Consider the following 52,371-nt stretch of genomic DNA (forward strand, 5'->3'; position numbering starts at 1 on the left):
GCATTGCGGCGTTGCCCTTCGTTTGTGTAGCCGTGCTACACGGCACTCAGGGCGCCTTGCACTGCACCGCGCTGCAGGCTTTCGCGGGGGTGAAATGAATGATGACACGCCCTAAGCAGCCTGTGCATCCCCCGGGTAACAAAGCGCACATTGCGTGCGGCGTCAGACCTGTGCAGCCCCCTGCGCACTGGCGGGCAGGCCGAACACGTGGTCGAACACCCAGTTGAAGACAAAGGTGTAGCACAGGAAGAAGACGATCATGCCGATGTCCATCACCAGTGCCTGCCACAGGCTGATCTGGAACCACCAGGCGAAGATCGGCACCAGGGTGATCACCAGGCCCATCTCGAAGCTCACGGCATGCACCACGCGGCGGGCTGCGCTGCGCCCGCGCACCTCCTGCCGCGCCTCCCAGCGCTCGAAAGCCCAGTTGAACAACACGTTCCACGCCACGGCGATCAGGGCTGCCACGGCAGCGATCACGCCGGCATGCGCCGCGCCCTGCCCCGAGAGAAAGGCCAGCCCCGCCGTGGCGGCTGCAATGGCGATGAGTTCGTACAGCGTGACGTAGACGACGCGGCGCTTGACGCCCTGCAGGCCGGCGGCGGTCTGGGTTGCTGTCAGGGAAGTGGTGGTGTTCTGCGATTCCATGGGCAGGACTGTATGTGCCAGAGGCTGATATAAAAAGTTAGCTTGTGTCAGTTTTTCTGATAGATTGAGCCCTCTATGGCTTTTTCGTCGGACAACATCCAGGTCTTCCTGTCCGTGCTGGACCAGGGCTCCTTCTCGGCGGCGGCGCGCAGCCTCTCGCGCGTGCCCTCGGCCGTGAGCATGGCAATTGCTCATCTGGAGGCGGAGCTGGACATGCCGCTCTTCGACCGCAGTGGCCGTGAGCCCCGGCCCACCGCCGCCGCACGGGCGCTGGAGCCCCAGGCGCGGCTGCTGGCTGGCCAGTTGCAACAACTCAACGCCCAGGCGCTGTCGCTCACCCAGGGGCTGGAGGAACGGCTCACGGTGGCCATCGCACCCGAGCTGCTGGCATCGCGCTGGACCGAGCCGATCGCCGCCCTGGCGCGCGAGTACCCGCTGCTGCAGGTGGAGGTGCTGGCCGCGCCCCAGGTCGATGCGCTCGAGTTGCTGCACACCGGGCGCGCGCAACTGGCGCTGGTGTTCGAACGCCCCAGCATCGACGGGCGCGAAGGCTTCCAGGAGGTAGGAAGCGAAACCCTGGTGGCGGTGATGGCGCCCGACCACCCGGTGCTGCAGGCCGCGCGCGAAGCCTCCACGGAGCGCGGCCAGCCGGCCGGGGAGGCGCAATTGCGCGAGGAGCACCTCACGACCACGCGGCAGATCGTGGTGGCCAGCCGCGACCTGGCGCAGATCGACCGGCGCTTCGTCTTCGCGCGCCACCACTGGCGTACCGACAACCACCTGGCCGCCCTGGGCCTGATCGAGGCCGGCCTGGGCTGGGGCTGGCAGCCGCGTGCCCTGGTGCAGCCGCGCATTGACGCAGGCACGCTGGTGGAGATGCCGTTCGAGAACCTGAGCAACGGCACGGCTCTGTGGGTGGACGTGGTCTGGTCCAAGGAGCGGCCGCTGGGCCTGGGCGCGCGGCGCTTCGTGGCGCTGATGTCGCACGACGCACACCGGGCCGGGCATCCCGCCGAGCAGGTCTGCTCCACGTCCGCATCAGAACACGCGTGACTCGCCGTCCTCAGGGATCCACAGCCGCTCCTGCACACCGGCATCTGCGGCCAGGGCCGCCAGGCCGGACCGCGTGGTGGGGCAATGGTCCAGCGCTTCCAGGTGGTTGGCCACCACCATGCCGGGTGCCAGGGTGCAAGCCTCGATCATGTCTTTCCCATCCATGAGGATCTCGCCCCCCAGGTCGAAGCGCGCTCCGCCAGCCGGCAGCACGGCCACCTCGGGGCGCAGCCGGGTGAGGCAGTCGCGCACCTCGGGGGTAAGCACCGTGTCCCCGGCGATGTAGACGCTGGGCTCGCCCGGCATCTCGATCAGGTAGCCATGGCCATGCTCCATGAGGCGGCCGACCCAGCCGCGCCCGTGCAGGCAGGCAATGGGCGTGATGTGCCCACTGCCCAGAAAGGGCTGGCGGCCGGTGCCCACCAGCGGCTGTGCCACCAGGCCGCGCGTGGCCAGGTAGTCCGCATCGCGGGGCATGCAGACCACAGGCGTGCCTCTCCCGCGCAGGAACTGCTTGCCCGCCCGATCCAGGTGGTCGAAGTGGCCGCGCTGGCAATGGGTGATGAGGGCATGCGTCACGCGGCCCAGCACGGCATCGGCTACTTCGGGCAGCTCCACGATGGGGTTGCGGCGGCGCGTGCCCCCCAGGTAGCGCAGCGTGGGCAGGCCACCCTGGCGCGAGAGCATGGGGTCGACCAGCAGGGCCACGGGCGCGCCCTGGGCCGTGAATTCCAGCACGATGGTGGCGTTGCGCAATTGGGTGATCTTCATGGGTGGTTGCAGGTGCAATGGATGAAGCCCTATTGTTCAAAGGCGTGCGTCTGGTGAAAATGGCTGGAATGGACAATTTATTGCCAATCCATGCCACGCCCGGACACTGATTCCCCTTTCCCCGCGCGCCCCCTGCGCCTGGCCCTGCTGCTGTACGAGGGCTGCATGCCGGCAGGCCTGTTCGCTACGGCCGACATGGCGCGCGCGGCCAACCTGCGCGCGGGCCGGCCGCTGTTCGACGTGCAGTGGGTGGGCCTGGACCTCCAGCCGGTCCCCACATGGCAGGGGCCGGCACTGGCGCCCACCGCAATCCTCGCGCAGGCACAGGCCAATGCCGTGCTGGTGCCGGGCCTGTGGCTGTCGTCACCTGACGAGGTGCAGGCCCAGCTGCGCCCCCTGCAGCCCCTGGTGCGGGCGCTGCGCGCCCTGCCGCGCCGCACGCAGGCGTGGAGCTACTGCGCCGGCGTGGTGCTGCTGGCCGCCAGCGGCCGGCTCGATGGCCACACGGCCACGGCCACCTGGTGGCTGCAGGCGGCGTTGCAGCAGGAGTTCACGGCCGTGCAGTGGCGCTTCGATGAACCCCTTGTGGCGCACGCAGCGGCCACCACCGCCGCCGGGGCCAGCGGCTACCTGCCGCTGATGCTGCATGCGCTGGCGGCACGGCTACCACCCCAGGCGGTGCAGGACCTGCAAGAGGTGCTGATGCTGCCCCGCCCGCGCGCCACCCACCCGGTGTTTGCCGGGCTGGACCTGATGGCCCAGGCAGAGCCCGCGCTGCGCAGCGCCATGCTCTGGGTGCAGCGCAGCCCGGCCCAGGGCCTGTGCCTGGCCGATCTGGCGGCGGCCATGCACCTGTCCACCCGCACCCTGGCGCGGCGGGTGCGCGAGCACACGGGCCTGTCTGCGGCACACTGGATGCGCCGCATCAAGCTGCGGCAGGCCGCAGATGCCCTGTGCCAGACCCGCCATCCGCTCAAGCGCATCGCCCAGGACCTGGGCTTTGCCAGCGAGGCCGGCCTGCACCGGGCCTTTACCCATGCGGTAGGCCAGACCCCCATGGCCTACCGCATGGCCCACGGCAACCATTGATACCCCCTTTCAAACCACTGGAGATGCACACCATGACCCCTCCCTTCCAGAGCAGCAGCAAGGCCTTCGGCGAGCGTTGGTCGGCCTGGCAGCCCAAGGCGGGCGGCAAGAAAGGCAAGACCTCTGCCCTGGCCGACTGGGATCCAGGAGCCAAGCCGTTCTCGCTGGGCAGCAAGACCGAAGACAAGGCCGCCGTGGAGGCCCTCGCGCTGGAGCTCGACGAGTTGCAGAACCTGTTCTATGCCGACAAGCGCTACAAGCTGCTGGTGGTGCTGCAGGGCACCGACACCTCGGGCAAGGACGGCACCATCCGCGGCGTGTTCGGCCGCATGAGCGCACTGGGCGTGCACACCATCGGCTGGAAGGCGCCCACCGAGACCGAACGCGCGCACGACTACCTCTGGCGCATCCACCAGCAGGTGCCGCAGGCGGGCGACATCACGGTCTTCAACCGCAGCCACTACGAGGACGTGCTGGTGCCCGTGGTCAACGGCTGGATCACGCCCGAACAGCAACAGCAGCGCCTGGCCCACATCAACGACTTCGAGCGCATGCTCAGCGAGACGGGCACCATCGTGCTCAAGTTTCTGCTGCACATCAGCCCCGAGGAGCAGCGCCTGCGCCTGCAGGAGCGGCTGGACGACCCGGCCAAGCACTGGAAGTTCAGCATGGGCGACATCGAGGTGCGCAAGCAGTGGAAGGACTACCGCCGGGCCTATGACACCCTGCTCAACGCAACGCACACGCCCTGGGCACCCTGGACCATCGTGCCGGCCGACTCCAAGACCCACCGCAACCTGATGATCGCCAGCGTGCTGCGCCAGGTGCTGCAGAACCTGGACCTGCGCTATCCGCCGGGCGATCCGCTGCTGGCGGATTTCAAGGTGGAGTGAGGCGGCCCTATCTGCCGCGAAGGGGCACTGGCACGACCCCTTTGCACAGACTCGGCGAAGGCCAAGATCGTCTTTTCAAGGTTATGCATCGATTGCATAATCCTGTAACACTCCGGCCTTGGACAGGCTTGCGGGGCAGGAATAAGCTTCGTGGCTTGAACTTATCCCACAAGGAAATTCACCATGTCGCAATCTTCCGGCGCGCCGGCCACCCCCTCCAAATTGGGCGCCGTCCACACCCTGCCTTCGTACCTGCAGGCCGACAACCTCGGGCCCTGGGGCATCTACCTGCAGCAGGTAGACCGCGTCACGCCCTACCTGGGGCACCTGGCCCGCTGGGTGGAAACCCTCAAGCGCCCCAAGCGCGCGCTGATCGTGGATGTGCCGATCGAGCTGGACAACGGCACCATCGCCCACTTCGAGGGCTACCGCGTGCAGCACAACACCTCGCGTGGCCCCGGCAAGGGCGGCGTGCGCTTCCACCAGGACGTGACACTGTCGGAAGTGATGGCCCTGTCGGCCTGGATGTCGATCAAGAACGCGGCGGTGAACGTGCCCTACGGCGGTGCCAAGGGCGGTATCCGCGTGGACCCCAAGAAGCTCTCCATGGGTGAACTGGAACGCCTGACGCGCCGCTACACCAGCGAGATCGGCATCATCATCGGCCCCACCAAGGACATCCCGGCACCCGACGTGAACACCAACGGCCAGATCATGGCCTGGATGATGGACACGTACTCGATGAACACCGGCTCCACCGCCACCGGCGTGGTCACCGGCAAGCCCGTGGACCTGGGCGGCTCGCTGGGCCGCGTGGAAGCCACCGGCCGCGGCGTGTTCACCGTGGGTGTGGAAGCCGCCAAGCTCACCGGCCTGCAACTCGAAGGTGCCCGCCTGGCGGTGCAGGGCTTCGGAAACGTGGGCGGCATCGCAGCCAAACTGTTTGCCGAAGCTGGTGCCAAGGTGGTGGCCGTGCAGGACCACACCGGCACCATCTTCAACGGCAAGGGCCTTGATGTGCCGGCCCTGCTGGCCCACGTGAAGATCCGTGGTGGCGTGGGCGGCTTTGCCGGTGCCGAAGCCATGAAGCCCGAGGAATTCTGGGGCGTGGATTGCGAGATCCTGATCCCTGCCGCGCTGGAAGGCCAGATCACCGAGCACAACGCCGGCCAGATCAAGGCCAAGCTGGTGATCGAGGGCGCCAACGGCCCCACCACCCCCGAGGCGGACGACATCCTGCACGACAAGGGCGTGCTGGTGCTGCCCGACGTGATCGCCAACGCCGGCGGTGTGACAGTGAGCTACTTTGAATGGGTGCAGGATTTCTCCAGCTTCTTCTGGAGCGAGGACGAGATCAACGCCCGTCTGGTGCGCATCATGCAGGACGCCTTTGCCGGCGTGTGGCAGGTGGCCCAGGAGCACAAGGTGAGCCTGCGCACCGCCACCTTCATCGTGGCCTGCCAGCGCATCCTGCATGCCCGCGAAATGCGCGGCCTGTATCCATGAGCTTGCGCCGTTCTCCGGACTGAAGCGGCCCACCCGGCAGCTTTCAGGTCCAAAGCAACCGCCAGCGCCGCACCCCGGCCCTGGCGGTTTTTTCATGGGCAGGGCTGTTGCGCGCGGGCGACGCCCCGTGCCCTCGTTCACGCCTGTTGTCGGCACGATGCAACCGCTTGGCGGGCCGTGAAACAGGCAGATACGCAGGCCAACAAATGGAAATGATTGCACCGGGGGCCACATGGGAGACTGCTTTGCATTCGGCAATCCCAGGAGACCACGGTGGCCATTCCCTCCCTGCGCAGCGTCATGGCGCGCTTCATGCTGAGCCGCCTGCGCACCGCCCGCTCGGTGGCCCGCCTGGCCTACCGCCTGCACGGCAACAAACGCGCCCTCATCGACCGGCGCGGCACCCTCACATATAAACAGCTGCATGAGCGCGTGCTGCGATTGAATGGCTGGATGCAGGCGCAGGGCGTGAAGCAGGGCGACATCGTATTCACCTGGCTGCCCGAGACCGGCGAGCAGTACGAGACGCGCCTGGCCACGTTCGAAAACGGCACCATCTTCGCCAGCTTCCACAAACACCTGTCGGCGCAGGCGGCGCTCGATACGCTGCTGCGCGTGAAGCCCACGGTGTTCATCCACGACCCGGCGCTGAGCGCACCCATTCTGGCCACCGTGCGCGAGCGCATGCCCGGCCTGCACATCCTGGCCCTGGGCAAGCCCTACGAGGACGCGCTGGCCCAGGCCACGCCCACGCGCGGCACGGCCAAGGTGCACGAGGACGAGGTGTTCGCACTGCACATGACCTCGGGCACCACGGGGCTGCCCAAGGCCATCGGCTATACCCACCGCAAATACCTGGACAGCGTGCGCTTCATCGCGCAGTCGATCAACTTCACGCCTCCCGCCAGCGGCCAGGACATCAACATGCTGGGCCTGCCGCTGACGGGGCCGGGCTCGGGCCTGGTGCTGCCCACGCTGCTCTCGGGCGCGGTGCTGGTGATGCCCGAGAACTTCCGCTCGGCCACGCTGGCCGGGCTGATCGAGCGCCACAAGGTCTCGCGCGCCTTCCTCTCGCCCTCGGCCATCATCGACCTGCTGGACGACCCGGAGCTGCCGCGTTACCGCCTGGCCTCGCTCACGCACGTGCCCTATGGCTCGGAGATGATGCCCGCGCCCAAGATCGCCGAGGCGATCCGCCACTTCGGACCCATCTTCCAGCAGGGCTACGGCTGCCTGGAGGCGCTGCCGCCCATCACCTGGCTGCTGCCGCACGAACATGTGGACGCGAGCGGCGCGCCGGTGGGCCTCCACATCCTGTCCTCCGTGGGCCGCGTGATGCCCGGGGTGGAGGTGGTGGTGCGCGATGACGCCTTCAACCCCCTGCCCCTGGGGTCCACAGGCCTCATCACGGTGAAGACGCCGGTCAGCTTCGAGCGCTACTGGCACGACCCCGAGAAGACGGCCGAGACCCTGCGCGACGGCTGGGTAGTAATGGGCGACATGGGCTACTTCGACAAGGAGGGCTACCTGCACGTGCTGGGCCGCAGCGCCGACCGCGTGCACAAGGACGGCCGCATGCTCAATCCGCGCGAGGTGGAAGAGGTTACGCACCAGCACCCAGCCGTCAAGGAATGCTGCCTGGTGCAGCACGGCGAGCAGGCCGTGCTGGTGGTGAGCCTGCGCCAGAGCTGGCGCACCGAGCACAGCTGGCGCGCGCTGGAGCACGACATCACCGAGTACATGGGCGAGAACCTGTCCGCGGCCTTGCAGCCCGACCGCGTGCGCATCGTGCCCGAAATCCCGCGCAGCTTCCTCAACAAGATGCTGCGCCGCGAAGTGCGCGCCATGCTGAACGCCGAGGAGCCCGTGGCCGAACTGGCGCACGCACTGTGAGCGGGCCCACCGCCGCGCAGGCCACCACCACCACGCTCACGCTGGGCACCAAGCTCAGCTATGCCGTGGGCAATGTGGGCCTGCAAATGCTGATCGCCGCCATGGGCTTTCTGCTCATGATCTTCTACACCGACGTGGCCCTGGTACCGCCGGCGGTGGCGGGCGCCGCGCTGCTGGTGGGCAAGGTGTGGGACACCATCAACGACCCGCTGTTCGGCTGGGTGACGGACCGCACGCGCTCGCGCTGGGGCCGCCACCGGGTGTACCTCATCTACGGCGCCATTCCGCTGGCCGTGGTGTCGGCGGCGGTGTGGATGGTGCCGCCGGGCCTCTCGCCCGTGGCCGCCTTCCTGTGGATTGCCATAACCTACACGCTGTTCGACACGCTGATGACGCTGGTGCAACTGCCCTACCAGGCCATGGCCGCCAACCTCACGCGCGACTATGACGAGCGCACCAGCCTCACGGCTTTTGCCTCGCTGGGTGCGCTGCTGGGCTTCTTCGCGGGCAGCGTGCTCATGCCCGTGCTGGTGCGGGCCGCGCCCGATGCGCGCACGGGCTATGCGCTGGCGGGTGCCTGCTTCGGCCTGGTGGCCGGCATGGCGGTGGCCGTGGTGGCCTGGCGCGTGCGAGAACCCGCAGTCGAGGAGGCCACAGCCGAGCCGGCCCCTGCCTGGGACTCGGTGCGCCGCACCCTGCTGGGCACGCTGCGCAACCGGCCCTTCTTGCTGCTGGTCGGCGCCGCCGGCCTGGTGCGCCTGGGCCTGACGCTGGTGCAGGGCGCGCTGGCCTACTTCGTCATCTACCAGTTGCAGGGCACGCAGGGGGATCTGCCGCGGCTCATGGCCATCCTGCTCGGGGTGGTGGGCATCTCGCTGTTCGTCTGGAAGCGCGTGGTGGACCGCTGGGAGAAGAACCGGGCCTACCTGCTGGGCCTGGTGTTCAGCGCCACCGGCCTGTTGACGCTGTACTGGATCGGGCCGGGCCAGCAGGGGGCCGTGCCGGTCGTGCTGGCGCTGATCGGCGTCGGCATGGGTGCGCACTGGATCGTGCCGTTCGCGATGGTGCCCGACACCATCGACCACGGCCACATGCTCGCAGGCGAGCGCACCACCGGCATGTACTACGGCCTGTTCGGCCTGGTGGACAAGATCGCGCGCACCCTGGCCACGGTGGTCGTTGCGGCCGTGCTCGACCTGACGCACTACGTGCCCAACGTGGCCCAGTCAGCCCAGGCGCTGGGCGGCATACGGCTCATGACCGGCCCGCTGCCCGCGCTGTGCCTGGCGCTGGCGATACCGCTGCTGCTGGCCTACCCGATCACGCGCGCACGCCACGGCGAGATACGCCGCAGTGTGGGCGATGTGCGCGACAGCCAGATCGCTGGCTGAGACTTCAGGCCCCGGGACCGGCCGGCCGGACGGGGACGACGGGCTCCACCCAGCGCAGGGCCAGGCAGAACGGCTGCGCGCAGGCGGATCGCCCCGCATAAGGGCAGCCAGACACCTCGCACATCGGCCGGTCGCGCTCGCGGGCTTCCTCGGTGGGCAGGTGGCCGCTGGCCTGCAGCACGGCCATCTGCGTCCAGGGGTCCAGGCGCTGGGCTTGCGGCAGCAGCATTTCACGGCCGTAGACCGCGGCGGGCAACTGGGCCTGGAAGTCCAGCACCAGCAGCGCGCTGGTGCGCGCAGCGACCGCCTCCGGCCCCTGCAGCACCAGCGCAAACACCCCCGATTGCAAGGACTGCGCGTTACCGGAGAACGGTAACTGCAGCGGCGCCGGCGGGGGCGATGCCACGGCAGAGGGTGCCGACTGCGATGCCATCCAGGGCACGGGCATGCGCAAGGTCAGTGCAAAGCCGCGCGGCCCTTCGGGAGTCTGCACCGTGCCCTGGCGCACCAGCCAGGTCTGCAGCGGCGGTTGCCCGGGGTCGGCGTCGCCTCTTTCGAGTGCATGGGCCAGGCCCACGGGCCAGGGCTGGGCGGCGACCACCCGCTGCGGCATGCCGCCGCCCCCGGTCAGTTGCGCCACCATGGCGCTCACCATGCGCAGCACGGGCGCGTCGAGGCCCTCGGCGGGCCAGATGGCCGCAGCGAGCAGCGCCGTGCCGGTAGCCGGCACAGTCTGGGACGCCGCCAAGGGCGCCCCCGCAGACGGCAGTATCGGCAGCGAGGTCCGCGCCGCCGCGCTGGCATCAGCGCCGCCGGCCGGCAAGGCCTGGCGCGGGTCAAACCCTGCGCCCAGCTGGCCCCGCGCCTGGGCCGAGATACTGGCCTTGTCGGCCGGGGCCGCTGCTGGTGCCGAAGGAGGGACCGGCGCGGCGGAAGGCGACGGCACAGGGCTCCCTGCGGGGTCGGCCACCGGGACCGGCGCGCGCACCGCAGTCGGCTTGTCCAGCCCGAGCAGCGAAGACTGCCGCTGCAGCGCGGCCTCTGCCAGGAACTGGGCCACGGGCGGCAAGGCGCCAGGGCGGGAGGAGTCGATGGGGGTGGCCATGCGGGACTGTGGGTAGACGCCTGATTCTGGAGCGATTCAGTGCCGATGAACAGGGCGGCCGCACCCGGGGCCCCCTGCCTGCGTCAGAATTCGGCCAGCCCTCGCCACCATGACCCTCCCACCCTCGCCTGCACCACCACCCCATGCCTGGGTCGCTCCGGCCGTGCTTGCCGCAGTGGCCGGCTTCCTGCTGCTGAGCGCCTGCCTGTTCGCGCCCAGTTGGGAGCGCGCCTTGCGCTCCGACGCATCCCCAGCCTCCTGGCTGTCAAGCGCCCTGCTGCTCACGCTGGGTGTCACCGCCCTGCGGCTGACCGCCGAACGCGCCCTGCCCCGGCCACTGGGGATCTGGCTGGTGCTGGCCTTTGGCGCGCTGGCGCTGGACGAGCAGTTCATGCTGCACGAACTGTGGAAATTCCGCTGCATCGAATGGACCACCGCCTGCCATTCGCATTGGGTGCGCGAGGCACCGATGCTGGCCGTGGGCCTGGTCGGTGCGGCCACCCTGGCCTGGCTGCACCGGGCTCTCGTCCACCGCAGCACGCAGGCGCTGATGTGGGCCGGCCTGCTGATGGGCCTGTGGGCGATTGCGGTCGACCAGTGGCCCGGGGTGCCCCCGGAGCTGGCAACCTTCGAGGAGGTTTTCGAGGTCCTGGCCGAAACGCTGGTGCTGGCAGCACTGCTGCGCCAGCCGGCGCGCGCTGGCTGACCCCGCCTGCTCAGCCCCGGCTGGTCAGGTGCATTCCTGGTCCACCCAGTGGCCGGCCCGGAACCACTGGCCGCCGACGTTGAGGTACCAGTGGTGCGTGAATACCGGCTGGCCCGACATCTCGCCCTTGGACGGAATCTCGATGCGCAGGATGTCGGCAATGCCGTCGCGGTCGAGGTCGATCTCGTAGGCCACCACGGCGGTCTGGATGCGCACGGGCTGGGGCACCTCGGGAGGGCTGGCCGCAATGGTCCATTCCTTGGGGTGGCGCCGCGCCTGCACGGCTACCGCGCTGGCGGGCAGGGCTGTGGCGGTTACCAGGCGGGTGAGAACCTGGGCCGTGTCAGACAGGCGTGCATAGCCCTTCACGTTGACCAATTCGTCGCCACCGCCGGCGGGCGGGTCTTCGAACCCGGGGCCGGTGTAGTGGCCCCCGCAATAGAAATCCCCGTTGTCGATCATCCAGGTGCGCTTGCGCAGGCCCTGCGCGCCCACCAAGCCCTGGTGCGTGATCGCGTAGATCGTGAGCGGAGGATCGAAGACAAGATAGGCCGCGCCCACGTCCCAGAAACCCGTGACGAATTCGATCTCCGGGCCGTTGTGGCGGTTGTGGCCGCCCATGGGCACATCCGTGGGGACAACTGCAAGGCGGCTGCCCGCCACCGCCGCCAGACCATCGGCCTCGGTGTCGTGCAGCAGCGCCACCTCGCCATGGCGCTTGAAACGCGAGGGCGCGATGGGCTTGAGCGCCAGGCGTACCCCCGGGATGCTGATATCGGCCACCGGGTCCACCGGCTTGCCGCGCGCGATCTCGTTCGTTGGGTCGAGCAGTACGCCGGCGCGCAGCAGCCGCTTGGCGGCCTCGAACTCGGGCCGGGCCGGATAGCGCACCTCGGCCCCCAACGCATGGGTCTTGATCAGTGCCGGCATCTGCAACGCGGCGGGGCGGGGCAAGGCATTGCCATAGGCGCGCAGCCGCTTGGGCGACGGCGCCACCCAGAAGGCGCGTGCCGGGTCTTTCGCTGCCTGCACCAGCGCCAGGGGTGCCGGCGCGAGCAGGTTGCAGGCCACGTGCGCCTGCAGCGGCAGGGGGGAAGCCAGTGCGCCCTTGCCGCCGGCATTCAGGCGCGGATCGCCGCGGTAGGACACCTCGCACCAGCCATCGCGCTCGGCCAACTGCTGCAGCACGGTGTTGGCGGGCACCTGGGCCAGCACGCGCGCATCGGCGCGCGGGGCCTCGCGCAGGTTGACCCACGAGCCTTGCACGTGGCGCACCTCGGGTGCCGTCTGCTGCGCCGCCGCGCCGTGCACCCACAGGGCCGACCCGGCGAGCCCTACGGCCACAGAGCAGACAGAGCGCAGTCGCATGCTCAGGCCACCAGTTCGGGCGCGGAGGCCGGCTGCTCCACCACCCGCGCCAGCAGGGCGCCCGCATAGCGCGCGGGCAGCGGAATCCACACACGCACCGGATTGCCCTGGGCCACGGCCACGGGCTGGCCGTGCATGTCGTGCATGCGCTCGAGCCGCAACTGCACATTGCCGCTCGGGTGCACCACCTCCAGCAGGTCGCCCACGGCGAAGTGGTTCTTGGTCTCCACCTGCACCCAGTCGCCGACGAGGCCCACGGCGTCCTGGCCGTCGGCGCCCAGCACTTCGCCTGCGAACTGGCTGCGCTGCGTGGCCGAATGGCCGCTGAGGTAATTCTGGTAATCCTGGCTGGGGCGGCGCTCGAGCAGGCCGCCGGTGTAGCCGCGGTTCGAGAGGCCTTCGAGCTCGACCAGCAGTTCGGGGTTGAAGGGCCGGCCGGCCACGGCGTCGTCGATGGCGCGGCGGTACACCTGCGCGGTGCGCGCCACGTAGTACAGGCTCTTGGTGCGGCCTTCGATCTTGAGCGAATTCACGCCGATCTGCGCCAGGCGCGCCACATGCTCCACGGCGCGCAGGTCCTTGCTGTTGAGGATGTAGGTACCGTGCTCATCTTCCATGATGGGCATGAGCTGGCCGGGCCGGCCCAGGTCTTCGAGCAGATAGACCTGGTCGGCCGCCGGGTGGCGTGCGCCGTCGCCACAGGTAGAGAACGACTGCTCGGCCTCCTGCTGGGCGGTGGCGAAGTCGAAGCCGGCCTCCATCTTCTGCGCCACGGCTTCGCCCGTGGTCGGGTCCACATCGGCGCCATGCGTGGCATAGCCCCAGCGGCAGGCGTTGGTGCAGGTGCCCTGGTTCGGGTCGCGGCGGTTGAAGTAGCCGCTGAGCAGGCAGCGGCCCGAATAGGCGATGCACAGCGCGCCGTGCACGAATACCTCGATCTCCATGTCGGGGCATTCCTGGCGGATCTGCGCGATCTCGTCCAGGCTCAGCTCGCGCGAGAGGATGACGCGCTCCACACCCATCTTCTGCCAGAACTTCACGGCCGCCCAGTTGGTGGTGTTGGCCTGCACCGAGAGGTGCACCGGCACATCGGGCCACTTGTCCTTGACCATCATGATGAGGCCGGCGTCGGCCATGATCAGGGCGTCGGGCTTCATGTCGATCACGGGCTCGATGTCGCGCAGGTAGGTACGGATCTTGTCGTTGTGCGCGATCAGGTTGCTGGTCACGAAGAACTTCTTGCCGCGCGCATGCGCCTCGGCGATGCCCTGGCGGATCTGCTCCAGGCGGAACTCGTTGTTGCGCGCGCGCAGCGAGTAGCGCGGCTGGCCCGCGTACACGGCATCGGCACCGAAATCGTAGGCTGCGCGCATCTTGTCGAGCGAGCCGGCGGGCAGCAGCAGTTCAGGGGCTTTGAGGGCGGTCATCGGGGGGCCATCCAATCGGGTTGTGTGGGGTTCAGCGCGGCACCGGCATGGCGATGGCCTGCGGGAATTGCTCGCCATCGAAGGCCTTGTCGCCATCGGCATCGGCCACGCCGTTGGCCACCAGGCCCTGGAAGTCGAAGTGGCGCGGGTCCATGAAGTGCGAGGGCACCAGGTTGCGCAGCGCCACGGCCATGTTCTCGATGCGGCCGGGGTACAGCTGCTGCCAGTCGCGCAGCATCTGCCCGATCTGCTTGCGCTGCAGGTTCTCCTGGCTGCCGCACAGGGTACAGGGGATGATGGGAAATTCGCGCAGCTCGGCCCAGCGCGTGAGATCGGCTTCGGCCACATAGGCCAGCGGGCGAATAATGACGTGATCGCCCCGGTCGCTCTGCACCTTGGGCGGCATGCCCTTGAGCTTGCCGCCGAAGAACATGTTGAGAAAGAAGGTCTGCAGCATGTCGTCGCGGTGGTGGCCCAGCGCGATCTTGGTGCAGCCCAGCTCGTCGGCCACGCGGTAGAGGATGCCCCGGCGCAGGCGGCTGCACAGGCTGCACATCGTTTTGCCCTCGGGCACATGCTGCTTGACCACGCTGTAGGTGTCGCGCGTCTCGATGTGGAAGGGCACGCCCAGCTCCGCGAGGTACCCGGGCAGCACCTGGGCCGGAAAGCCCGGCTGCTTCTGGTCGAGGTTGACGGCGACGAGCTCGAAGCGGTGGCCGTTGCGCTGCTGCAGCATGCGCAGCACGTCGAGCATGCCGTAGCTGTCCTTGCCGCCCGAGACGCAGACCATGACCTTGTCGCCATCGGCGATCAGGCCAAAGTCGGTGATCGCCTGGCTTACCTGGCGCACCAGGCGCTTTTCGAGCTTGATGGCCTCGCGGTCGGCGCCGCTGGGGCTCCCCGCATGGGCAGTTATTTCGGCGTCGGAGGGCAAGGCGGGGGAGTCGGTCAGCATGGGGCAGGCAAGAAAGCACGGCCGCGGCCAGAACACTTGGCTGCGATCCAAAATGCCACGTTGGCATGGCGCAGGGCAACGGAAGACCCGTCGCCCCTGCCCGATTTTCGTACAGATCGGGCGCAAAGGCCCCGGTTTTCAGGCCTCGGCGGCGTAGAACATGCGGCGCGCCGGTACCGTCTCCACAGCGCGCGCAATCGCGCCGATGTGGTCGGGCGTGGTGCCACAGCATCCACCGACGATGTTCACCAGCCCCTCGGCCGCGAACTCGTGCACCAACCGGCTCGTAACTTCGGGCGTCTCGTCGAAGCCGGTGTCGCTCATGGGGTTGGGCAGGCCGGCGTTCGGGTAGCAGCTGATGAAGGTATCGCCCGCCACGCGGTTCAGTTCCTGGATGTAGGGGCGCATCAGCGTGGCGCCCAGGGCGCAGTTCAGGCCGATGGCCAGCGGGCGCGCGTGGCGCACGCTGTTCCAGAAGGCCGTCACGGTCTGGCCCGAGAGGATGCGTCCCGAGGCATCGGTGACGGTGCCGCTGATGATCAGCGGCAGGCGCTGGCCGCTGTTCTCGAAATACTCGTCGATGGCAAACAGAGCGGCCTTGGCGTTCAGGGTGTCGAAGATGGTCTCGACCAGCAGCACATCGCTGCCGCCCTCGACCAGCGCCTCGGTCTGCTCGTAGTAGGCGGCGCGCAGCTGCTCGAAGTCGACGTTGCGCGCGCCGGGGTCGTTCACGTCGGGGCTGATGGAGGCCGTCTTGGGCGTGGGGCCCAGGGCGCCGGCCACGAAGCGCGGCTTGTCGGGCGTGCTGTACTTGTCGCAGGCGGCGCGGGCCAGCTGCGCCGACTTGAGGTTCATCTCGCGCGCCAGGTCGGCCATCTTGTAGTCCTCTTGCGCGATGGTGGTCGCGCCGAAGGTGTTGGTCTCGATCAGGTCGGCACCGGCGGCCAGGTAGCGCTCGTGGATGTCGCTGATCACATCGGGCCGCGTGAGGCTCAAGAGCTCGTTGTTGCCCTTGACGTCGCGCGGAAAGTCCTTGAACCGGTCGCCCGCACCGCCGGGGCCGGTGTAGCCCTCGCCCCGGTACTGCGCCTCGCCCAGCTTGAAGCGCTGGATCATGGTGCCCATGGCGCCATCGAGGATGGCGATGCGTTGGGCGAGGATGTCGGGCAGCTGCTGGGCGCGGGTGTAGTGGAGGGCTTGCATCCCCCTATTGTAGAAAGTGCGGCCGCGCCCCGCATGCAGCGCACAATATGCGCCTGCCGCGCAACAGGCCAAATGGCATCTGCCAGGCCCCATTGATACAACTGGCTGCCATCGCTTGCTGAAAAAGCGCCAACGGCCCTTAAACCCGAGTATTCGTTTGTCTTCTCGTCCTTTGTCATCCGCCCCGTCACCCGCCCACACCGTCCTGCACGACGTCTTTGGCTACGAGCAGTTCCGGGGCCCCCAGCAGGACATCGTCGAGCACGTGATCGGCGGCAGCGACGCATTGGTGCTCATGCCCACGGGCGGCGGCAAGTCGCTGTGCTACCAGGTGCCGGCCATCGTGCGCCAGCAGCAGGGCCGCGGGGTGACCATCGTCATTTCGCCCTTGATCGCGCTGATGCACGACCAGGTGGGCGCCCTGCACGAGGCAGGGGTGGACGCGGCCTTCCTGAACTCCACGCTGAGCTTCGACGAAGCGCAGGACGTGGAATTTCGCCTGCAGACCGGCGCCATCACCCTGCTGTATGCGGCGCCCGAGCGGCTGAACACGCCGCGCTTCCTGGGCCTGCTCGACAGCCTTTACAACGAGGGGCACCTGTCGCTCTTCGCCATCGACGAGGCGCATTGCGTGAGCCAGTGGGGCCACGACTTCCGCCCCGAGTACCGCGCACTCACGGTGCTGCACGAGCGCTATGCCGGCGTGCCGCGCATCGCGCTCACCGCCACGGCCGACGACCTCACGCGCGCCGACATCATCGAGCGCCTGCAGCTCGAGGACGCGCGGCTGTTCATCAGCAGCTTTGACCGCCCCAACATCCGCTACCGCATCGAGGAAAAGAAGGACGCCACCACACAGCTGCTGCGCTTCATCGAGCGCGAGCACGCGGGCGAAGCCGGCGTGGTGTACTGCCAGTCGCGCAAGCGCGTGGAGGAACTGGCCTCGACCCTGAGCGACGCGGGCCTCACCGCCCTGCCCTACCACGCAGGCCTTGACACCAAGGTGCGCCAGAAGAACCAGGACCGCTTCCTGCGCGAAGAAGGCATCGTGATGGTGGCCACCATCGCCTTCGGCATGGGCATCGACAAACCGGACGTGCGCTTCGTGGCGCACGTGGACATGCCCAAGAACATCGAGGGCTACTACCAGGAGACCGGCCGCGCCGGGCGTGACGGCCTGAACGCCGATGCCTGGATGGCCTACGGCCTGAACGACGTGGTCAACCAGCGCCGCATGATCGACGAGAGCCCCGCGGGCGAGGAGTTCAAGCAGGCGCTGCGCGGCAAGCTCGACGCGCTGCTGGCCCTGGCCGAAGCCACCGACTGCCGGCGTGTTCGGCTACTGGCCTATTTCGGCGAAGCGTCCACCCCCTGCGGCAACTGCGACAACTGCCTCACGCCCCCCGCCATCTGGGATGCGACCGACGCGGCGCGCAAGCTGCTGTCCACCATCTACCGGGTGCAGCAGGTCAGCCGCATCGGCTTTGGTGCCGGCCACATCATGGACATCCTGCGCGGCAAGCAGACCGAGAAGGTGCTGCAGTTCGGGCACGAGAAGATCTCCACCTTCGGCATCGGGGCCGACCTGTCAGAGCCCCAGCTGCGCGGCGTGCTACGCCAGTTGATCGCCACCGGCGCCCTGGGCCTGCAGAAAGTGATGCTCGACAGCGGCCACAGCTTCGACACCCTGTGCCTCACCGAAGGCTCGCGCGCCGTGCTCAAGGGTGAGGTACCGGTACAACTGCGCGAGTCGGTGTCGGCCGCGCCAGCCAAGCGCACCCGCAAGGGCAGCGCGCCACCGGCCGCCGCCGCCAACCTGGGGCCCGATGCGCAGGTGCGCTTCATCAACCTCAAGGCCTGGCGCGCCGAGGTGGCCAAGGAGCACAACCTGCCGGCCTACGTGATCTTCCACGACGCCACCCTGGCGGCCATCGCCGAGCGCAACCCTGCCACCCTGGAAGACCTGCAGGGCATCAGCGGCATGGGTGCCAAGAAGCTGGAAGCCTACGGCAGCGAGGTGCTGCGCGTCTGCGCGCAGTAGGGCTTCAGCGGCCGGGCTTCTTGCCCGGAAAGAAGGTCTGCGTGAGGGCCCGGCCGATCTGCTCGAAGGCCCTGCCGGCCTCGCCATGCTCGTCCAGGTCCTCGGCGCAGGTGGCCACCACGATGGCGGCACGGCCGCCGTCTTGCGGGTTGACCACGCCCATGTGGCAGGCGCGGTGCAGCTGGGTGCCCGTCTTGTGGATGAAGCGCTCGCTGCGCGGCAGGCCGGCTTCGAGCCGGTAGGCGTCGTAGGTGGCGTACTTCAGGTCGGTGAACAGGCGCTGCTGGTGCGCGGGCGAGAGCAGCTTGCCGGTGACCAGCTTTTCCAGCATGCCGCCGTAGGACGTAAGCGGTGCGGAATTGAGCCCGCGCGCGTAGTACCGGGCGTAGGCCTCGTCCATGGTCTTCACGCGCAAGTCGGTCGTGGCCACGTCGATGGTGCGCGCCAGCGCATCCACGCGCTTCGGCCCCATCGGTGCGGAAGCCAGCCGCACCAGGTCCATGTTGGCCATCTTGCGCGCACCGGGGTGCAACTCGGCATACACGTCGTAGCGCACCTGCGTGAAATCGGTGATGCGCTCGACCCCCTTGGCACCGAGCAGGTCGCGCGCGCGGCGGTTGAGCGTGTCGTCGCCGATGGTGCGGATCAGCATGTTGGCGGCGGTGTTGTCACTCTCCATCAGCATGCGCTTGAGCAATGCGTCCAAGCGGTAGCGGGTGCCGGCCTTGTTCCAGACCACGTTGCCCGAGCCGTCAACCTTGTCCGTGTCTTGCAACGTCACCTGCTCGGCAAGGCTGTGTTTTCCCTGCTCGACCTCCTGCAGCAGGGCAATGGCCACCGGCAGCTTGGCCGAGGAGCCCAGGTACCAGGGCCGGTCAGCCTGGTAAGACAGCACCTCGCCAGTGTCCAGCCGCTTGACGTAGACCCCGAGCTGCCCCGGCGTGGCCTGGTCGATTTTTTCGATCTGCTGGCGCAGCGCGTCGCTCCACGCGGCGCCATGCGCCGTCAGGCTAGCGCTCGCCAGGATCAGCGCGGTGCACCACGCGCGCAACGGGAGGGCACTCTGGGTCATGGGTTCTTCCGTCGGTCAGCAGGCCAGAGTTGCACAGGGCCGCCCCCACGTCGCGCAGGGCACGGTCTGAACGCGCGCTGGACAGCTCTCCACGCGTACAGGCAACCACGATAACCCGCTGGTCGCGGCCCAGGCGTGGGACAGTGACCAATCCGGAGTCGCATGTGCGCGCCCTTTGCGTGCCGGTCTTGTGCGCAAAGCGAGCCGTCTTGGGCAGGCCTGCCTGCACGCGGTGGACCCCCGTCTGCACCCTCTCCATGACCGACAGCAGGTAGCGGGTGTGCGCGGCATGGAGCACCTTGCCGTTGACCAGCAGCTCCAGGAGGTCGGCATAGGCATCCAGCCGGCCCGAGTTCAGGCCGCTGGCGTAGTAGGCCTCGAAGGCATCGCCCACGCTTGGCAGCAGGAAGGACGCGGCGGGCACGTTCAGCAGGCGCGACAGCACCTGCACCCGGTCCGCATCGCTGCGCTGCTGCTTGATCACCAGGAAGTCATGGCCGGACAGGTGCGATGCCTGCGGCGTGAGGTAGCCATAGGCGTGGCGGCGCACGTCGGCCAGGCTGGTGATGCGCTCGAATCCCCGGGGCACGAGCTGCTCGACCAGCGCATTCACGGCACGGATGCCGACCAGCCCGATCAGCATGTCGCTAGCCGTGTTGTCGCTGTAGATGACCATCTGTTCCAGCAGATAGCGGATGCTCAGCGCCGCCCCAACGGGCTTGGCGTTGGTATGGCCCGCACCGTCCACGTAGTCGGAAGCACGCACGCGCAGCCTGGTATCCAGCGTGAAGTCGCCCCGCTCCACGGCCTGCAGCACCGCCAGCGCCACGGGCACCTTCACCGTGGAGGCCAGGTACCAGCGCTCCTGGCCGCGATGGGACACAGCGATTCCGCTCTCCAGATCGCGCACGTAGACGCCGATGCCGGCGGTGTTCTGCGCCGCCACCTGGGTGAGTTCGGCCTGCAGCAGTTCAGGCCAGGCAGGACGCGGTGACGGGGCGCCCTGAGCATGCGCAGAGCCCACAACCAGCGCCATGGCGGACAGCGTCAACGAATGGAAAAAAGCCTTTGGACGGGCGATGGCGGGCACCTCCGTAAACCCGCAAAGGTACACCCCGCCCCTCGTGGGGCCGGTAACACACTGTGATCCGAGGGGTTACCGAGTCAAGAATCCGTGCATGGCATTCCACCGCCCTGAGAAGCGAGCCTGTCGCAAAAGGCGCTGCGGGGCGCCACAATGGCACCCATGCTGACCCTTAACGACATCCAAGCCGCCGCCGCCCGCGTCCGGGGCCATGTGCTCGACACCCCGTGCGTCGAGTCCAAGACGCTCTCCCAGATCGTGGGCGCCCAGGTGTTCCTCAAGTTCGAGAACCTGCAGTTCACGGCCTCCTTCAAGGAGCGCGGGGCCTGCAACAAGCTGGTGCAGCTGAGCGCTGAAGAACAGGCACGCGGCGTGATCGCCATGAGCGCCGGCAACCATGCCCAGGGGGTGGCCTACCATGCGCAGCGCCTGGGGCTGCATGCGGTGATCGTGATGCCGCGCTTCACACCGGGCGTGAAGGTGCAGCGCACGCGCGGCTTCGGTGCCGAGGTCGTGCTGCACGGCGACACGCTCGAAGAAGCGCGCGCCCATGCCTACCAACTGGCCGAGCAGCGCAGCCTGACCTTCGTGCACCCCTACGACGACGAGGCCGTGGCTGCCGGCCAGGGCACGCTGGGGCTGGAGATGCTGGCGGCCGTGCCCGACCTCGACGCGCTGGTGATCGCGGTGGGCGGCGGCGGCCTGATCTCGGGCGTGGCCACCGCGGCCAAGGCGATCCGCCCGGACATCGAGATCATCGGCGTGCAGACCTCGCGCTTCCCGGCCATGGTCAACGCCATCCAGGGCACGCAGCACCCGCAAGGCACCTCGACCATCGCCGAAGGCATTGCCGTGGGCACGCCCGGCAAGATCACGCAGGAGATCATCCGGCGCCTGGTGGACGACCTGGTGCTGGTGGACGAAGGCGACATCGAGCAGGCGGTGCTGATGCTGCTGGAGATCGAAAAGACCCTGGTCGAGGGCGCCGGCGCCGCCGGCCTGGCGGCACTGGTGCGCTACCCCGAGCGCTTCAAGGGCAAGAAGGTGGGGCTGGTGCTGTGCGGGGGCAATATCGACCCGCTGCTGCTGGCGGCCATCATCGAGCGCGGCATGGTGCGCTCGGGCCGGCTGGCACGCGTCAAGGTCAGTGCGCGCGACATCCCGGGCGTGCTGGCACGCATCACGGCCATGGTGGCCGACACGGGCGCCAACATCGAGGAGGTGCACCACCAGCGCGCCTTCACCATGCTGGCCGCGCAGAATGTGGAGATCGAACTGGTGCTGCAGACGCGGGGCAAGGCCCATATCGAAGAGGTGCTGCAACACCTGCACGATGGGGGCATGGAAGCCGTGCTGATCTGATACGGATTTGCCTTCAACCGTATAACGTCGTTGGTTCGCCTTGCCGTGCTACAGCACTGTCTGCGGCTCCCGCCTAGTTATACGATCAAATGCAAATCCGTATGAGGGAGTTGGTCCTGCCTCCCACTCCGGCTAGAATTGCGCAAGTTTTAAGCATCTGGAGCCCCGCATGTCCGACCACAATACCCCCCACGCCCCTGAAGAGCATCCGGCCGACGCCGTGGAAAACGTGGTGCCGCTGATGCCCATCGTGCTGCCCGTGGTGGGCGGCATCATGATGTTTTTGCTGGCGTTCATCGCCGTGAACATGGCCTGATCGCCACGGAGCGCCCCACACGCGTCCATGGCAGCCCCGCGCAGCGGGGCTTTTTTTCGTCCTTTTTTCTTCAACCCCCAGGAGCTGCCCCATGAGACCCGGAAGCGCATTGGTTCTTTTCTCCGGTGGACAGGATTCCACCACCTGCCTGGCCTGGGCGCTCACGCACTTCGCCCATGTCGAGACCGTCGGCTTCGACTATGGCCAGCGCCACCACATCGAGCTCACGGCCCGCCAGACCGTCCTCGCGGCCGTGCGCGAGCGCTTTCCGCAATGGGCTGGCCGGCTCGGCGAGGACCACATGCTCGACCTGGCGGTGCTGGGCCGCATCAGCGACACGGCGCTGACCAGCGAGACCGAGATCCAGATGACCGCCGCCGGCCTGCCCAACACTTTCGTGCCCGGGCGCAACCTGCTGTTCTTCAACCTGGCGGCCGCCGTGGGCTACCGGCGCGGGCTGCACACCCTGGTGGGCGGCATGTGCGAGACGGACTTCTCAGGCTACCCGGACTGCCGCGACGACACGCTGAAGGCGCTGCAGGTGGCCGTGTCGCTGGGCATGGGCCAGCGCTTCACCTTCGAGACCCCGCTGATGTGGCTGGACAAGGCCGACACCTGGCAAATGGCGAAGGACCTGGGCGGGCAGGCGCTGGTGGACGTGGTGCTGGAGCAATCGCACACCTGCTACCACGGTGTGCGCGGCGAGCGCCATGCCTGGGGCTACGGCTGCGGCACCTGCCCGGCCTGCGCCCTGCGCAAGGCCGGCTACGAGCGCTGGGTAGGCTCGACTGGCGCCTGAAGCACCCATTTGAAAGACATAACCCCATGCAATTTTTGCATGGATTTAGACCCTGTCTGACAGACAAGCGGGCGGTAGATTCATAAAATCGACATCCCAGCCGACCCGCGGAATCCGTGGAATCCGTCCTCCACCCCGTGGGGATGACCCGCGCCCCGCCCGCCGACTGAGCAAGAAAGCCGTTTTTTCAAAGGCAGCGCTCAGCATCCGCACCTGCGCCAGGCCTTTCGCCCCGGGTCCCGGGACGCTCCCTTTGAAAAGACTGTTTTTCAACTTAGGAAGCTCCCGATGAACGCACCCACCATGCAGGGCCTGAATCTCAACGCCCCCTCGCACGTCAAGAATGCCCGGCTGATCGCCTGGGTGGCCGACATGGCCGCCCTGTGCAAGCCCGACAGCATTTACTGGTGCGATGGCAGCAAGGAAGAGTACGACCGCCTGTGCCAGCAACTGGTCGATGCCGGCACCTTCCAGAAGCTCAATCCCGCCAAGCGCCCCGGCAGCTTCCTGGCCTGCTCGGACCCGACCGACGTGGCCCGCGTGGAAGACCGCACCTACATCTGCTCGGCCGCCAAGGAAGACGCCGGCCCGACCAACAACTGGATGGCGCCGGCCGAGATGCGCACCACGCTGCAGCCGCTGTTCGATGGCTGCATGAAGGGCCGCACCATGTACGTGGTGCCGTTCAGCATGGGCCCGCTGGGCTCGCCGATTGCGCACGTGGGCATCGAGCTGTCCGACAGCCCCTATGTGGCCGTGAACATGAAGATCATGACCCGCATGGGCAAGGCTGTGTACGACGTGCTGGGCGTGGACGGTGATTTCGTGCCCTGCGTGCACACCGTGGGCGCCCCCCTGGCCGCCGGCCAGGCCGACGTGAAGTGGCCCTGCAACAAGACCAAGTACATCGTGCACTACCCCGAGACGCGCGAGATCTGGAGCTACGGCTCGGGCTACGGCGGCAATGCGCTGCTGGGCAAGAAGTGCTTCGCTCTGCGCATCGCCTCCACCATGGGCCGTGACCAGGGTTGGCTGGCCGAGCACATGCTGATCCTGGGCGTGACCAACCCCGAAGGCCAGAAGTACCACGTGGCCGCCGCCTTCCCCAGCGCCTGCGGCAAGACCAATTTCTCGATGCTGGTGCCGCCGGATGCCTTCGACGGCTGGAAGGTCACCACCATCGGCGACGACATCGCCTGGATCAAGCCCCAGGCCGATGGCAGCCTGCGTGCCATCAACCCCGAGGCTGGCTACTTCGGCGTGGCTCCCGGCACCAACACACTGACCAACCCCAACTGCATGGCCAGCCTGGACAAGGACGTGATCTTCACCAACGTCGCCCTGACCGATGACGGCGACGTCTGGTGGGAAGGCATGGAAAAGGACACCGGCGGCCTGCCCGCCCACCTGATCGACTGGCAAGGCAACGACTGGACACCCGAGATCGCCAAACAGACCGGCGCCAAGGCCGCCCACCCCAACGCCCGCTTCACCGTGGCCGCCACCAACAACCCCGCGCTCGACCCCGCCTGGGACGACCCCAAGGGCGTGAAGATCAACGCCTTCATCTTCGGTGGCCGCCGTTCGACCACGGTGCCGCTGGTGACCGAGGCACGCAACTGGACCGAAGGCGTCTACATGGCCGCCACCATGGGCTCCGAAACCACGGCTGCCGCCGCCGGCCAGCAGGGCGTGGTGCGCCGCGACCCGTTCGCGATGCTGCCCTTCATGGGCTACAACATGAGCGACTACTTCCAGCACTGGCTGACGCTGGGCGAGAAGCTGGCCGCGTCGGGCGCCACCCTGCCCCGCATCTACACCACCAACTGGTTCCGCAAGGACGAGGCCGGCAAGTTCGTCTGGCCCGGCTACGGCGAGAACATGCGCGTGCTCAAGTGGATGATCGACCGCCTGGAAGGCAAGGCCACGGGCGAGCAGACCATGTTCGGCGTGGCCCCTGCCTACGCCGAGATCAACTGGACGGGCCTGGATTTCAGCGCTGCCCAGTTCAACACCGTGACCAGCATCGACAAGGCCGCCTGGGCCGAAGAGCTCAAGCTCCACACGACGCACTTCGAGCAGTTGGCCTACCACCTGCCCCAAGCCCTGCTGGACACCAAGGCTGCCATCGAAAAGCGCCTGGCTGCCTGATGGCATTTCTGGTGCCTGGCTTGCCGGCACCATAAAAAAGCCGCCCCGACTGCAAGGTCCGGGCGGCTTTTTCACGGCAGGCGCTTTGGCGAAGTGTTGGCAGGGTGGTTGGCGAGAAACCCAGAAGCAACAAAAAAGCCGTGGCACAGGCCACGGCTTGAATGTATTGCGAGGGTAGCCAGACCGGTCGCGCGCGGCGACCGGCGGGCTGACCGCTCAGTTGTACCCGCGGATGTCGTTCAACGTGGGCACACCCATGGCATGGTTCAGCTCGGCCATGATGCGCGGGTCGCGGATGGCGACTTGCCAGGTGCGCTGGTCTTCGGCCGCCCGGCGATTGCTTTCGACCCAGCGGGCGAAGCCGGCACGCAGCGAAGCGGCGGCACGGCGGGCAGGTACGGACAGCAGGGCCAGCGCGGCGAATGCCACCAGCCACAGCACCATCCAGGCGGCCAGCAAGTGGCCTTCGCTCCAGGTGTCGATCACCTGGTTGGCGACCACCAGCAGGGCGGAGACGACGGCTGCCAGCAGCAGGGAGGACGCGCCACGGGCGCTGTCGAAGCTGGCTGCGATGCCCTTGATGGCAGCGGCAGCGTTTTGGGCGCGGATCACGCCAGAGTGTTCGGTAGGATAGTCAACGTGTGCAAAATTGGTCATTTCGGTTCCCTTTATCAGCGCTTTTGGCGACATTGCCGGGCGAGTGAGTGAATCTTAGGGTTTACCCCATGTGTTATCAAGTTTATATCTTGAATCACTGCCATTCACGGCAGTGATGTACTGTAGATGCAGCCCCGCCAGCAACAAAAAAGCCGTGGCATGCCACGGCTTTGCAGCGCAAAAGCTAACCGACTCAGTAGTACTTGCGGATGTCGCTCATCCCATGGTTCAGTTCGGCCATGATGCGCGGATCGCGCAGAGCGACCTGCCAAGTGCGGCTGTCTTCGGCGGCGTGGCGGCGGCTTTCGGCCCAGCTGGAAGCAGCGGCGCGCAGGGCCAGACCGGCACGGCGGGCCGGTGCGGACAGCAGGGCGAGGGCAGCGAACGCCACCAGCCAGAGCACGACCCAGGCCGACAGCAGGTGGCCGTCGGTCCAGCGATCAACCACCTGGTTGGCCAGCACCAGCAAGGCGGAGACCACGGCGGCCAGCACCAGGGAGGCAGCGCCACGGGCACTGTCGAAGCCTGCGGCGATGCCCTTGAGGGCAGCCGCAGCCTTTTCGGCGCGGATCACGCCAGGGTGTTCGGTTGGATAGTCCACGTGTACAAAATTGGTCATTTCGGTTCCCCTATCGAGCGCTTTTGGCGACATTGCCGGGCGATGTCGCAATACTAGGGTTTACCCTTTAGTCTTTCAAATTTATATGTTGAATCATTGGTATTCACATTGGTGATGATTTGAAACCATGTCCAGCCGCCTGAACTTCCGCTCCCTCGACCTGAACCTGCTCAGGGTCTTTGACGAGGTCATGGCCGAGCGCAGCCTGACCAAGGCGGCGCACAAGCTGTCGCTGACCCAGCCAGCCGTGAGCAACGCCATGCGCCGCCTGCGCGAGGTGCTCGGCGACGACTTGGTGGTGCGCAGCGGCCAGGGGGTGGAGCCCACGCCCCGGGCACTGGCCCTGTGGCCCCCCATTCGCGATGCGCTCACGCAGTTGCAGGAATCGCTGGCACCCGGCCGCTTCGACCCGGCCACGGCCGAATCCACCTTCGTGCTGGCCATGGCCGATGCCACGGGTGCGACCCTGGTGCCCGGCCTGGTGGAGATTCTGGAGAGCGAGGCGCCCGGTGTCGCGGTGCGGGTGGTGCCCTTGACGACGCGCGACCCGCGCCGGCTGCTGGAGGAAGAGGCAGCCGACATGGCCGTGGGCTACTTCCCCGCCGTGCTGGCCGACCTCACTGCGCGCGAGCAGTCGGGCGGCATGGTGTCGTTCGAGAGCCGGCGGCTGTACGACAGCGAATACATGTGCGTGATGCGCCAGGGCCACCCGCTGGCCGATGCGCCCCTCACGCTGGATGCCTACTGCGAGGCACGCCACATGCTGGTGAGCTTTTCGGGCCGGCCCTTCGGCTTCATCGACGAGGCGCTGGCATCGCTCGGGCGGCGCCGGCGGGTGGTGCTCACGGTGAACCAGTTCTTCACAGCGGGCCGCGTGGTCTCGGGTTCGGACATGCTGACCGTTCTGCCGCGCCACTTCGTACCGGTGACCGGTATCGCGGATGCCCTGGTGCAGCGCAACCTGCCCTTCGACGTGCCGCCCGTGCACGTGGACGCACTGTGGCGCCGCAACAGCACGCAGGAGGCGGCCATGGGCTGGCTGCTATCGGCGCTGGCGCGTTCGGCACGGCGCGCGTTTCCGCAGGGGGAGCCCGGCCATTCGGCTGGCAAGACCCCTTAGACTGCACAGCCCATGAAAATCCAGATCCTGTCCGACCTGCACCTCGAAGCCAACCCCGATTTCATGCCCGAGCCCGCACCGGGCGGCGACCTGCTGGTGCTGGCCGGTGACATCGGCTCCTACCAGGACGGGGGCCGCATGCAGGACGAGGACTTTGGCCTGGCGCGTTTTTCGCCGCTGCCGCAGTTCGCCGGCTGGCCTACGCCGGTGCTGTTCGTCCCGGGCAACCATGAGTACGACGCGCTCGACTTCGACACCGCCCACGCGCGCCTGCGCGCCACCTGTGAGCGCCTGGGCATCCGCATGCTGGAGCGCGAGACGCTGGTGATGGACAGCGTGCGCTTCGTGGCCACCACCCTGTGGGCGGACTACGACGCGCTGGCGGACAATGCGCAGGTGACAGATCTCGCCCGGCGCCTGAAGCTGCGCGAAAAGGCCTTTCGCGCGGCCAACCACTACCTGCGCAAGACCGGCGGCACCAAGGACGGCGAGCCCTTCCTGGCCGAGCCCATGCGCGAGCTGGCGCTGGTGTGCACAGAGTGGCTGCGCGAAGCACTGGCCACGCCCTTCGACGGCACCACGGTGGCCATCACCCACTTTGCGCCGAGCCTGCGCAGCGCCGACCCGCGCTACGGCGTGGTGCCGGGTACGGCCGGCTTTTGCAATGTGCTCGATGAGCTGCTGCCCCATGCGCAGGTATGGATCCACGGTCACCTGCATGCGCCGAGCGACTACACGGTGCAGGGCACGCGGGCCGATGGCAGCCCCTTTGCATGCCGGGTGGTGGCCAACCCGCTGGGTTATGCCCGCAATGGAGAACAGGAAACCTTCCGGCCCCGTTACTATGTAACCGTATGATGGCCTGCACGGGCTACCCACCCGTGCAGCGCAGGAAGAAAACCTGACACAGGTCAAGACAACAATCGCCGGCGCCCCTTACCCTGGCCACTCTGGTCTGGCCATTCCAACAAGGAGAACTCGCATGAACATCCTGCTCGCTGTCGACGGCAGCGCCTTTACCAAGAAAATGCTCGCCTACCTGGCTGCGCACGAGGAACTGCTGGGCCCCAAGCACAACTACACGGTGCTTACCGTGCAGGCGCCCCTGCCCGCCCGCGCCCGTTCGGCCCTGGGCAAGGAAGCCGTGGACACCTACCACGCCGAGGAAGCCGACAAGATCCTGGCCCCGGTGCTCAAGTTCATCTCCCGCCAGGGCGTGCAGGCCAAGACCATCGTCAAGGTCGGTCAGGTCGGTGAAACCATTGCCAAGGTGGCGGACTCCGGCCGATACGACCTGTTGGTGATGGGCTCGCACGGCCATGGTGCGCTCGCTACCCTGGTCATGGGCTCCGTCACGACGCAGGTGCTGGCGCACTGCAAGGTGCCGGTGTTGCTGGTGCGCTGAGTTGGCGGCGGCATGCGCCGCCCCCTCATGCAAAACGCCCGGAATGCCGGGCGTTTTCGCGTGCAGTCACCACCACTTCACCTCGAGACCAGCCCATCGAAGCAGGTGCGCAGCACCAGGTCCACGATCTCGGCGTCGGAATACTGGCCGCCTTCTTTCAGGAAGGTCACGACCGGGTCGCAGGCGCGTGCATACAGGGTGTACAGCACCACCAGCGGGGGCAGCGTGGGGTTGATCACGCCCTGCGCCTGGGCTTGCACGATCCACTCGCCGATCTGGTCGCTCACGGTGACCAGGCCGTCGAGGTAATCCTTGTCGGCCATGAGCACGGCGCGCAGCGTGGAGTTGCGGCTGGGCAGCAGCGGCATTTCGTTGGTCAGCAGGCGCTCCAGCGACCAGCGCACCAGGGCGCGCAGCTTCTCGTGCGCTGGCAGCTCGGCCGGAAGCGCGCTCAGGTAGGTACGCACCCGCGCGAGGATCTGCACCATGGCGGCACTGCACAGCTCTTCCTTGCTGCAGAAGTGCTTGTACAGGCTGGCCTTGGCGATGCCCACCGCATTGGCGACATCGTCCATGGTCATGGCGTCGAAGGCCTTTTCACCCAGCAGGCGACAGGCCGACTGGAGGATCGCGCCCTCCCGAGCCTGATGCATCTGCTCCTTGAAGGACACTTTGGGTTGTAGCGTGGTGGTGGACATGGACCCCATCTTATACATTGCAGTAAAAAAATAAATGACAAAGTTGCAATACAACTACGCCGTTCACGTTTTAGTCTGCAGGAATCGTGCCGCCCCACTGCGGGGAGTGCCATTTCGTGCGGGTTACCCCCTGTTGACTGCTTTTACAGCCCCGGGCTTGTAGTTCACGGCTGGGTCAGCGTTTTTGCAGCCGTGGCCGTGAGCGCGGCGGTCAGGGCATCGAGCACCACCGACTCCAGGTTCCAGCAGTGCCAGTACAGCTGGATGGGCAGGGCATGGCCGGGAGCGAGGTCGACCATGCTGCCGTCTGCAATGGGCCCGCGCGCAAGCAACTCGGGCACCACACCCACGGCCCAGCCAGCGGCGACGGCGCGCATCTGGCCCTCGGTGCTGGGCACGAACAGGTGGTTGAGCGCCACGCGCTTGAGCCCGAAGGTGCGCGCCACGAACTCGGCCGCCATGTCGTCCTTGCGGTTGAACGACAGAAAGGACACCTCGCGGAAATTGTGCGGCGTAAGCCCATGGGGCAGATGCTTCTCGGCAAACGCGGCGGACGCCACGGCCACGTAGCGCATGGCACCGAGCGGCACCATCTTGCAGCCGCGCAGCGCCTGCTTGAGGGTGGTGACGCAGCCCAGCACCTGGCCCGAGCGCAGCCACTCCTGCGTGAAGTCCTGGTCGTCGACGATGATTTCCAGCGGCAGGCGCTGGCCCACCAGCTCGTGCAGCGCGCCCATGGCCCAGGTGGCGATGCTGTCGGCATTGATGGCGATCGAGATGCGCTCGTCCTCGCGCGTGGCGCCGGGGGCGCTGGGGGCCAGCTCCTGCAGGTCGCGCTCCAGGTCGGCGCGCAAGAGGCGCATCTGCTTGGTGTGCTTGAGCAGCAACTGCCCCGCCGAGGTCGGCCGCAGCGGCCGGCTGCGCACGATGAGCACCGAGCCCACCTGGGCCTCCAGCGCACGCAGGCGCTGGGAGACAGCCGACTGCGTGACGTTCAGGCGCTGGGCGGCGCGCTCGAAACCGCCCTCTTCGACGATGGCGGCAAGGCATTCGAGGGCGGCGGGGTCGTAGGTGCTCATGGCTGGGATCTCGGCAAACGGGTGCAAGGGTGGCCTTGTGGGCACTGCTTGCATTAGACAGACTGATGCGTTTGGATTGAGTTTAATTTTGCTTTTAGTAGAACGCAATGTGGATCACACTGCCATCCATGAAAACCATCATCCTGGGCGCCGGCATCATCGGCATCAGCACCGCGTGGCACCTGTTGGAGCGCGGCCACGAGGTCGTCGTGGTCGACCGCCAGCCCGATGCGGCGCTGGAGACCAGTTTCGCCAACGCCGGCCAGATCTCGGTGAGCTACTGCGAGCCCTGGGCCAACCGCGATGCACCGCTGAAAGCGCTCAAGTGGATGTTCGACAAGGAGGCGCCGCTGCTGTTCCGCCCCCAGCTCGACTGGGAGCAGTGGCGCTGGGGCCTGAAGTTCCTGGCCCAGTGCAATGACAGGGCCTTCGAGCGCAATGTGCAGCAGATCGTGGCGCTGGGCGCCTACAGCCATGCCGCGCTCAAGGACCTGGTGGCCACCACCGGCATCGACTACAACCGGCTCGAACGCGGCATTGCCCACTTCTACACCGACCAAAAATCCTTCGACGATGCCGGCCACGCGGTGGAGCTGATGCGCAAGCATGGTGTGCAGCGTCGCCTGGTGAGCAAGGAAGAGCTGCTGCAGATTGAGCCGGCATTCAAGGCCTATGGCGATCACATCACCGGCGGCACCTATACCAGCACCGACGAGAGCGGCGACGCCCGGGTGTTCACCCAGGCCCTGGCCAAACGCTGCGCGGAGCGCGGCGTGCAGTTCCTGTACGGGCACGACGTGCTGCGCCTGAACAAGATCGGCGACACCATCGATTCGGTGGCCGTCATGGCCCGCAGTGGCGCGAATGGCCTCAAGAAGGACTTCCTGCTCCAGGCCGATGCGGTCGTGGTGGCCTGCGGCTCCTACAGTGCGCCGCTGCTGCGCACGGTGGGCGTGGACCTGCCGATCTACCCCGGCAAGGGCTACAGCGCGACCTTCCCGCTGCTGCGCCCCGAGGCGGCGCCCTCGGTTTCCACCATCGACGACGGCCGCAAGATCGCCATGAGCCGCCTGGGCAATGTGCTGCGCGTGGCCGGCACCATCGAGCTGGGCGGCTACGACCTGTCGCTCGACTCGCCGGTCGCCAAGGCCCGCTGCCACATGCTGTCGCGCCGCATCGAGGAAATTTTGCCCGGTGTGTGCGACACACGCACGCCCGAACAGGGCGGCAACCCGCAGTACTGGACGGGCCTGCGCCCCGCCACCCCGACCAACATTCCCTTCATCGGCCGCACCCGCGTGGGCAAGCTGTGGGTGAACGCCGGCCACGGCACGCTGGGCTGGACGCATGGCGCGGGCTCGGGCAAGGCGCTGGCCGAGCTGATCAGCGGCGAGCAGCCGGCAATGCACTTCGGCTTTCTGGGCGAGCAAGCGGCGCGGCCGCGCAGGGCCACGCTGGCCACGTCCTGACCCCCAGGCGGCAGCTGTGTCAGGGCCTGGGTTCCGTGCCCAGAGCCTCGGGCCAGTGCTCGCCCATCCAGCGCAGCAGATCGCGCCACATGGAGCGCACCTCGGAATCTGCCGGCATGTTCAGCGCATGCGGCAGCTCAATGGTGACCACCGGCATGCCCCGGTGCACACCGCCGTAGTTTCCCAGCGAGCCCGGGAAGATGCCCACCTGGTCCAGCCACAGGCGGCCCAGCCGCTCGGGCGGCGACAGCGGGCCGTCGAAATCGAGCACGCCGTAGGGCGCATGGATGCTTACGATCAGGTGCGGCCGGAAAGCCGCCATCTGCGCGTGCAGGAACTGCGACTCGGGTTCGGACAGCGGTGACTTGCCGGGGAAGCGCCGAGGGTCGCGTTTGGTGCGCTTGTCCCAGTAGAGGGGCGCATCCTTCTCCCAGCCGGGGGTGGGGAAGTTGCGGTTCAGGTCCACGCCACGGCCATTGGTGCGCGTGGCCGGCTTGGCCAGCAGGCCATCGGGGTTGAGCACCGGGATGAAGCGCCAGTGCACGGGCCGCTCGGTCTGCTCGGCGAAGGCGATCCAGCGCAGGGCCAGCGCCGCAGCCGTGAGTTCATCGCCATGGATGGCGCCGGCAATCAGCACGCGCAGCGGTGCATCGGCAGCACCCCGCACCACCGGCGCAGGCACGTCGCGCCAAAACAGGGGCACGCCATGGGCCGACACGGAGCCGCTGGGCGTGAGCAGTGCCTCCTCGCACTGCGTGCGCGAAACCGAAGGCAGCCGCTGCAGGAACAGCGCGCACGCCCTGGGTCCGCTGGGTTCTGCCGCCACGGGGGCAGCCGCCACCACGGGCGCTGGCACCACGGCATCTGCCGCCGGCAGGCTGGCGGCATTCCGTGCTGCGGTGACCAGGGTCGTCTGTGCGGGCGTGGGCCGCTGGGCGCTCGCTCCACGCTCCACCCCGCTGCGCGGCGCCATCCACAGGCCCCCTGCGGCCAAGGCCACGAGCAAGGTACCCGCCAGCGCCGGGCCCCACCAGCCCGGTGCGGGCGACGCAACGGAAGAACCCGAACGGCCTTGTGTCAATGCAGAACCCGCGAGGAAGCCAGGAAATCCGCCAGCGCGCCATCAAAACCGTCGGGGTCTTCGAGTTGCGGCCAGTGGCCCGCATGCGGCAGGCTCAGGTGGCGCGCATCGGGCAGCACATGGGCCAGGGCCTGCAGGGCAGCGGGCGGCGTGCAGCGGTCCTGCGCGCCGCCGATGATCAGCGCCGGCATGTGCAGCCGGCCCAGCACGCCGGCACTGCGGTCGAAGGTGGAGAGCGCCTGCAGCGCGCGCCGGTAGGAACCTCGGTACACCTGTGACAGGGCATGGGTGGCCAGGCGCACGCCTTCGGGCAGCGCGCCGCTGCCGATGAACTGTGGAACCACGGCCTGGGCCAGCGATTCCATGCTGTCCTGTGCGGCATCGAGGGCCTTCAGCCGGGGCTCCACCCAGTCCGCCATCGCCTGCGCATCCAGCGCGGGGCCACCGGCGCACAGCACCATGCGGCGCACCAGGGCGCTCTGGCGCACGGCCACCTCCAGCGCCACCATGGCGCCCATGCCGTGGCCGACCAAGGTGACGGGGCCGCACTGCAACGCATCGATCAGCGCCATGCAGGCTTCGGCCAGGCCCTTGAAGCCATAGGGTTCGATGGGGGCGCTGTTGCCATAGCCGGGCATGTCCCAGGCCACGGCCCGGTAGCCCAGGCTGGCCAGGGCTTCGACCTGGGGCGCAAAGGTCAGGTGGCCACCATCGGCGTCGTGCAGCATGAGCACGGTATGCCCGCTGCCCAGGGTGGAGAAATGGGGGAGAAGTGCCATGGGTATCCTGCGCAATCCCTGCCATGGCAAGGGTCGGTTCATGATAGCCGAGGTGTTTTTAACCCCGGACGGCGGTCAGGACATCCACGCCCCAGGCCCCGCATGCGCGACACCTGCAGCGCCCCCGGCCGCAACAGGGCCGTGGCATGCAGCCCATAATGGCCCCCTGCCCTTTTTCGGCCCCTGCGCCTGCCCTTTGTGAACCGCCCCCTGCCCCGCCCTGCCCTTGCCCGGCCCCCGAGCTTCTCCGCCCGCGAGTTCCGCGATGCGCTGGGCATGTTTGCCACCGGCGTCACCATCGTCACGGCGCGCAACGAGGACGGCACGCTGGTAGGGCTCACGGCCAGCTCGTTCAACTCTGTCTCGCTGGACCCGCCGCTGGTGCTGTGGAGCCTGTCGCGCGGCGCCAGCACCATGCCCACCTTTGCCAACGGCGCGCACTACGCGATCAACGTGCTGGCCGCAGACCAGAAGTCGCTGGCCGAGCGCTTTGCCACACGCGGCATCGACCGCTGGGCGGGCGTGGAACACCATGCCGGCATCAACGGCGCCCCGGTGCTCGATGGCGCGGCCGCCAGCTTCGAGTGCTTCAACCGCAGCCGCTATGAAGAGGGCGACCACCTGATCTTCGTGGGCGAGGTCGAGCGCTGCAGCCACCGTGCCGGTGTGCCCCCGCTGCTGTACCACGGCGGGCGCTTTTACACCGAGCATCCGCTGTAGACCGCTGGTGTGCCACAAGCCCACGCATCCCGCTGCGGCATGCGCCGGGGTTTTGACATGCACGGCGAAGCTGGAAGAATGGCCGGATCGCTTCCGGCCGCACCAGGCACCAACCCATGCCTGAGGGCGCTGCCGGGCCCGCCCTGCCTGCACTGGAGCCCCATGTCACTGCCCCGTCGCCTTCTCGCCTCCTGTCTCATCGGCCTGGTCCTGGCCACATCCGCCCAGGCGGCTCCACCGCGCAACATGGTCAGCGTGGCCAAGCCCGAGATCAACCTGCGCGCTGGTGCCGGGACCCGGCATCCAGCGTTGTTCACGCTGGGACGGGGCTTTCCACTGGAAGTCATCGGGCGCAGCGGCAACTGGCTGAAGGTGCGCGATTTCGAAAGAGACACCGGCTGGGTCCACCGCCCTCTGGTGGGCAAGACGCCCCACCACATCGTCAAGAGCCCCCGTGCCAACATCCGCAGTGCCCCGAGCACGCGCAGCCGGGTGCTGGGGACGGCGGAGAACGGCGAGGTGCTGCGCACCCTGGAGCGGCGCAGCGAGTGGGTCAAGGTCCAGCAGGACGGCGGCCCCAGGGGTTGGGTGGCCGGCCGCCTACTGTGGGGCTGGTGAGCGCCGAATGCAGGTGCGCAGCATCAACACGGGCAGTGCCCGGCGCCTGAAGGTGGGAGAGCGCAGCGTGCTCACCGCCATCGGCAAGCACCCGGTCGAGGGCCCCGTGGCCGTGCACCGCCTGGGCCTTGAGGGCGACGAGCAGTCCGACCCGAGCGTGCATGGCGGCCTGGACAAGGCCGTGTATGCCTACCCCGCCGCACACTACGCGTTCTGGCAGGCGCAGCGCCGCGAGCATGGTGTGAGCCTGTTCGATGAAGTGTTGCCTGCGGGCTTCGCGGGCGAGAACCTGACCGTGGACGGGCCGCTGGAGCACGAGATCTTCGTGGGCGACACCCTGCACTTCCCCGATTGCGTGCTGCGCGTGACCGCACCGCGCGAGCCCTGCTTCAAGTTCAACGCGGTGATGGGCTTTGCCCAGGCCAGCCGCGCGATGGCGCTGGCGGGCTGCTGCGGCTACTACCTGGCGGTGGACGAACCCGGCAGCATCGCCGCCGGCCAGCGCGCCACACTGGTGCCCGGCCGGCGCTCGCTGGGCATTGCGCAGGCCTTCGCGGCCAAGTTCGCAAAGCATTCGCGCTGACGCTGCAAGGCGCTTGCACGCTACACGGCCCGGCCGTGCGGCGGCTCCACCAGTTGCCGCGCCTGCTCCTGCAATTGCGGGAAGACCTTGCCCACCAGCGCCAGCTGAGCGGCCATGAGGCTGCGGGCCGGAGCGTGGGGCGGCGCGCTGCCGGTGGGGCCGAACTCCTGCAGCACCTGTGCCACGGCCGGCGCTGCAGGCGCTTTGCCGGTTCGCGCACCACTGGCCTGCTGGGCCTGCTCCAGCTTTTCAGCCAGTTGCTGCAGCGACAGCAGCAGGGCGCTGGCCATCTCCTCGTCTGCCGCGTCCATATCCGCCCCGGCCCCCCCGCGCTGCGCACCCAGGGCCGAGAGGTAATTGAGCTGGGTGTGCGACAGGCGCAGGAAGTTGGCCACCACCTCCACGTTGCCGCGCACGCTGCGCGGCTCCTTGAGCATGGCGCTGTAGGAGTTGGACAGCGCGGCATCGGCATTGTGCGCATTGCGCCTCGCCAGGCGATATTCCAGGTGGTCGCGCTTGCCGCCGTGGTACTGCGCCAGGATGGCGCGCAGATACAGGGCCTGGGTCTGCAGCACCTGGGCCGCCAGCCGCGGCCACTGGCGCGACTGCCAGTGCGGCAGCACCAGCCAGGAGGCAGCGGCCGCGATCAGGCAGCCGGCGGCGGTGTCCAGCAGGCGCGCCAGGATCACGCCCTGGGCCATGCCCATCTGGTGAAAACCGAGCAGCAGCAAGGTGGTGACCGCAGCCGTGGCCAGCACGTAGCGGGTGTGCCGCGCGCCGAAGAACACCGCACCGGCGAACACCAGCAGCGCGGCCTGCACCAGCGCCCCCGGAAACAGCTGGATCGCCGCCCAGCCCATGGCCAGGCCGATGGCTGTGCCCTTGGCGCGCTGCAGGAGCCGCGTCTGCGTGGCCGCGTACTGCGGCTGGCTCACGAAGACGATGGTCAGCAGGATCCAGTAGCCGTGCGGGTCGCTGGTGGCCTGCATGAGGGCAAAGCCCGCCAGCAGCGACAGGGCCAGGCGCACGCTGTGCCGCAGCCAGGGCGACTGCGCATGCAGCTGGGCGCGCACCCGGCCCCAGGCATCGCCCAGGCTGCGCGGCTCGCGGTCGAACAGGACGTGGTCGACGCCGCCCTCGGCGGCGGCGCCGCCCAGGGCGGTCGCGAACACCGCGGCCATGGCCGCCAGGTTGTGGCCCAGGGCATGCAGTGAGCGCAGGGGCCGGGCCATGGAGGCCGCCCCCTGCGTGCCAACGAGGTCAGCGGCAATGCCATCCTGGTGCGCGATGGCGGCCTGCAGGTCCTCGATGGCGCGGGAGGTCATGCCCCCGTGCTGCGGGAGCGATTGCTGCTGGATGGCCAGCGACAGCTTGAGCGATTGCTCACCCAGCAGCGTGAGCACGCGCTGGCAGCGGTACAGCACGTCGCTGTGGAAGAACGCCGTGGCCAGCAGGTCGTAGTGCTCGTGCGAGGAGCTCACGCGCTCGTGCACGTCCTGCGCGGCCAGGTACTGGTGCATGGCGGTCTGCAGCCAGGCGGGTGGCTGGCCCCGACCCATGCGGCTCATGAGGCTTTCCTTGGCGGCATTGAGGGCGTCCACCACGCGCCCGTTGTGCAGGGCCAGCGCCATGCGCCGGCGCTCCAGGTCCACGTCGCGCACGGGCTCCAGCAGCAGGGCCTTCAGGCGCAGGTACTCCCCCAGCACCGCATACAGCCGGGCCAGGCGAAAGCGCACCGGCGCGCGCGGCATGGCCCAGGCCCAGGCCACCGACACCAGGCCATACCAGGCGGCGCCCGCCAGCATCAGCGGCGTCGCCTGCGCGGCCCCGGCACGGCTGGTGTGGGCGGCCAGGGCCGCATAGATGAACAGCACCAGCGAGCCGAAGGCAATGGCACGGTAGCGTTCGCCGAGTGCGCCCAGCAGGGTGAAGGCCAGGGCCGACAGCGCCAGCACCCCCATCAGCGCCCAGGGCCAGGCCACCGTGGCCCACACCGCCAGGGCCATCAGGCCAAAGCAGCCCAGCGCCAGCAGCTGCGCGCGCAGGCGGCCACGCCAGCTGTCGTCGGTTTCTGTCAGGGCGCTGGCGATCACGCCCAGCAGCACCGGCATCAGCTCGGCCTGCCAGCCGGCCCACCAGCCCCAGGCCAGCACGGCGGCCAGCGCGCAGAAGGCCCGCGCCCCGCGCGTGACACCTTCATGGTTGCGTGCGCGCTGCCAGCTGGATTTCCAGGATTCGTCCACGGGACTGCCTCACATTAGGGATTACCCTAATATTAAGCAATAAATCGGCCAGAAGGCTGTTCAGGCCGCACCGTGGCAGCACACGCACAGCTTGTTGCCATCGGGATCGCGGAAATACGCCCCGTAGTAATTCGCGTGGTATTGGGGGCGCAGACCGGGCGGGCCTTCGCAGCTGCCGCCATGGCGCAAGGCCAGGGCATGGACTTCGTCCACGGTGGTGCGGTCGATGGCCAGCAGCGCGTTCATGGCGCCGTTGCCGGGGCTGGCGGCCTGGCCGTCGAACGGGCGGCCGATGAGGAACAGCGGGCGCGCAACGCCGGGCATCTGCCACCCGGCCCAGGGCACCCCGGGCTCGCAAAAGCGCTGCACCAGGCCCAGGCGCTCCAGCACCGGGCCATAGAAGGCCAGGGCGCGCCCGAAATCGTTCACGCCGATATGGACATGGGACAGCATGCGCCGATCTCCTCCTCAAGAATGCTCGCCGCACGACAGCGGCGCGAGACCTCAGCGCACGGTGTCGGGCAGCTCGATCTTGACCTCGAGCACTTCCAGGTTGTCCTGGCGTTCCAGGTGCACCTTGAGGTCTTCGGGGTTGATCTTCACGTACTTGGAGATCACGGCCACCAGTTCGCGCTGCAGCGCGGGCAGGTAGTCGGGCTCGGAGGCGTTGCGGCCGTTGCGTTCGTGCGCCAGGATGATCTGCAGACGCTCCTTGGCAACGCTGGCCGTCTTCTTCTTTTCACCAAGAAGAAAGGAAAGGAAGGATGCCATGGCTTACTTGCTCCCGAACAGGCGTTTGAAGAAGCCGGGCTTCTCCGCGTCGATGAAGCGCAGGGGCTTGTCGGTCTGGCCGAGGAAACGATCGATCACGTCCTTGTAGGCTTCCGAGACGTCGCTGCCCTGCGAATGGATGGCGGGCGTGCCCTGGTTGGACGACTGCAGCACCACCTCGGATTCGGGGATCACGCCGATGAGCTTGATGCGCAGGATGTCCTGGATGTCTTCGAGCGAGAGCATCTGCCCGTCTTCGACGCGGCTCGGGTTGTAGCGCGTAATGAGCAGATGCTCCTTGATCGGCTCGCCGCCCTCGATGGCGCGTTTGGTCTTGCTGCCCAGCATGCCCAGGATGCGGTCGGAGTCGCGCACCGAAGAGACTTCGGGGTTGGTGACCAGCAAGGCCTCGTCGGCGAAGTGCATGGCCATGAGGGCGCCGCTTTCGATGCCGGCAGGCGAATCGCAGACGATGTACTCGAAGCCCATTTCGGCGAGGTCCTTGAGGATCTTTTCCACGCCGTCCTGCTTGAGAGCGTCCTTGTCGCGCGTCTGGCTGGCGGCCAGCACGAACAGGTTATCGCACTGCTTGTCCTTGATGAGGGCCTGGTTCAGGTTGGCCTCGCCCTGGATCACGTTGATGAGGTCGTACACCACGCGGCGCTCGCAGCCCATGATCAGGTCCAGGTTGCGCAGGCCGACGTCAAAGTCGATCACGGCAGTCTTGTGCCCGCGCATGGCGAGGCCGGAGGCAAAGCTGGCGCTGGTGGTGGTCTTGCCCACACCACCCTTGCCGGAGGTCACGACGACGATTTTGGCCATGGGTTTATTGAATCTCTCTGGGGTTGATACGAACGGGATTGCGCAGCGGCTCGATGAAGAGCTTTTCGCCTTCCAGGCGCACCTGGGCCGGCCTGCCCGCGACGTCGTCGGGCAGTGCGGTCTCCGTCGTGCGGTAGATGCCTGCGATGGAGACCAGCTGCGGCTCCATGCAGGTGGAAAAGATGCGTGCTTCGGTGTTGCCGCGCGCGCCAGCGATGGCGCGCCCGCGCAGCGGGGCGTAGACGTGGATGTTGCCATCGGCAATCACCTCGGCGCCAAAGCTGACCATAGCCAGCACCACCAGGTCGGCGCCGCGCGCATAGACCTGCTGGCCCGAGCGCAGCGGCTTGTCGATGACCATGGTGCCGGGGCCGGCCACCGGCACTTCGCGTACCACCTCGATCTCGTGCACCACCTCGCGGATGACTTCCTGCACCTGGACCGGCGCCTCGGGCTCCGGTTCGGGGGCTGCGGCCGCCTCGGCACGGGCCGGGGGCGCATCGGGCACGGCCGCCAGGCCCACGGCGCGCGCGGCGTCCATCTGGGCGGCGCTGCCACCGCGCACGGCCACGGGCAGGGTGCGGTGTTCGCGCAGCACGGCGACGATGGCGGCGAAATCGATGGTTTCCTCGGACTCGCGCACCAGGGCCAGGTCGATCAGCACCGGATCGTTGTCGAAAAAGCCCGGGGCGTCGGCCACGCGCTCGACCAGATCGGCAGCGAACTGCGTGGCATCGGTGGTCTTGAGCAGCACGGCCACGACGGACAGCGATGCGCTCTTGAGGTCGAAGCGGGTGCGGGCCTGGGCCGCCGTGGAAAAGGCCATGAAATGGGAGGTTGGTAGAAGAAGCGCGCAAAAACAGGTAAAGAAGCCGCAAAGTGTACCGTGGGCCCGCAAATGCCCTGTCTCGGAGCGTATCAGGCCCGCGCCAGGCAGCGGCCTGCAGTGCTGGCGCACCCCTTCCATAATCGACCGATGTCCATTGCCCGCAAAACCCACCTCGACTCCCTGGCCGTCGGCCTGTTGCTCGCCTGCTGCATGTTCTGGGGCTTCCAGCAGGTGCTGGTCAAGGCCACGGTGGCCGAGGTGGCCCCGGTGTTCCAGGCCTTCGTGCGCTTCGTGCTGGCCGCCCTGGCCGTGGCCGCATGGTGCCTGTGGCGCGGCGTGCCCCTGTCCAGCCGCAGTGAACCCGCAGGCGCCCTGCGCGCCGGGCTGCTGGCCGGGGCCCTGTTCGCGGGCGAGTTCGCCTGCATCTATGTGGGCCTGCAGTACACCAGCGCCTCGCGGCTCACGGTGTTCCTGTACGGCGCACCGTTCTGGGTGGCGCTGCTGTTGCCGCACTTCATTCCCGGCGAGCGGCTGCGCGGCTGGCAGTGGCTGGGCCTGGCCGCGGCCTTCGTGGGCGTGGGGCTGGCCCTGGGCGACGGCATGGTCGGATCGGCGAATGCCGCCATGCCCCAGGCCTGGCTAGGCGACCTGCTGGGCGTGGCCGCCGGCCTGATGTGGGCGCTGACCACGGTGGTCATCCGCACCACGCCGCTGGCGCGCGTGGCCCCGGCCAAGCAGCTCTTTTACCAGGTGGGCGTGAGCGCCGCCGTGCTGCCCCTGCTGTCCCTGGCGCTGGGCGAGACCTGGGCCTGGCACTTCAGCGCCTTTGCCTGGGGCTCGCTGCTGGTGCAGGCCCTGGTAGGCGCCTTCGTGAGCTACCTGGCCTGGATGTGGATGCTGGCCCACTACCCGGCCACGCGCATCTCGGTGTTCGTGTTCCTGACCCCGGTCTTCGCGCTGCTGTTCGGCGCCTGGTGGCTGGGCGAGCCGGTGACCCCGGGGCTGGTGGTGGCCCTGGCCTTGGTGGCGGCGGGCATCGTGCTGGTGAATCGCAAGCCGGCTGCAGCCTAAAACGGCCCTATCCACGCACGCCCAGATAGAGGTGGGCAAGCAAAGAAGACGCGGCGAGCGCCAGGCCCAGGCGCACGATAAGCCAGCGAAAAGCGTCGTACTCCACGGCATCGCTGCGCCGACCCGGGCCCTGCACAACCACAGACACCAAGACCAGCACCGCGCAGACCAGAGCCCCAAGCATGAGCAGCAATGGGCCACCGTTCAGCACGGCCAGGGTCCTGAAACGGCCCGCAGGCAGCGGCAGCGCCCCAGTGAATGTGGCCACCGCTGCGACGCCTGCCAAGTACAGGGCCAGACGGGTGCTGAAAGCGCGTCTATCCCCGTCCACATCCAGGTCGCTAGCTTGCTGAACCGGTTTTTCCCTGGCGGACTTCTTCGCCATAAGCGAGTCGAATTGGTCTGCGCGTCAGAATTTAGGAATACGGATGCGGCTGATCATCAATGAGCCGGAAACCGCAAACAGCAGCACCAGCGGATGCAGCGTGAAACCGCCGACCAGCACCTTGCCGAACCACAGGTTCTCGCCCAGCGCGCCCATGTAGCCGGCCAGGGCCAGCAGGGCCACCAGCACGATGGAGGTGGGGATGGGCGTGCCCTCGAAGTACCGGACCTTGCCGTCGTCGCCCGAGAGCGTTTCGGCCGTGACGTTGTAGCGCGCCAGGCGCGAGACGCCGCAGGCCACGAAGTAGGCCAGCACCACGCGGTCGTACAGGCCCTGCATGCCGCAGCCATAGGCCATGATGGCGGGCGCCACGCCGAACGAGATCACGTCGGCCAGTGAGTCGAGCTCGCGCCCCATGGCCGAGCTCTTCTGGCGCCAGCGCGCGATGCGGCCGTCCAGCACGTCGAAGATCAGTGCCGCCAGCACCAGGGCGGCGGCAAAGTAGACGTGCAGCACATCCCCGGTCGCCAGGTAGGTCATGGCCGAGAACAGCGCACCGACGCCGCACACCGCGTTGCCCAGCGTGAACCAGTCGGCCAGGTGGAACTCGCGGATCATCGAAAAGCGCTTGGGATAGGGTTGGGGAGTGGTCATGTCGGGAGCGCTCCGGTCGCGCCTGGGGAAGTGGTGACGCCACATTATGGGCGGCTGCGCGCGCCGTTTCCTGTAGGCACATGACCCGCGCGGGCGAGGATGCAGTGTGCACCGCCGCGCCCACCTGCCAGCGCACCCTCGCAAGTGGGCGCAGTCCATCCCTTCTGACTGTCAAATTTTTTTGAACAGAGTGTCCATGTATTTAGAGGATTGTCAAAAAATCGGCGCGCACCAACAATGGCCTCTCCACCTGTTTTTCAGGATGGACCCGATTTGCCAGGAGACAACACCATGCACACTGCCGGGAGCGCACAGTCGCCCTGCCCCACCCTTGTCGCTGCGGGCCGGGGGGCCTGCGCATGACGACTGCCATCGGGACCCCGCACAAGCGCCCTCCCTTGTCGGCCCCCTTCGCCCCGGCGTTCCCCGTGCGCAGCCTGCAGGACGTGGAGCGCCTGGAGACGTTGCCGCTGGCCCAGGCGCTGCCGGTGCAAAGCACCTACGAGATCTTCTGCAACTCGGCCCATGCCTTTGGCGACAAGACGGCGCTGAGCTTTCTGCCCACGGCCGACCCGGCGGACGAACCCGTGCGCTGGTCGTACGCGCAGTTGCTGGCCGGCATCCACCAGACGGCCAACCTCCTCCACGACCTGGGCGTTGCGCCCGGCGACGCCGTGGCCGTGTTGCTGCCCGGCTGCCTGGAATACCACCTGGCCCTGTGGGGCGGCGAGGCGGCCGGCATCGTGCAGCCGCTCAACCCGCTGCTCACGCCCGAAAAGCTGGCGTCCATGATGACCCTGGCCCGCGCCAAGGTGCTGATCGCCTATGGCGAGGACGGCGACTCGGGCTTCTGGACCAAGGCCATGGGCCTGCTCGGCCAGGTGCCCACGCTGCGTACCGTGCTGCGCGTGGCGCCGCACGGCGAGGCCCCAGGCGCGGCCGGCCCCCTGCCCGAGGGCGTGATCGACTTTGCCAGCCGCAGCGCCCAGCCCGATGACCGGCTGGTGAGCGGGCGGCGCATCGTGGCCGGCGACATCGCGGCCTACTTCCACACCGGCGGCACCACGGGCGCGCCCAAACTCGCGCGGCACAGCCATGGCGCGCAGGTGTTCACGGCCTGGGCGTGCGTGCAGATGCAGGGCATCCGGCCCGAGGACGCGGGCATCAACGGCTACCCGCTGTTCCACGTGGCCGGCGTGCTGCCCGGCGCGCTGGCCGCGCTCTCGGCCGGGGTGGAGACCATCATCCCCACCACCGGGCTGTTCCGCAACCGGCAGGTCATCGCCAACTACTGGCGCCTGGCCGAGCGCTACCGCTGCACCTACCTGTCGGCCGTGCCCACGGTGCTGGCCGCGCTGGCCAATGTGCCACTGGACGGCGCCGACATTTCGACCCTGCGCTACTGCCGCACCGGTGCGGCGGTGCTGGCGCCCGAGCTCGCGGCGCGCTTTACGCGCCTCTTTGGCCTGCATGTGCACGAGAGCCTGGGCATGACGGAGATGGCGGGCATCTCCACCATCACGCCGCCGGGCTTGAACGCGCCTGCGGGCTGCGTGGGCTGGCGCCTGCCGTACGTGCGGCTGCGCATCGTGGCGCTGGATGCGCAGGGCAATGCCTCGGACCAGGAGATGCCACCCGGCCAGCCGGGCATGGTGCTGTTTCACTCGCCCAACCTGTTCTCGGGGTTTCTCGATGCGGCCGACACGGCCAGGGCCTTCACCGCCGACGGCTGGCTGGCCACGGGCGACCTGGGGTTCGTCGATGCCGATGGCCGGCTGCACCTGAGCGGGCGCTCCAAGGACCTCATCATCCGCAGCGGCCACAACATCGACCCGAAGGTGATCGAAGACGCCCTGGGCGCCCACCCCGCCGTGCAACTGTGCGCTGCCGTGGGTGCGCCCGATGCCTATGCGGGCGAGCTGCCCGTGGTGTTCGCCACGCTGGTGCCGGGCCAGCAGGCCAGCGAGGCCGAGCTGCTCGACTTCGCCAGTGCAGGCGTGGACGAGGCCGTGGCCCGGCCGCGCCGCATCACTGTGCTGGACACCATGCCCGTGACCAACGTGGGCAAGATCTACAAGCCCGCCCTGCGCCTGCAGGCCGCCTGCCAGACCGTGCAGGCGCTGGTCGACGGCGTGTGCACCGAGCTTGCCGTGACCGGGCGCCCCGCCGTACAGGCCGAGGGCGAGAGCGCCGTGCGTGTCACCGTCGATGCCGCCACGGCAGGCCTGAATGCACAGGCACTGTGCGAACGCCTGCGCCAGGTGCTGGAGCCCCTGCCCGTCAAGGTGCAGGTAGCGCTGTCACCACCCGGGGCCTGAGATTTTTTCACCGAGCGACCACCGATAACGATTCCAGGAGACAAGACACCATGCCCATTTCCCCTTCCACCCTCCAGCGGCGCACCTGGCTCGGCGCAGCCGCCCTGGCCCTCGGCACCCTCGCTGGCACGGCCGCGCTGGCCCAGCAGCCGGCCTACCCCACCAAACCCATCAAGGTGATCGTGCCCTTTGCCCCGGGCGGCGCCACCGACGTGCTGGCCCGTGTGCTCGCCGAGAAGATGGCAGTCGGCCTGGGCCAGCCCCTGGTCATCGACAACAAGCCGGGCGCGGCCGGCATCATCGGCACCGATGCTGTCGCCAAGGCCGCGCCCGATGGCTACACCATCGTGCTGGGCCTGAGCAATTCGCTGCTCACCAACCAGTTCCTCTACGAAAAGCTGCCTTATGACCCGCAGCGCGACCTGGCGCTGATCTACCAGATCGCCATCGCCCCGCTGGTGCTGGTCACCCACCCCAGCGTACCGGTCAGCACCGGCCCCGAACTGCTCAAGTACGCCGCCGCCAACAAGGGTAAGGTGGCCTATGGCTCCTACGGCACGGGCGCCTACCCGCATCTGGCCGGCGCCTACATGAGCCTGACCCAGAACGCCGACATGAGCCACGTGGCCTACCGGGGCGAGGCGCCCATGGTGCAGGACCTGATCGGCGGCCAGATCCAGATGGCCTACGCCAGCGCCCTGGTGGCCAAGGCGCACATCGACGCCGGCAAGCTCAAGGCGCTGGGCGTGACAGGCGAGCGGCGCATGGGCATCCTGCCCAACGTGCCCACGCTGGCCGAGCAGGGCATGACCGACGAGGCCTACCGCGTGGCCGGCTGGCTGGCCTTTGCCGCGCCGGCGAACACGCCACCGGCGATCCTGGAACGCCTGGCAGCCGAAGTGCGCAAGGCCGTGCAGCTGCCCGACGTGGCACAGCGCATCGCGGGCATGGGCTTCGAGGCCAAGGCCAGCTCGCCAGCCGAGTTCAAGGCCGCGTACATGAAGGAGCGGCCGGTGTGGGAGCGTTTGATCAAGCAGTCGGGCGCAAAGCTCGACTGACCCCCTGAGCTGCTTCGCAGCATCCCCCCTGAAAGGGGGACGCCCCCCGGTGCGGCGGGGCGGCCCTCGCACGGGGGCACTGGCCTGCGCCGTGCCTCCTCAGAGGCTGGCTTCCCCTACCCCTAGGTCGCGCCCGCGGCTCGCTGGTTGGCAAACGCCACATACCAGTCCAGGCAACCCGGGTTGGCCATGGCGTCCTTGTTGACGACCTTCTCGATGGGCTGGCCCAGCAGGAGTTTCTTGATGGGCAGCTCCTGCTTCTTGCCGCTCAGGGTGCGCGGAATCTCGGGCACCTGGAAGATGTCGTCGGGCACGAAGCGTGGGCTCAGTGCGGTGCGCACGGCGTTGTTCAGGCGCTGGCGCATGGCCTCGTCGAGCGCCACGCCCTCGCGCAGCACCACGAACAGCGGCATGTAGCTTTCGCGGCCCAGGTATTCGAGGTCGACCACCATGCTGTCGAGCACCTCGGGCAGGGCCTCCACCGCGCTGTAGATCTCGCTCGTGCCCATGCGCAGGCCGTGGCGGTTGATGGTGGCGTCGGATCGACCGTAGATGATGCAGCCGCCCGTGCGGCCATCGATCCTGAGCCAGTCGCCATGGCGCCAGACGGCGCCGGCCTCAGGCCCCGTGTCGCCGCCGCCGGGCCGGCGGCCATGGCCGGGCGGGTACATGTCGAAGTAGCTTGAGAGGTAGCGTTCGCCTTTCGGATCGTTCAGCAGGTACAGCGGCATGGAAGGGATGGGCTGCACGCAGACCAGCTCGCCGACCTCGTCCTTCACCGGCTCGCCCTGGGCGTTCCACGATTCCACGGCGGCGCCCAGCATGCGGCACTGCATTTCGCCGGGCACCTGGGGCATCTCGCGGTGGCCGCCGATGAAGGCACCGCAAAAATCCGTGCCGCCCGAAATGTTGTTCCACCAGATGTCCGGCGTGCCGATGCGCGCGAACTGCGCCGTGCCCCAGGCCTGCACCTCGGGCGAGAGCGGGGAGCCCGTGGTGCCCAGGGCCCGCACGCGCGAGAGGTCGCCACAGTCGGCCAGCGCGAGCCCCGACTTCATGCAGTTGGCGAAGAAGGCCGCGCCCGCGCCGAAGAAGGTCACCCCCGTCTCGGCCGCAAAGCGCCACAGCGTGCCCCAGTCGGGTTGGTCCTTGCTGCCGCCCGGGTTGCCGTCGTAGATGACGCAGGTGGTGCCTGAGAGCAGGCCGCTGGCCTGGGCGTTCCACATCACCCAGCCGGTGGAGCTGTACCAGTGGTAGCGCTCGCCGAAGCTGTTGGCCTCGTAGCTGCAGCCGATGTCGTTGTGCAGCACCTTGAGCTGCAGCGCCACCAGCACCATGCCGCCGTGACCGTGCACGATGGGCTTGGGCAGGCCGGTGGTGCCGCTGGAGTAGACGATCCACAGCGGGTGGTCGAACGGCATCCATTCGGGCTCGAAGGCATCGACCGCCGCGCCGCTGGCGGCCACATCAGCCGCCCAGTCGGACCAGCCGGGCAGCGTGGCACCGGCGTCGAGGTTGGGCACCAGGACGGCGTGCTGCACGCTGGGCAGGGCCGCGCGCAGCTCGGTGAGCACGCCGGTGCGGTCGTGGTCGCGGGCGCCATAGGTGATGCCGTCCACGCCGATCAGCACCTTGGGCTCGATCTGGCGAAAGCGGTCGAGCACGGCGTTGGTGCCCATGTCGGGCGCACAGATGCTCCAGACGGCACCGATGCTCACCGTGGCCAGCAGGGCCACCATGGCCTCGGGGATGTTGGGCAGGTAGGCGGCCACGCGGTCGCCCGGTTGCACGCCGTGGGCCTTGAGGTGCAGCGCCAGCGAGGCCACCTGGCGGCGCAGCTCGGGCCAGGCCAGCTCGCGGTGCTGGCCTTTCTCGTTGCGGCTGACGATGGCCGGCAGGCCGGCGGCATGGGCCGCCTGCACATGGCGCAGCGCCTGGCGTGCGTAGTTGAGCCGCACGCCTGGGAACCATTCGGCCCCCGGCATGGTGTTGCGTGCCAACGCCACGGTGGGCGGGGCGGGCGATTCGATCTCGAAGTAGTCCCAGACGCTGTGCCAGAAGGCATCGAGCTCGGTGGTGGACCAGCGCCACAGCGCGTCGTAGCTGTCGAAGGCCAGGCCGCGCTGGTCGCGCAGCCAGTCCTGGTACAGGCGGATCTGCGGAATGAAAGGGGGGATATTTTTTGTCTCCATGGCGACGCAGCGTACCAGCGCTGGCCCCTGCGTGCCACGGCGCATCGTCTCCGGATTGACACCCGCTCCCGGTCACGCCCCAGAAGGGCCGTGCGCTGCTGCGGCAGTCCTGTCAAACCTGCACGGGCAACCAGCTGCGCAAGAGCCGATATCAGTCGCCTTCCGGCTCGTGCAGGCCCGTGATGGCGTAGCCTTTTTCCTTGAATTGGGCGCCGGGCTTGACGATGCCGTAGTGCTCCCAGCGCTCGGCTTCTTCGTCCAGGTCCTGGCCTTTCACCTCCGTGTCCCAGTCGGTGTTGGTCGCTTCCTCCGGGATGCGCCTTCCTTCCGGCACGGCAAGGTGGGTAAAACGGCCCTCGGCTTCGGCCCGACGATAGATGTCCACGCGCATGGTTGGTCCTTTGGCGGTTACAAAGGGCCCACTCTACTGCCCATGGCCGCCAGTCGCCGTAGGAAAAACTCTCGCTGCCGGAAGGGCCATGCAGGAACAGGCTGTTTTGTTTTTAGCACAGTTGTGCTAAATTTCAACCATGGACGCCAAGACTCAGAAAGCCGAGCTCACGCGCGCCGCCATCATTGGCGCCGCGCTGGATGTGGCTGCGGCCGACGGGCTCGAATCCATCACCCTGCAGGCCGTGGCCGACCGGGTGGGCCTGTCCAAGAGCGGCGTCTTCTCACGTGCTGGTTCGCGGGAGGCGCTGCAGAAGGCCGTGATCGAAGAGTACGGCCGCAGCTTCCTGGCCCAGGTGTTCGTGCCCGCCATGCAGCAGCCCAAGGGCCTGCCCCGCCTGAACGAGATCGTGCGCCGCTGGATCGCCCGCACGCGCGATGTGGAGGCCTTCACGGGCTGCATCTACATCGCCGGCGCCTTCGAACTCGACGACCGCAGCGGCGAGCTCCGGGACCTGCTGCACACCGAAATCACGCGCTGGCGCGCCGCGCTGCGCCGCACCGTGCTGCAGGCCATCGAGGCCGGGCACCTGCCTGCCGGCACCCCGGCCGACCAACTGGTCGCGGAGATCTACTCCATGCTGATGGGCCTGTTGCACGACGTCCGCTTCCTGCGCGATCCCCAGGCACCGCACCGCACCGAGGCGTCCTGGGCGCGCCTCGTCAAGAGTTACCAGACCGCCTGACACCCCGGTGCATGCCGTGGAAACCTTTGCTATTTGTTCGTCCAAATTTCGCACAACCGTGCGAAGAAAGGAAATCCCCATGCTGATCCTTTGTGGCATTGCGGCAATCGCCGCCATCGCGGGCGCTATCCATGCGCTGCGCAGGGCACTTGACGGCCTTCCGCGCAACAACCGCGACTGGGTCTTCTACTGACCCGGCGCCGGCCGCCCACCCCTTCCACTTGTCCCGGAGCCCCACCATGAGCCAATCCACTGCCCTGCAGGCCACCTCGAACTTCTACGGCGCGCATGCCGGCATGCGCCTGGTGCGCCTGGCACTGGGCACGGCGCAGCGCCTGTGGCCCCGGCTTGCCGTGCGCAGCGCCTACCGCCTCTTCGGCACACCCCTGCCCTTGCGCAAGAGCGGCCACCGGGCCCCGCCCGCCGCAGGCTGGCAAGCAGAGCGCTGGCCTTTCGAGGATGCGGAGATCACGCTCTACACCCGCAGCGACCTGCCCGCCGATGGCCCGGTGGTGTTGCTGTCCCACGGCTGGGGCGGGCACGCGCGGCACATGCTGGCCCTGGCCGAGGCCCTGGTTGCGCGCGGCATGCGCCCCGTGCTGGTGGACCTGCCCGCCCACGGCGGCAGCCGGGGGCGGGTGAGCAACCTGCCGCAGTTTGCCCGCGCCATCGAGTACGCCACGGCGCGCCTGCAGGCCCGGGGCGACACGCTGGCCGCCGTCGTGGCGCACTCGCTGGCGGCGAACGCAGCGGCCCATGCGGCGAGCCGGGGCCTGCCCGCCGCCCGCCTGGTGCTGCTGGCACCGCCGGCATCGCCGCGCGAGTACACCCGGCTGTTCGCGCAGGTGTTCGGCCTGACCGAGACCACGCGCGCCGCCATGGAGCGGCACATCGAGGCGCGCGAAGGCATCCTCATGCCCCAGTTCGAACCCCAGGCCGTGGGGCCACGCATCGCCCTGCCCACGCTGGTCGTGCACGACCGGGGCGACCGCATCAACCGCTTTGCCGATGGCGAGGCCTACCGCGACCACATCGCGGGCGCGCAGCTGCTGGCCACCGACGGGCTGGGCCACCGCAAGCTGCTGCAGGACGAGGCCGTGCTGCGCGCCGTGGCGGATTTCATACGGAAGACCCCCTGAGTCGCTTCGCGCCTTCCCCCTGAAAGGGGGACGCCCCCAGCGCAAGCGCTGGATACGCCGCCTCCGCGGCGGGGCGGCCCTTGCGCGGGGGCGCTGGCCTTGGCCACGCCAGTACCGTGCGTTGCGGGTTATACGACGCACCATGAAAAACCGATAGGACCCGGCCTGCAGGCCTATGATCGGCAGCCTGTTCCTGCCGACCCGAATTCCCGATGTCCCTGCTCATGTCTGCCTGGCCCATCCTGGTCTGGGTGTTGCTCGCCCTGGTCGTGCTGTCCGCCCTCTTCTTCCTGGCCAAGGGCGACCGACGGGCCTTTGCGCAACTGCTGGGCCTGGTGGCCTGTTTCCTGATCGGCGCGCTGCTCATGGAGTTCATGCTCTTCATGGCGGCACGCATGTCGCGCACGGGCGGTGTGCAGGGCACGCCGGTGCTGGGCGACGGCACGCGCCAGCTGCTGCAGACCATCGCCAACCCGCGCTCCATCACGGCACCGCCACTGTCCATGGCTGCCGTGGCGGCGTATTCCGTGCCGCTGTCCTACCTATGGCTGGCGGTGACCTGGGTGCTGCACCTGCACGGCGGTGGCAAATCGGGTGCTGGCAAGAAGAAAAAGCCGGCCAAGGCATCCGGCAAGTCGCGCAAGGCTTGACCTACGGCAAAGCCCCTGCTGGCACGGGGGCAGCACAATGGGCACGCACCCACAGCGGGTGCGCCCATACCCTCTTGCCATGGCTTCTTCCCGAAGTGACGTTCTCATCGTGGGCGGCGGCCCCGCCGGGCTTTCGCTCGCCATTGCCCTGGCGCAGGCCGGCTTCAGCACCACGGTGGTGGAGCAGCAGCCCGAGGCGGCGCTGGCCGACCCAGCACTCGATGGCCGCGAGATCGCGCTCACCCACCCCAGCGTGGCCACCCTGCAGCGCCTGGGCACCTGGGCCGGCCTGCAGGCGCATGAGCGCGGGGAGATCCGCGAGGCCCAGGTGCACGATGGCCCCCTGGGTAGCCACGGCCCCCTGCGGCTGTACACCGGCAGCACGCAGGCACTGGGTGCCATCGTCTCCAACCACGCGCTGCGGCGCACGGCCCATGCGGTGGCGGCGCGCACGGCGGGCGTGCGCATCCTCAGCGGCGCGCAGGTGCACCGGGTCGCCACCGATGCCGACCATGCCGAACTCGACTGCACGCTGGCCCCGGCCGAGGGCACCGGCGCCTCGCAAACGCTGCAGCTGCGCGCACCCCTGCTGGTGGCGGCCGACAGCCGCTTTTCGGCCACGCGCCGCCTGCTGGGCATCGGCGCGGACATCACCGACTTCGGCCGCACGGTCATCGTCTGCCGCATGCGCCATGCCCTGCCCCATGGCGGCACGGCCCACGAATGCTTTGGCTACGAGCGCACGCTGGCCATCCTGCCCCTGCCCGACGCCCCGGATGGCCAGCCCGTGTGCTCGGTGGTGGTCACGGCCGGGGCCGCCGATGCAGCGGCCCTGATGGCCTTGTCGCCCGAGGCCTTTGCCGTGCAGGTGCAGGCCCAGTTCAACCAACGGCTGGGACCGATGGCACTGGAGGGCCAGCGCCATGCCTACCCGCTGGTCGGCGTGTATGCCCGGCGCTTTGCCGGGCCGCGCTGCGCGCTGCTGGGCGATGCGGCCGTGGGCATGCACCCGGTGACGGCCCATGGCTTCAACCTCGGGCTTGCGGGCGTGGAGCGTCTGGTCGGCGCTCTGGTCGCAGGCCGCCACCTGGGCCACGACCCGGGCCACGGGGCTGCCCTGGCCCGCTATGCCAGCGCCCACCACCGCCATGCCTGGCCGATGTACCAGGGCACGAATGCCATCGTGCGGCTGTACACCGACGCCCGGCCCTTGCCCCGCCTGCTGCGCCAGGGCGTGCTGCAGCTGGCTCGGCGCCTGCCGCCGCTGCAGGCGGCCATCGTGGGGCAGCTCACCGGGCGCATGGGCGCGCTCGCTCCCGCGCCGCACCGGACCGCGCTGCGGCCCTGGGACTGAAAAGCCTGGCCTAAGAGCGGCCAACAAAACTCAGCGAAGCGGTTCTGGCTAGGCGCTGCGTCGCAGGCAGTACGAGCAGTACGAC

Annotated in this window: 50 protein-coding genes; 26 read left to right on the top strand and 24 right to left on the bottom strand. The window is 68.3% G+C overall.

Features of this window, described 5'->3' with window-relative positions; translation table 11 throughout:
• Nucleotides 1-162 precede the first annotated feature (162 nt).
• Nucleotides 163-651: a PACE efflux transporter gene (locus ASE31_RS04145; RefSeq protein WP_057200285.1), complete on the bottom strand. Its 489-nt coding sequence runs from the start codon at nt 649-651 to the stop codon at nt 163-165.
• Nucleotides 652-726: 75 nt separating this feature from the next.
• On the opposite strand from ASE31_RS04145, the gene ASE31_RS04150 reads away from it, so the two are divergent.
• A complete protein-coding gene (locus ASE31_RS04150) occupies nt 727-1,704 on the top strand; it encodes a LysR family transcriptional regulator (RefSeq protein WP_057200286.1) in 978 nt (325 codons plus the stop codon).
• Here the strand turns inward: ASE31_RS04150 and ASE31_RS04155 are convergent.
• Nucleotides 1,690-2,475 (bottom strand): MBL fold metallo-hydrolase, encoded by a 786-nt coding sequence (locus tag ASE31_RS04155; protein ID WP_057200287.1) that lies wholly within the window; start codon nt 2,473-2,475, stop codon nt 1,690-1,692. The two genes, ASE31_RS04150 and ASE31_RS04155, sit on opposite strands and share 15 nt — an antisense overlap.
• A gap of 90 nt (nt 2,476-2,565) precedes the next feature.
• Here ASE31_RS04155 and ASE31_RS04160 point away from each other — a divergent pair, with 90 nt between their 5' ends.
• The 5 genes from ASE31_RS04160 (at nt 2,566) to ASE31_RS04180 (ending at nt 9,247) form a co-directional block, all read left to right on the top strand.
• On the top strand, nt 2,566-3,564 hold the full coding sequence (locus tag ASE31_RS04160; protein ID WP_057200288.1) for a GlxA family transcriptional regulator: 999 nt from the start codon (nt 2,566-2,568) through the stop codon (nt 3,562-3,564).
• A gap of 23 nt (nt 3,565-3,587) precedes the next feature.
• Nucleotides 3,588-4,457 (top strand): PPK2 family polyphosphate kinase, encoded by an 870-nt coding sequence (locus tag ASE31_RS04165; RefSeq protein WP_057200289.1) that lies wholly within the window; start codon nt 3,588-3,590, stop codon nt 4,455-4,457.
• Between the two features lie 183 nt (nt 4,458-4,640).
• Nucleotides 4,641-5,963 (top strand): Glu/Leu/Phe/Val dehydrogenase, encoded by a 1,323-nt coding sequence (locus ASE31_RS04170; RefSeq protein WP_057200290.1) that lies wholly within the window; start codon nt 4,641-4,643, stop codon nt 5,961-5,963.
• A 273-nt stretch (nt 5,964-6,236) separates the two neighbouring features.
• Nucleotides 6,237-7,856: a class I adenylate-forming enzyme family protein gene (locus tag ASE31_RS04175; protein WP_057200291.1), complete on the top strand. Its 1,620-nt coding sequence runs from the start codon at nt 6,237-6,239 to the stop codon at nt 7,854-7,856.
• Nucleotides 7,853-9,247, top strand: a complete 1,395-nt coding sequence (locus ASE31_RS04180) for an MFS transporter (protein ID WP_057200292.1) — start codon at nt 7,853-7,855, stop codon at nt 9,245-9,247. Before ASE31_RS04175 ends, ASE31_RS04180 begins: the two co-directional genes overlap by 4 nt.
• 4 nt (nt 9,248-9,251) lie before the next feature.
• On the opposite strand, the gene ASE31_RS04185 is transcribed toward ASE31_RS04180, so the two are convergent.
• Nucleotides 9,252-10,352, bottom strand: coding sequence for a hypothetical protein (locus tag ASE31_RS04185; protein ID WP_057200293.1), 1,101 nt, complete (start codon nt 10,350-10,352; stop codon nt 9,252-9,254).
• Between the two features lie 109 nt (nt 10,353-10,461).
• Between ASE31_RS04185 and ASE31_RS04190 the strand changes: the two genes are divergently transcribed.
• Nucleotides 10,462-11,058, top strand: a complete 597-nt coding sequence (locus ASE31_RS04190) for a hypothetical protein (protein ID WP_057200294.1) — start codon at nt 10,462-10,464, stop codon at nt 11,056-11,058.
• A gap of 24 nt (nt 11,059-11,082) precedes the next feature.
• Here the strand turns inward: ASE31_RS04190 and ASE31_RS04195 are convergent, their stop codons facing one another.
• The 4 genes from ASE31_RS04195 to ASE31_RS04210 all read right to left on the bottom strand — a co-directional run bounded on the left by ASE31_RS04195 (nt 11,083) and on the right by ASE31_RS04210 (nt 16,011).
• A complete protein-coding gene (locus ASE31_RS04195; protein WP_057200295.1) occupies nt 11,083-12,426 on the bottom strand; it encodes an SH3 domain-containing protein in 1,344 nt (447 codons plus the stop codon).
• 2 nt (nt 12,427-12,428) lie between these two features.
• A complete protein-coding gene (yegQ, locus tag ASE31_RS04200; protein ID WP_057200296.1) occupies nt 12,429-13,853 on the bottom strand; it encodes a tRNA 5-hydroxyuridine modification protein YegQ in 1,425 nt (474 codons plus the stop codon).
• Between the two features lie 31 nt (nt 13,854-13,884).
• Nucleotides 13,885-14,808, bottom strand: a complete 924-nt coding sequence (gene ttcA / locus ASE31_RS04205; RefSeq protein ID WP_057200297.1) for a tRNA 2-thiocytidine(32) synthetase TtcA — start codon at nt 14,806-14,808, stop codon at nt 13,885-13,887.
• 138 nt (nt 14,809-14,946) lie between these two features.
• The gene (locus tag ASE31_RS04210) at nt 14,947-16,011 is read right to left on the bottom strand and encodes a homocysteine S-methyltransferase family protein (RefSeq protein ID WP_057200298.1); all 1,065 of its coding nucleotides are present in this window, start codon (nt 16,009-16,011) and stop codon (nt 14,947-14,949) included.
• A gap of 157 nt (nt 16,012-16,168) precedes the next feature.
• On the opposite strand from ASE31_RS04210, the gene recQ reads away from it, so the two are divergent.
• A complete protein-coding gene (gene recQ / locus ASE31_RS04215; RefSeq protein ID WP_235514254.1) occupies nt 16,169-18,052 on the top strand; it encodes a DNA helicase RecQ in 1,884 nt (627 codons plus the stop codon).
• A 4-nt stretch (nt 18,053-18,056) separates the two neighbouring features.
• Here recQ and ASE31_RS04220 read toward each other — a convergent pair whose 3' ends face one another.
• Together ASE31_RS04220 and ASE31_RS04225 are read right to left on the bottom strand one after the other, a co-directional pair.
• A complete protein-coding gene (locus ASE31_RS04220) occupies nt 18,057-19,124 on the bottom strand; it encodes a serine hydrolase (protein WP_057200300.1) in 1,068 nt (355 codons plus the stop codon).
• Nucleotides 19,063-20,160, bottom strand: a complete 1,098-nt coding sequence (locus ASE31_RS04225) for a serine hydrolase (RefSeq protein ID WP_082604048.1) — start codon at nt 20,158-20,160, stop codon at nt 19,063-19,065. The genes ASE31_RS04220 and ASE31_RS04225 overlap by 62 nt, the downstream gene beginning before the upstream one ends.
• A 210-nt stretch (nt 20,161-20,370) precedes the next feature.
• Here ASE31_RS04225 and ASE31_RS04230 point away from each other — a divergent pair, with 210 nt between their 5' ends.
• The 4 genes from ASE31_RS04230 (at nt 20,371) to ASE31_RS04240 (ending at nt 24,836) form a co-directional block, all read left to right on the top strand.
• On the top strand, nt 20,371-21,570 hold the full coding sequence (locus ASE31_RS04230) for a threonine ammonia-lyase (RefSeq protein WP_057200782.1): 1,200 nt from the start codon (nt 20,371-20,373) through the stop codon (nt 21,568-21,570).
• A gap of 169 nt (nt 21,571-21,739) precedes the next feature.
• Nucleotides 21,740-21,886 (top strand): hypothetical protein, encoded by a 147-nt coding sequence (locus ASE31_RS32175; RefSeq protein ID WP_007860492.1) that lies wholly within the window; start codon nt 21,740-21,742, stop codon nt 21,884-21,886.
• 91 nt (nt 21,887-21,977) lie between these two features.
• Nucleotides 21,978-22,685: a 7-cyano-7-deazaguanine synthase QueC gene (gene queC / locus ASE31_RS04235; protein WP_057200302.1), complete on the top strand. Its 708-nt coding sequence runs from the start codon at nt 21,978-21,980 to the stop codon at nt 22,683-22,685.
• Between the two features lie 288 nt (nt 22,686-22,973).
• On the top strand, nt 22,974-24,836 hold the full coding sequence (locus ASE31_RS04240) for a phosphoenolpyruvate carboxykinase (GTP) (RefSeq protein ID WP_057200303.1): 1,863 nt from the start codon (nt 22,974-22,976) through the stop codon (nt 24,834-24,836).
• Nucleotides 24,837-25,052: 216 nt separating this feature from the next.
• Here the strand turns inward: ASE31_RS04240 and ASE31_RS04245 are convergent, their stop codons facing one another.
• Nucleotides 25,053-25,493: a hypothetical protein gene (locus ASE31_RS04245; protein WP_057200304.1), complete on the bottom strand. Its 441-nt coding sequence runs from the start codon at nt 25,491-25,493 to the stop codon at nt 25,053-25,055.
• Between the two features lie 193 nt (nt 25,494-25,686).
• Nucleotides 25,687-26,112 (bottom strand): hypothetical protein, encoded by a 426-nt coding sequence (locus tag ASE31_RS04250; RefSeq protein ID WP_057200305.1) that lies wholly within the window; start codon nt 26,110-26,112, stop codon nt 25,687-25,689.
• A gap of 127 nt (nt 26,113-26,239) precedes the next feature.
• Between ASE31_RS04250 and ASE31_RS04255 the strand changes: the two genes are divergently transcribed.
• The 3 genes from ASE31_RS04255 (at nt 26,240) to ASE31_RS04265 (ending at nt 28,637) form a co-directional block, all read left to right on the top strand.
• Nucleotides 26,240-27,232 carry a LysR family transcriptional regulator gene (locus tag ASE31_RS04255; protein WP_057200306.1) on the top strand — a complete coding sequence of 331 codons (993 nt, stop codon included), beginning with the start codon at nt 26,240-26,242 and terminating at the stop codon, nt 27,230-27,232.
• Nucleotides 27,233-27,244: 12 nt separating this feature from the next.
• Nucleotides 27,245-28,090 (top strand): metallophosphoesterase, encoded by an 846-nt coding sequence (locus ASE31_RS04260; RefSeq protein ID WP_057200307.1) that lies wholly within the window; start codon nt 27,245-27,247, stop codon nt 28,088-28,090.
• Between the two features lie 124 nt (nt 28,091-28,214).
• Nucleotides 28,215-28,637, top strand: a complete 423-nt coding sequence (locus tag ASE31_RS04265; protein WP_057200308.1) for a universal stress protein — start codon at nt 28,215-28,217, stop codon at nt 28,635-28,637.
• 77 nt (nt 28,638-28,714) lie between these two features.
• On the opposite strand, the gene ASE31_RS04270 is transcribed toward ASE31_RS04265, so the two are convergent.
• Both ASE31_RS04270 and ASE31_RS04275 read right to left on the bottom strand, forming a co-directional pair.
• The gene (locus ASE31_RS04270) at nt 28,715-29,335 is read right to left on the bottom strand and encodes a TetR/AcrR family transcriptional regulator (protein ID WP_235514256.1); all 621 of its coding nucleotides are present in this window, start codon (nt 29,333-29,335) and stop codon (nt 28,715-28,717) included.
• A 164-nt stretch (nt 29,336-29,499) separates the two neighbouring features.
• Entirely contained in the window at nt 29,500-30,414 is a 915-nt protein-coding gene (locus ASE31_RS04275) for a LysR family transcriptional regulator ArgP (protein WP_057200783.1), read from the bottom strand.
• Nucleotides 30,415-30,542: 128 nt separating this feature from the next.
• Here ASE31_RS04275 and ASE31_RS04280 point away from each other — a divergent pair, with 128 nt between their 5' ends.
• Nucleotides 30,543-31,883 carry a D-amino acid dehydrogenase gene (locus tag ASE31_RS04280; RefSeq protein WP_057200784.1) on the top strand — a complete coding sequence of 447 codons (1,341 nt, stop codon included), beginning with the start codon at nt 30,543-30,545 and terminating at the stop codon, nt 31,881-31,883.
• Nucleotides 31,884-31,902: 19 nt separating this feature from the next.
• On the opposite strand, the gene ASE31_RS04285 is transcribed toward ASE31_RS04280, so the two are convergent.
• Nucleotides 31,903-32,964: a M14 family zinc carboxypeptidase gene (locus tag ASE31_RS04285; protein WP_235514261.1), complete on the bottom strand. Its 1,062-nt coding sequence runs from the start codon at nt 32,962-32,964 to the stop codon at nt 31,903-31,905.
• The gene (locus ASE31_RS04290) at nt 32,961-33,743 is read right to left on the bottom strand and encodes an alpha/beta fold hydrolase (RefSeq protein WP_057200311.1); all 783 of its coding nucleotides are present in this window, start codon (nt 33,741-33,743) and stop codon (nt 32,961-32,963) included. Before ASE31_RS04290 ends, ASE31_RS04285 begins: the two co-directional genes overlap by 4 nt.
• A gap of 198 nt (nt 33,744-33,941) precedes the next feature.
• Here ASE31_RS04290 and ASE31_RS04295 point away from each other — a divergent pair, with 198 nt between their 5' ends.
• From ASE31_RS04295 to ASE31_RS04305, 3 genes are all read left to right on the top strand, one after another.
• Nucleotides 33,942-34,463 carry a flavin reductase family protein gene (locus tag ASE31_RS04295; protein ID WP_057200312.1) on the top strand — a complete coding sequence of 174 codons (522 nt, stop codon included), beginning with the start codon at nt 33,942-33,944 and terminating at the stop codon, nt 34,461-34,463.
• 162 nt (nt 34,464-34,625) lie between these two features.
• A complete protein-coding gene (locus ASE31_RS04300) occupies nt 34,626-35,081 on the top strand; it encodes an SH3 domain-containing protein (protein ID WP_057200313.1) in 456 nt (151 codons plus the stop codon).
• Between the two features lie 7 nt (nt 35,082-35,088).
• Entirely contained in the window at nt 35,089-35,664 is a 576-nt protein-coding gene (locus ASE31_RS04305) for an MOSC domain-containing protein (protein ID WP_057200314.1), read from the top strand.
• Between the two features lie 20 nt (nt 35,665-35,684).
• Here ASE31_RS04305 and yccS read toward each other — a convergent pair whose 3' ends face one another.
• Genes yccS through minC form a run of 5 tightly spaced genes read right to left on the bottom strand, consistent with a single transcriptional unit; the run spans nt 35,685 to nt 40,326 of the window.
• Nucleotides 35,685-37,907, bottom strand: coding sequence for a YccS family putative transporter (gene yccS / locus ASE31_RS04310; RefSeq protein ID WP_057200315.1), 2,223 nt, complete (start codon nt 37,905-37,907; stop codon nt 35,685-35,687).
• A 60-nt stretch (nt 37,908-37,967) separates the two neighbouring features.
• Nucleotides 37,968-38,360, bottom strand: coding sequence for a VOC family protein (locus tag ASE31_RS04315; RefSeq protein ID WP_057200316.1), 393 nt, complete (start codon nt 38,358-38,360; stop codon nt 37,968-37,970).
• A 51-nt stretch (nt 38,361-38,411) separates the two neighbouring features.
• On the bottom strand, nt 38,412-38,678 hold the full coding sequence (gene minE / locus ASE31_RS04320; RefSeq protein ID WP_056163087.1) for a cell division topological specificity factor MinE: 267 nt from the start codon (nt 38,676-38,678) through the stop codon (nt 38,412-38,414).
• Nucleotides 38,679-38,681: 3 nt separating this feature from the next.
• Nucleotides 38,682-39,500, bottom strand: coding sequence for a septum site-determining protein MinD (gene minD, locus ASE31_RS04325; RefSeq protein ID WP_057200317.1), 819 nt, complete (start codon nt 39,498-39,500; stop codon nt 38,682-38,684).
• 4 nt (nt 39,501-39,504) lie between these two features.
• Nucleotides 39,505-40,326, bottom strand: a complete 822-nt coding sequence (gene minC / locus ASE31_RS04330; RefSeq protein WP_057200318.1) for a septum site-determining protein MinC — start codon at nt 40,324-40,326, stop codon at nt 39,505-39,507.
• 150 nt (nt 40,327-40,476) lie between these two features.
• Here minC and ASE31_RS04335 point away from each other — a divergent pair, with 150 nt between their 5' ends.
• Complete coding sequence (locus tag ASE31_RS04335) at nt 40,477-41,400, top strand: DMT family transporter (protein WP_057200319.1); 924 nt, start codon at nt 40,477-40,479, stop codon at nt 41,398-41,400.
• A gap of 7 nt (nt 41,401-41,407) precedes the next feature.
• On the opposite strand, the gene ASE31_RS04340 is transcribed toward ASE31_RS04335, so the two are convergent.
• Together ASE31_RS04340 and pssA are read right to left on the bottom strand one after the other, a co-directional pair.
• On the bottom strand, nt 41,408-41,785 hold the full coding sequence (locus ASE31_RS04340) for a hypothetical protein (protein ID WP_057200320.1): 378 nt from the start codon (nt 41,783-41,785) through the stop codon (nt 41,408-41,410).
• Between the two features lie 24 nt (nt 41,786-41,809).
• On the bottom strand, nt 41,810-42,439 hold the full coding sequence (gene pssA / locus ASE31_RS04345; protein ID WP_057200321.1) for a CDP-diacylglycerol--serine O-phosphatidyltransferase: 630 nt from the start codon (nt 42,437-42,439) through the stop codon (nt 41,810-41,812).
• 446 nt (nt 42,440-42,885) lie between these two features.
• On the opposite strand from pssA, the gene ASE31_RS04350 reads away from it, so the two are divergent.
• Entirely contained in the window at nt 42,886-44,757 is a 1,872-nt protein-coding gene (locus tag ASE31_RS04350; RefSeq protein ID WP_369819436.1) for an AMP-binding protein, read from the top strand.
• Nucleotides 44,758-44,807: 50 nt separating this feature from the next.
• Complete coding sequence (locus tag ASE31_RS04355; protein WP_082604022.1) at nt 44,808-45,815, top strand: tripartite tricarboxylate transporter substrate binding protein; 1,008 nt, start codon at nt 44,808-44,810, stop codon at nt 45,813-45,815.
• A gap of 122 nt (nt 45,816-45,937) precedes the next feature.
• Here the strand turns inward: ASE31_RS04355 and ASE31_RS04360 are convergent, their stop codons facing one another.
• Together ASE31_RS04360 and ASE31_RS04365 are read right to left on the bottom strand one after the other, a co-directional pair.
• Nucleotides 45,938-48,007, bottom strand: coding sequence for an acetoacetate--CoA ligase (locus ASE31_RS04360; protein ID WP_057200786.1), 2,070 nt, complete (start codon nt 48,005-48,007; stop codon nt 45,938-45,940).
• A 151-nt stretch (nt 48,008-48,158) separates the two neighbouring features.
• Nucleotides 48,159-48,398, bottom strand: a complete 240-nt coding sequence (locus ASE31_RS04365) for a DUF6139 family protein (RefSeq protein ID WP_057200323.1) — start codon at nt 48,396-48,398, stop codon at nt 48,159-48,161.
• A 139-nt stretch (nt 48,399-48,537) separates the two neighbouring features.
• Between ASE31_RS04365 and ASE31_RS04370 the strand changes: the two genes are divergently transcribed.
• The 4 genes from ASE31_RS04370 (at nt 48,538) to ubiM (ending at nt 52,286) form a co-directional block, all read left to right on the top strand.
• A complete protein-coding gene (locus tag ASE31_RS04370) occupies nt 48,538-49,143 on the top strand; it encodes a TetR/AcrR family transcriptional regulator (protein WP_057200324.1) in 606 nt (201 codons plus the stop codon).
• A gap of 239 nt (nt 49,144-49,382) precedes the next feature.
• A complete protein-coding gene (locus tag ASE31_RS04375) occupies nt 49,383-50,282 on the top strand; it encodes an alpha/beta fold hydrolase (protein WP_057200325.1) in 900 nt (299 codons plus the stop codon).
• Between the two features lie 212 nt (nt 50,283-50,494).
• A complete protein-coding gene (locus tag ASE31_RS04380; protein ID WP_057200326.1) occupies nt 50,495-50,932 on the top strand; it encodes a hypothetical protein in 438 nt (145 codons plus the stop codon).
• Between the two features lie 79 nt (nt 50,933-51,011).
• The gene (ubiM, locus tag ASE31_RS04385; RefSeq protein WP_057200327.1) at nt 51,012-52,286 is read left to right on the top strand and encodes a 5-demethoxyubiquinol-8 5-hydroxylase UbiM; all 1,275 of its coding nucleotides are present in this window, start codon (nt 51,012-51,014) and stop codon (nt 52,284-52,286) included.
• Nucleotides 52,287-52,371: the final 85 nt, after the last annotated feature.

It is taken from the genome of Acidovorax sp. Root217, from assembly GCF_001428645.1.
Classification (GTDB): domain Bacteria; phylum Pseudomonadota; class Gammaproteobacteria; order Burkholderiales; family Burkholderiaceae_C; genus Acidovorax.

What these genes read in the sequence shown, in the direction of transcription:
- ASE31_RS04145 (WP_057200285.1), bottom strand. Translation starts at nt 651, where the DNA reads ATGGAATCGCAGAACACCACCACTTCCCTGACAGCAACCCAGACCGCC.
- ASE31_RS04150 (WP_057200286.1), top strand. Translation starts at nt 727, where the DNA reads ATGGCTTTTTCGTCGGACAACATCCAGGTCTTCCTGTCCGTGCTGGAC.
- ASE31_RS04155 (WP_057200287.1), bottom strand. Translation starts at nt 2,475, where the DNA reads ATGAAGATCACCCAATTGCGCAACGCCACCATCGTGCTGGAATTCACG.
- ASE31_RS04160 (WP_057200288.1), top strand. Translation starts at nt 2,566, where the DNA reads ATGCCACGCCCGGACACTGATTCCCCTTTCCCCGCGCGCCCCCTGCGC.
- ASE31_RS04165 (WP_057200289.1), top strand. Translation starts at nt 3,588, where the DNA reads ATGCACACCATGACCCCTCCCTTCCAGAGCAGCAGCAAGGCCTTCGGC.
- ASE31_RS04170 (WP_057200290.1), top strand. Translation starts at nt 4,641, where the DNA reads ATGTCGCAATCTTCCGGCGCGCCGGCCACCCCCTCCAAATTGGGCGCC.
- ASE31_RS04185 (WP_057200293.1), bottom strand. Translation starts at nt 10,352, where the DNA reads ATGGCCACCCCCATCGACTCCTCCCGCCCTGGCGCCTTGCCGCCCGTG.
- ASE31_RS04190 (WP_057200294.1), top strand. Translation starts at nt 10,462, where the DNA reads ATGACCCTCCCACCCTCGCCTGCACCACCACCCCATGCCTGGGTCGCT.
- ASE31_RS04195 (WP_057200295.1), bottom strand. Translation starts at nt 12,426, where the DNA reads ATGCGACTGCGCTCTGTCTGCTCTGTGGCCGTAGGGCTCGCCGGGTCG.
- yegQ (WP_057200296.1), bottom strand. Translation starts at nt 13,853, where the DNA reads ATGACCGCCCTCAAAGCCCCTGAACTGCTGCTGCCCGCCGGCTCGCTC.
- ttcA (WP_057200297.1), bottom strand. Translation starts at nt 14,808, where the DNA reads ATGCTGACCGACTCCCCCGCCTTGCCCTCCGACGCCGAAATAACTGCC.
- ASE31_RS04210 (WP_057200298.1), bottom strand. Translation starts at nt 16,011, where the DNA reads ATGCAAGCCCTCCACTACACCCGCGCCCAGCAGCTGCCCGACATCCTC.
- ASE31_RS04220 (WP_057200300.1), bottom strand. Translation starts at nt 19,124, where the DNA reads ATGACCCAGAGTGCCCTCCCGTTGCGCGCGTGGTGCACCGCGCTGATC.
- ASE31_RS04225 (WP_082604048.1), bottom strand. Translation starts at nt 20,160, where the DNA reads ATGGCGCTGGTTGTGGGCTCTGCGCATGCTCAGGGCGCCCCGTCACCG.
- ASE31_RS04230 (WP_057200782.1), top strand. Translation starts at nt 20,371, where the DNA reads ATGCTGACCCTTAACGACATCCAAGCCGCCGCCGCCCGCGTCCGGGGC.
- ASE31_RS32175 (WP_007860492.1), top strand. Translation starts at nt 21,740, where the DNA reads ATGTCCGACCACAATACCCCCCACGCCCCTGAAGAGCATCCGGCCGAC.
- queC (WP_057200302.1), top strand. Translation starts at nt 21,978, where the DNA reads ATGAGACCCGGAAGCGCATTGGTTCTTTTCTCCGGTGGACAGGATTCC.
- ASE31_RS04240 (WP_057200303.1), top strand. Translation starts at nt 22,974, where the DNA reads ATGAACGCACCCACCATGCAGGGCCTGAATCTCAACGCCCCCTCGCAC.
- ASE31_RS04245 (WP_057200304.1), bottom strand. Translation starts at nt 25,493, where the DNA reads ATGACCAATTTTGCACACGTTGACTATCCTACCGAACACTCTGGCGTG.
- ASE31_RS04250 (WP_057200305.1), bottom strand. Translation starts at nt 26,112, where the DNA reads ATGACCAATTTTGTACACGTGGACTATCCAACCGAACACCCTGGCGTG.
- ASE31_RS04255 (WP_057200306.1), top strand. Translation starts at nt 26,240, where the DNA reads ATGTCCAGCCGCCTGAACTTCCGCTCCCTCGACCTGAACCTGCTCAGG.
- ASE31_RS04260 (WP_057200307.1), top strand. Translation starts at nt 27,245, where the DNA reads ATGAAAATCCAGATCCTGTCCGACCTGCACCTCGAAGCCAACCCCGAT.
- ASE31_RS04265 (WP_057200308.1), top strand. Translation starts at nt 28,215, where the DNA reads ATGAACATCCTGCTCGCTGTCGACGGCAGCGCCTTTACCAAGAAAATG.
- ASE31_RS04270 (WP_235514256.1), bottom strand. Translation starts at nt 29,335, where the DNA reads ATGTCCACCACCACGCTACAACCCAAAGTGTCCTTCAAGGAGCAGATG.
- ASE31_RS04275 (WP_057200783.1), bottom strand. Translation starts at nt 30,414, where the DNA reads ATGAGCACCTACGACCCCGCCGCCCTCGAATGCCTTGCCGCCATCGTC.
- ASE31_RS04280 (WP_057200784.1), top strand. Translation starts at nt 30,543, where the DNA reads ATGAAAACCATCATCCTGGGCGCCGGCATCATCGGCATCAGCACCGCG.
- ASE31_RS04290 (WP_057200311.1), bottom strand. Translation starts at nt 33,743, where the DNA reads ATGGCACTTCTCCCCCATTTCTCCACCCTGGGCAGCGGGCATACCGTG.
- ASE31_RS04300 (WP_057200313.1), top strand. Translation starts at nt 34,626, where the DNA reads ATGTCACTGCCCCGTCGCCTTCTCGCCTCCTGTCTCATCGGCCTGGTC.
- ASE31_RS04305 (WP_057200314.1), top strand. Translation starts at nt 35,089, where the DNA reads ATGCAGGTGCGCAGCATCAACACGGGCAGTGCCCGGCGCCTGAAGGTG.
- ASE31_RS04315 (WP_057200316.1), bottom strand. Translation starts at nt 38,360, where the DNA reads ATGCTGTCCCATGTCCATATCGGCGTGAACGATTTCGGGCGCGCCCTG.
- minE (WP_056163087.1), bottom strand. Translation starts at nt 38,678, where the DNA reads ATGGCATCCTTCCTTTCCTTTCTTCTTGGTGAAAAGAAGAAGACGGCC.
- minD (WP_057200317.1), bottom strand. Translation starts at nt 39,500, where the DNA reads ATGGCCAAAATCGTCGTCGTGACCTCCGGCAAGGGTGGTGTGGGCAAG.
- minC (WP_057200318.1), bottom strand. Translation starts at nt 40,326, where the DNA reads ATGGCCTTTTCCACGGCGGCCCAGGCCCGCACCCGCTTCGACCTCAAG.
- ASE31_RS04335 (WP_057200319.1), top strand. Translation starts at nt 40,477, where the DNA reads ATGTCCATTGCCCGCAAAACCCACCTCGACTCCCTGGCCGTCGGCCTG.
- ASE31_RS04340 (WP_057200320.1), bottom strand. Translation starts at nt 41,785, where the DNA reads ATGGCGAAGAAGTCCGCCAGGGAAAAACCGGTTCAGCAAGCTAGCGAC.
- pssA (WP_057200321.1), bottom strand. Translation starts at nt 42,439, where the DNA reads ATGACCACTCCCCAACCCTATCCCAAGCGCTTTTCGATGATCCGCGAG.
- ASE31_RS04355 (WP_082604022.1), top strand. Translation starts at nt 44,808, where the DNA reads ATGCCCATTTCCCCTTCCACCCTCCAGCGGCGCACCTGGCTCGGCGCA.
- ASE31_RS04360 (WP_057200786.1), bottom strand. Translation starts at nt 48,007, where the DNA reads ATGGAGACAAAAAATATCCCCCCTTTCATTCCGCAGATCCGCCTGTAC.
- ASE31_RS04365 (WP_057200323.1), bottom strand. Translation starts at nt 48,398, where the DNA reads ATGCGCGTGGACATCTATCGTCGGGCCGAAGCCGAGGGCCGTTTTACC.
- ASE31_RS04370 (WP_057200324.1), top strand. Translation starts at nt 48,538, where the DNA reads ATGGACGCCAAGACTCAGAAAGCCGAGCTCACGCGCGCCGCCATCATT.
- ASE31_RS04375 (WP_057200325.1), top strand. Translation starts at nt 49,383, where the DNA reads ATGAGCCAATCCACTGCCCTGCAGGCCACCTCGAACTTCTACGGCGCG.
- ASE31_RS04380 (WP_057200326.1), top strand. Translation starts at nt 50,495, where the DNA reads ATGTCCCTGCTCATGTCTGCCTGGCCCATCCTGGTCTGGGTGTTGCTC.
- ubiM (WP_057200327.1), top strand. Translation starts at nt 51,012, where the DNA reads ATGGCTTCTTCCCGAAGTGACGTTCTCATCGTGGGCGGCGGCCCCGCC.